Origin of the sequence: Streptomyces sp. NPDC008092 (assembly GCF_042957285.1) — a bacterium.
Taxonomy (GTDB): Bacteria; Actinomycetota; Actinomycetes; order Streptomycetales; family Streptomycetaceae; genus Streptomyces.
In genome coordinates this window covers 566,389-622,676 of the sequence record NZ_JBIBHY010000006.1, presented here as the reverse complement: position 1 = coordinate 622,676, position 56,288 = coordinate 566,389, and the positions used below count along the sequence as shown (strand labels likewise).

The following is a 56,288-nucleotide window of genomic DNA, read 5'->3' as shown; positions in this document are numbered from 1 at the left end:
GGCACGGGCACCCTCTACGCCGACGTCGACAGCGACGCCTTCAGCGGCGACAGGGTCCCGCTGGTCACCTTCGACGCCAAGGACTTCACCGCGAAGAAGGGGCTCGCCGAGGTCACCGAGGCCCCGGCGAAGCTCACCGCCCGCGGCGCCGAGGCCTTCGCCGGGATGTACCGGGCCGGCACCGCCATGGACCCGGTCTCCCTCGCCGTCGCCCTCACCCCCGGCGCCACCCTGCCCGCCCTGCCCGACTTGGGCAGCGCGGCCGACGACCCGGACCCGGCGACGCCGTCACCGTCGCCGTCACCGACCGCTGCCTCGGCGCGGCCGCTGGCGAGCGGCACCGCCGCCTCCGACGGCGGCGGCGCCCCCGTCCTGCCCGTCGTCCTCACCGCGGGCGCCCTGACGGCCGCCGCCGTGCTCTTCGCGGTCGCGGTCCGCAGGCGCCGCACCCGCGCGGCGGCCGGCCCGGCCGCGCCCGCCGACGAGGACTGACCCCCACCGGAAAACCACCGCGAGAACACCGCAAGGCCATCGAAGAACCACCGGACGGCCGCCCGGCAACCACCGGTGCACCGCCGGAACACCCACAAGGAGCCACATGCCCGCCACCACGACCAGAAAGCTCGCCCTCGCCGCCGCCGTCGCGGTCACCCTCGGAGCCGGTGCGCTCACCGCCGCCACCACCGCGTCGGCCGCCGAAGTCCCGCTCAGCGGCTACGAGTTGACCTGGGGCATCAAGCAGTCGTACCGCACCTACGTCACCACCTACGCGGCCGGCACCTTCACCCCGGCGGGCGGCGCGGCCCAGGCCGCGGGCAACGGCGCCTTCACCTTCACGCAGGGCACCGGCAGTTACGACTCCGACGCGCACACCGTGGACCTCGCCTTCCAGGGCAGCCTCCGTATCGTCTCCCAGCTGCACGGCTTCGACCTGACCCTGTCCGACGTGAAGTTCGACAGCGGGGCCGCCGAGATCACCGCGGACGTGACCAGGGACGGCACCACCACGGACGACGTCCCCCTCGCGACGGTCACCGTCACCCGCGCGATGACGGACATGACGACCACCCTCACCCAGCAGGCCGCCGACGTCTTCGGCAGCGCGAGCTACGCGGGCGCCGCCGGCGACCCGCTCACGGTCGCCCCGAGGACGGCGCAGTCCCCGTCGCCCTCCGGACCGGCGTCGCAGAGCACCGGCCCGTCCGCACCCCCGTCCGCGCCCGCGTCCTCGTCCGCCCCGCCCTCGACCAGCGCACCCGCATCCCTCTCCGCGGCCCCCTCCACCTCCCCTGCCGAATCCTCTTCCGGCGAGACCCCGGCCGAAGGCGACATAGCCGACGGCACCCTCACCTGGGGCGTGAAGGAGTCCTTCCGCACCTACGTCGTCGGCAGCGTGGCGCAGGGCGGGATCACCGTCTCGGGCGGCGCGGCCCAGGCCGCCGGCAACGGCGTGTTCACCTTCGGCGACGCCACCGGCGACTACGACACCGACGCCGGCACCCTGTCCGCCGCCTTCGACGGCGCGGTCACCTTCAAGGGCCACGAGAGCAACGGCACGTACGGCCTCGACCTCACCCTCGGCAACCTCCGCGCCACGCTCGACGACGGCAAGGGCGAACTCACCGCCGACGTCACGAGCCTCGGCACCACCACGAAGGACGTCGAACTGGCCGACCTGAAGGCCGCGTCCGCCGACCTGACCCCCACGGACGACGTCATCACCCTGGACGACGTCACCGCCACCCTCACCGAGGCCGGCGCGAAGGCGTTCAGCGGCTACTACCCGGCGGGCACCGAACTCGACCCGCTCGGCCTCTCCGTCGCCCTCACGGACGACGCCCAACTCCCCTCCGGCGACGGCGGGTCGACCGGCACCCCGACCGCGACCGCCTCGGACACCGCCGGCTCGGCGAGCGGCGGTGCCGTCGCCTCCACCACCGGAGGCAGCGGCGGCAGCGGCGGCACGGGTGGCGCAGGAGGCGCCCTCGCCTCCACCGGCCCGGCCCTTCCGGCGGCCGCCCTCGGCACGGCCGCCGCGGTCACCGCGGCCGCGGGCGCGGGTGTCGTGTACGCGATGCGCAGGCGCCGTACCGAGGGGTGACGCCGTGAGTGCTTCAATGCCGCTGTGACTGATTACGACGTGCTGCGTGTCTTCTGCGCGGCGAACGGCGGGTACGGCAACGAACTCGGGGTCGTCCGGGACGGCTCCGTGCTGCCCGGCCGGGAGGACCGGCAGGAGCTGGCGGCCAAGCTCGGGTTCAGCGAGACCGTGTTCGTGGACGATCCCGAGCGCGGGGTCATCGACATCTACACCCCCACCCTGCGCCTGCCGTTCGCCGGGCACCCCTGCGTCGGCACGGCGTGGCTGCTGGACGTGCCCGAACTGGTCACCCCGGCCGGCGTGGTCGGCGCCCGGCTGGACGGGGAGTTCAGCTGGATCGAGGCGCTCCCGGAGTGGGCCCCGCCGCGCACCCTGCGCCAGTACGGCACCGCCGCCGAGGTGGACGCGCTGCCGGTGCCGCCGCCGGGCGAGCGAAGCGAGATGGGGGTGCCCCCGGACGAAGTCTGGGGTGGGATCTACGCCTGGGCATGGGAGGACGAGTCGGCCGGGCGGGTCCGGGCCCGCGCCTTCCCCGGCCGCGACGACGGCATCGACGAGGACGAGGCGACCGGGGCGGCCGCCCTGCTGCTGACCGCGCAGCTGGGCCGGGCCCTGAACATCACCCAGGGCCGGGGCTCGCAGATCCTGACCGCACCGCAGCCGCACGGCTGGGTGGAGATCGGCGGGCGGGTCCTCCTGGAGGGCCCGGAGAAGCAGCCGGGGGTCGGCCGGTGATCAGCCGGTGACCGACTTCTCCTGACGGCCGCGCCGCACGTAGTACCAGGTCATGTTGGACGACAGACCCGTCAGCAGCACCCAGACCACGCCGATCGGCCAGCTGCCCTGGACGAAGGAGACGACGGCGGCGACGACCGCGAGGACGCAGACGGTCAGGGCATAGAGGGCGAGCCGGGGCATAGGAGTCGCTTTCCGAATACGTGGGGGACACCGGTGGCAGCCACCAGTGTCCCCCATCCGCTCAGACGTCGGTGACGCGGAGTCCGGCGTGTGCCTTGTAGCGGCGGTTGACCGAGATCAGGTTCGCGACCAGGGACTCCACCTGGTGGGCGTTGCGCAGCCGTCCCGCGAAGACGCCGCGCATCCCGGGGATCCGCCCGGCCAGGGCCTGCACGGTCTCGACGTCGGCCCGCACCTCGCCGAGCACCATCACGTCGGTGTCGATCTCCTGGATCTCCGGGTCCTGGAGCAGTACCGCGGAGAGGTGGTGGAAGGCGGCCGTGACCCGCGAGTCCGGCAGCAGCGCCGCGGCCTGCTGCGCCGCGCTGCCCTCCTCCGGCCTGAGCGCGTAGGCGCCCTGCTTGTCGAAGCCGAGCGGGTTGACGCAGTCCACGACCACCTTGCCGGCCAGTTCCCCGCGCAGCGACTCCAGCGTCTTGCCGTGCCCTTCCCACGGTACGGCGACGATCACGAGGTCGCTGCGGCGCGCGCACTCGGCGTTGTCGGCGCCCTCGACACCGTGCCCGAGCTCGTCGGCGGCGGCCTGCGCGCGCTCGGCGGCCCGGGAGCCGATGATCACCTTCTGGCCGGCCCGGGCCAGCCGGTAGGCGAGGCCCTTGCCCTGCGGGCCGGTGCCGCCGAGCACCCCCACGACCAGACCGGAGACGTCGGGCAGGTCCCAGGGATCCTTGGCGGGGGCCTTCTCGGCCGCCGGCTGCTGTGCACTGTCGGTAGAGGTCATGGGCCGACTCTACGTCCGGGCCGGTGGCCGCACCCGGCCAGGCTCGGCCGGGACCGGCCGGGACCGGTCAGGCCCGGTCAGGTGAGCCGGTTCACGGGCACCCGGCGGAAGGTGATCGTCGAATACGCGCTGAAGTCACCGGTCTCGTACAGGAGCCCTACGGTGGCCGCGTCGATCCGGGTCAGGTCGGAGTAGGCGGCGGGCAGCCCGTCCGCGGTGTACACGGACCGCCAGGTGGTCCCGCCGTCGGCGGAGGCGCGGATCGTCATCAGGGCACGGCTCGCCGGATCGCCCGGCCCGGAGTACAGCAGCACATCGGGATCGCGGAGTTGGAGCACGCTGGCCTCGCAGACCGGGGCGGTGAGCCCGGCCTGCGGCCGGAAGGGCTTCACGAGGGTGCGCCCGCCGTCCGCCGAGTGGGCGTCGGCCCTGTTCCCCGGCGCCGGGGAATCGTTGCGCGTGTTGAAGTAGACGCGCCCGTCGGGCAGTTCGGCGGCGGTCGTCTCGTTGACGTTGATGTACCCGTCGGTGTTCTCGTCGAGGTAGCCGAGGTACCAGGTCGCCCCGTGGTCGTCGCTGAGCAGGCAGTGCCCGCTGTTGTACCTGCCCTCGGTGCCGTTGTCCGTCCCGGTCGGCGGGAGGGTGTGGTTGGCGGCCACGACGACCCGTCCCGAACGCAACTGGATCGCGTGCCCGGGCGTGGTGGCGTACCACCGCCACCCGGCCTTCTTCACGGACTTGGTGATCTCGGCCGGGGCGGACCAGGTCACCCCGTCGTCGTCGCTGTGCTGCACCCACACCCGCCGCCCGTCGGCGTCGGACACCTGCCCGCGCAGGATGGCGTCCTCGGTGGCGGAGGCGGCGCTGCGGACGTGGACGAGCAGGATCCGCCCGGTGTCGAGGACGACGGGGGCGGGGTTCCCGGCGAGATCGGTCCCGTTGCTCGCGGCCACCTGGAGCGGTCCCCAGGTACGGCCGCCGTCCCCGGACCTCTTCAGCACCACGTCGATGTGCCCGTAGTCGGCTGCGGAGTTCACTCTGCCCTCGCAGAAGGCGAGCACGGTGCCCGCCCGGGAGACCACCACCGCCGGGATCCGGAAACTGGCGTAGCCCTCTTTGCCCGCGCGAAAGGGAATGCTTGCTTCTACGTCACTCATGGGCCGCCTCCTCCCCGGGGCGGGCGAATTCGGGGTGAACTCCACGTCACGAGTGTCCGATTGCGGCAGTATGCGGGGGCATGGACGCCGTACGGGTCGCGTTGTTGCGTGAAGTGCTCGCCGGGACCGAGTGGTTGACCGCGACCCGGAGATTCGCGGGCGCGCTGCGGGGCTCGGTGGTGACCCACGGCGGCGGACTGCTCCTGCTCGGCACGCCGGAGTACGAGCCGTGGCATCTCGCCGCCCACCTGGTGGACGAGGCGGCGTGGTCCGGTACGCCGGAACTGGCACCGACCCTCGTACGGTACGACGCCCGCCCCACCGACCCGGCACACCTCGCGGTCGGCCCCGGCCGCATCGAGGCGGCCCGCCGGGGCGAGACCCTGCTCGTGGTAGCGCCGGGGGACACCGAACCCCTGCTGGAGCGGGTCCACACGGCCCGCCGTGCCGGCGTGACGGTCCTGACCCTCGCCACCGCCACCGACGACGCGCTCACCGCCATGGCCCACGAGACCCTCACCGTCCCCGAGGCCGCGGAACTGGACCTGGACACGGTCCAGCACCTGGTCAGCGCGGCGGCGGGGGAGAACGGCCCCTCCCCGAGAACCCGCCGCCGCTTCCGCGACCGCCTCGCCCGCCTCGCGGAAACGGTGACGGCTCCGCCTCCGACGCCTTGGTGATTTCCCACCCACCCACCCGACTCGGTCGACCGAACTGCCTTCGGCAGCACCGAGGAGGAGCGAAGAGTTCCCGCCGGATGCGCTGAGCGCCTTCCCTCGGACCTCGCCTCCCCATCAACCGAGTCGGGTGGGCGGGTGGGCAGGAAAAGCGGTTGAGGCAGGCGGCTCAGCCGCCCAGCATGGGCCAGCGTGACCCTCTTCCCCGACCTGGCCCCCTGGAAAGCCTCCGTCGACTTCCGGCGGCTGTGGGCCTCCGGGCTGATCAGCAACTTCGGGAGCTTCCTGACGTTCGTCGCCCTCCCGGTGCAGATCAAGGACCTCACCGGTTCCGCGGCCGCCGTAGGAGCCGTCGGCGCCGTCGAGCTGCTGCCGCTCATCCTGTTCGGGCTGTACGGCGGCGCCCTCGCCGACGCCCTCGACAAGCGTGCGCTGATCGTCCGGACCGAGGCCGCTCAGGGGCTGCTCAGCGCCGGGCTGCTGGTCAACGCCCTGCTGCCGCACCCGGCCGTATGGCCGCTGTACGCCGTCGCCGCGCTCTCCTCCGCGCTGGTGTCCGTGCAGCGCCCCGCCCTCGACTCCCTGCTGCCGAGGATCGTCGCCCACGACGACCTCCCGGCCGCGGCGGCCCTCAACTCCTTCCGCTGGACGGTCGGCGGCGTCGCGGGCCCCGCCGTCGCCGGCCTCGTCGTGGCGTACGCGGGCCTCGGCTGGGCGTACGGCGCCGACCTCGTCACGTTCCTCGTCTCCGTCGTACTGATCCTCCCCATCGCCCCGTCGCCCGCCTCCCACGAGGCCGCCGCCCCCACCCTCCGCTCGATCGCCGAGGGCGCCCGTTACGCCTGGGGCCGCAAGGAACTCCTCGGCACCTACGCCGTCGACCTCGCGGCGATGTTCCTGGCGATGCCGCTCGCCGTGCTCCCGTTCCTGGCCGACGAGTTGGACGCGGAGTGGTCGCTCGGGCTGATGTACGCCGCCATCCCGGCCGGGTCGCTGCTCGTGAGCCTGGTCAGCGGCTGGACCTCACGGGTGCGCCGGCACGGGCGGATGGTGGTGCTGTCGGCCGCGTTGTGGGGCCTCGCGATCGCGGCCGCCGGCGCCGTCGCGAACGTATGGCTGGTCCTGCTCCTCCTCGTCGTCGCCGGCGGCTGCGACATGGTCAGCGGGATCTTCCGGGGCGCGATGTGGAACCAGACGATCCCCGACGAGCTGCGCGGCCGCCTCGCCGGGATCGAACTGCTGTCGTACTCCGTGGGCCCCACCCTCGGCCAGGTCCGCTCCGGCGGCATGGCCGGATGGCTCGGGGTACGGGCGTCCGTCGGCGCGGGCGGCCTGCTCTGCACCGGCGCGGTCGGCCTGCTGGCCCTGTGTCTCCCCGCCCTGATGTCGTACGACGCGCAGACGAACGAACACGCCGTACGACTGCGCGCCCGCCGCACCGCCGAAGCCGCGACCGAGGCTCTGCCCTGACCTCCTGGTCAGCCCTCTTCCGAGGAGTCCCCGGCCGGCGCGTCGTGCCACCGCGGATCGTTCTCCCACTGGAGGTTGCGCTCCCGCGCGATCTCCATCGCGTGCTCGGCCTCCTCACGGGTGGCGTAAGGGCCGAACCGGTCCTTGGCGGGGCACTCGGGCCCTTCCTCGACCTTCTGATGCTGCAGGCAGTAGTACCACTCGCCCGCCTTCGCGACGGTCCGCTTCTTGAACAGGGCCATGACCGGCTCCTTTCACCATCCACATGTTCCCGCATGCCCGCTGGTTAGACTCGCTGGCATGTCTGGCCAGTCGCTGCTCGTACCAGGGGAGCTCTCTCCCACCCGTTCGGTACCCGGAAACATCCGCCGACCCGAGTACGTCGGCAAACCCGCCCCGACCCCGTACACCGGGCCCGAGGTGCAGACCCCGGAGACCATCGAGGCGATGCGGATCGCCGGCCGCATCGCCGCGCAGGCGATGGAGGAGGCCGCGAAGATCATCGCGCCGGGTGTGACGACCGACGAACTCGACAAGGTGGCGCACGCGTACATGTGCGACCACGGGGCCTACCCGTCCACGCTCGGCTACCGCGGCTTCCCCAAGTCCCTGTGCACCAGCGTCAACGAGGTCATCTGCCACGGCATTCCGGACTCGACGGTGCTCCAGGACGGTGACATCGTCAACCTGGACGTGACCGCGTACATCGGCGGGGTGCACGGCGACAACAACGCCACCTACCTGGTCGGGGACGTCGACGACGAGAGCCGGCTGCTCGTGGAGCGGACCCGGGAGTCCCTGGACCGGGCGATCAAGGCGGTCCGGCCCGGGCGGCAGATCAACATCATCGGCCGGGTCATCGAGTCGTACGCCAAGCGCTTCGGCTACGGGGTCGTCCGCGACTTCACCGGCCACGGCATCAACTCGTCGTTCCACTCCGGGCTGATCGTCCCGCACTACGACAGTCCGCAGGCGACGACCGTCATGCACCCCGGGATGACCTTCACGATCGAGCCGATGCTGACGCTCGGGACGTACGAGTACGACATGTGGGACGACGGCTGGACCGTCGTCACCAAGGACCGCAGGCGCACCGCGCAGTTCGAGCACACCCTGGTGGTGACCGACACCGGCGCGGAGATCCTGACCCTGCCGTAACCCGTACCCCCCGTAACCCCTACCCCCCTCGCCCCTCGGCCGCCCGGCCCGTCCTCCCCTCGGAGGGCGGGCCTTTTTCCGGTACGCTTTTGCCGACACGGTGTCGGTAACTTTACCGACGAAGCGTCGGTAAGAGGATTGACTTAGGTAAGCCTTACCTTAGAGGATGTTGCCCATGGACTCCTTCTCGACACTCATCCGCACCGCGTCCCACGAGCAGCACGTGGAGGCGGAGACCTCGACGTTCATGAGCGACCTGCTGGGCGGCCGGCTCGGCGTGGAGGCGTACGCCCGCTACACCGAGCAGCTGTGGTTCGTGTACGACGCGCTGGAGGGCGGCGCGGCCGGGCGGCTGGCGTCGGACCCGGTGGCCGGGCCGTTCGTGCGGCCCGAGCTGTTCCGGCTGGCCGCGCTGGAGCGGGACCTGGCACACCTGCGCGGCGCCGGGTGGCGGGCCGGGCTCACGGCGCTGCCGGCGACCGAGGAGTACGCGGCGCGGGTGCGGGAGTGTGCCGAGAGCTGGTCCGCCGGCTACGTCGCCCACCACTACACCCGCTACCTCGGCGACCTCTCCGGCGGCCAGATCATCCGCGACAGGGCCGAGCGGACCTGGGGTTTCGAGCGCAGGGGCGACGGCGTCCGGTTCTACGTCTTCGAGGGCATCGCCAACCCGGCCGCCTTCAAGCGGGGTTACCGCGAACAGCTGGACGCGGTGGACGCCGACGACCTGGAGAAGCAGCGCGTCGTCGCCGAGTGCAAGCGGGCGTTCGCCCTCAACACCGCGGTGTTCCGGGAACTGGGCGAGGAGTTCCCGCTGTCGGCCTGATCCCGGCCGCTACCGGCTGATCGAGCAGAACTCGTTCGACCCCTGCCAGAACCGGTAGAGCTGCTGGCCGCAGTACTGGTCCAGGTCTCCGACGCCCAGGTGGCGCAGCAGCGCGTCGATCACGTCGAAGAACGCGCTGTTGATCGACGGCACCCACAGCAGCGCGAACACGAAGAGCAGGCCGAACGGGGCGAACGGCTCCACCTGGCGCTTGATGTTGTACGACAGCCAGGGCTCGATCACGCCGTAGCCGTCCAGCCCCGGCACCGGCAGGAAGTTCAGGATCGCGGCCGTGACCTGGAGCAGGGCGAGGAAGGCGAGCGCGAAACGGAAGTCGCGCGGGACGCCGTCCAGGGCGTCGAGCCAGAAGGGGGCGGTGCAGACGGCGGCGAACAGGACGTTCGTCAGCGGACCGGCGGCGGAGATGAGGCTGTGCCGCCAGCGGCCCCGGATCCGGCTGCGCTCGATGAAGACCGCGCCGCCCGGCAGGCCGATCCCGCCCATGATCACGAACAGCACGGGGAGCACGATGCTCAGCAGCGCGTGCGTGTACTTCAGGGGGTTCAGGGTCAGGTAGCCCTTCGCGCCCACCGTGATGTCCCCGCCGTGCAGGGCGGTGCGCGCGTGCGCGTACTCGTGCAGGCAGAGCGAGACGATCCAGGCCGCCGTCACGAACAGGAACACGGCGACGCCGGGCTGCTCGGCGAACCCGGTCCAGGTGGCCCACCCGGTGACCGCGGTGACGGCGAGGATCCCGACGAACACGGGACTGATCCGCCGGTCACTGGGACGGGCGGTGGTGGCGGTCATGGCGCGGGGCTCCCGGGGCGCGTCGGTGGAGGTGGCGTGCGGGGTAGACCGTACAGGTGACAGGTGAAGAACGTCCTGCGGGCGGTCGGAGGTTCCTGTTAGTCGTTACGCTGATATCGAGTCGAACGAGGAGGTGCTCATGACGATCGCAGAGGGATGGGTCGAACTGGTCCAGGACCGGATCGAGGTCCCGCGCAGCGCGCGCCTCCGGCTGACGGAGAACGGGCTCACCGTGGTACCAGTCACCTTCGCGCACAGGACGACACAGCGGCGCATCGAGAACCAGATCGAGCAGCGGTTGCCGGGCTGGGTCGCGACGAGTGAGTTCTCCGTCGTTCCGCCCCGGGAGGGCTACAAGCCCGAACCGGATGCCACGGCGATCCCGGTCGACCTGGTCCAGACGGACAGGAGCGACATCAGCGAGGAGCTGTTGCCCTTCGTGGTCGAGGTCGTCTCACCGGAGAGCAGGAACCGCGACTACAACACGAAGCCGAGCCACTATGCCCTGCGCGGTATCCCGGCCTATCTGATCGTCGATGTGCTCTCCGCTCGGTGGACCCTGCTGACCCGCCCCGAGGACGGCGAGTACCAGCACGAGGAGTCCGGCGTGTTCGGCGACCAGATCGCCATTCCCGTCGCCGACCAGACCCTCACCCTGGACTCCTCCGAGTTCGTCCGCATCTGAAACCCACAGGCGGTGTCCGGACGTCCCCAGGGACAATGGACCCCGTGCGCTACGCGATCCTCGGCACCACCCAGGCACTCCGCCCCGACGGCACGGCCGTCCCCGTGGGCGGGGCACGGCTGCGTGCCCTGCTGACCGTGCTGGCGCTGCGGCCCGGCCGCGCGGTGCCCGCCGGGCTGCTCGTCGACGAGGTGTGGGGCGAGGAGCCGCCGGCCGACGCCGGCGGCGCGCTCCAGGCGCTGGTCGGCCGGCTGCGCAGGGCGCTCGGCGCGGACGCGATCGACTCCACCGACGGCGGCTACCGGCTCGCCGCCGCCCCCGACGACGTCGACCTGCACCGCTTCGAGCGGCTCACCGGCGAGGGCCTGCGCGCCCTCGCCGACGGCGACCCCGCCAAGGCGGCCACCGTCCTCGACGACGCTCTCGCCCTGTGGCACGGCCCGGCCCTGGCCGACCTGCCCGACCGCACCGCCGAGGCGGCCCGCGTCGACGTCCGCCGCCTCGACGCCCTGCGCGCCCGGCACACCGCCGCCCTCGCCCTCGGCCAGGCCGAGCAGTCGCTGCCCGAGCTGACCGCCCTGTGCGACGCCCACCCCCTCGACGAACCCCTCCAGGCCCTGCGCCTGCGCGCCCTGCACCGCACCGGCCGCACCGCCGAGGCACTGGCCGCCTACGACGGCGTACGCCACCTCCTCGCCGACCGCCTCGGCTCCGACCCCGGACCCGAACTGCGCGCCCTGCACGGCGAACTCCTCGACCCGGCACCCGCGGCGGACGCGCCGGCCCGGCCCGGCAACCTGCGGGCCCGGCTCACCTCCTTCGTCGGGCGCGAGGACGACATCGAGGCCATCCGGGGCGACCTCGCCGCCGCCCGGCTCGTCACCCTGCTCGGGCCCGGCGGGGCCGGCAAGACCCGGCTGTCGCAGGAGGCCGCCGAGACCGTCCGGTACGCCGCCCGGGACGGCGTCTGGCTGGCCGAGCTGGCCCCCGTCGACGACCCGGCCGACGTCCCCGAGGCCGTGCTCAGCGCGCTCGGCGCCCGCCAGGCCGTGCTGTACGGCGGCGGCGCCGAGACCATGCGGGCCGCCACCGACCGGCACGACGACCCGGTCGAACGGCTCGTCGAGCACTGCGCCCGGCGCCGGATGGTGCTCGTCCTCGACAACTGCGAGCACGTCGTCGACGCGGCGGCCGACCTGGCGGCCCGGCTCCTGGAGCGCTGCCCGGACCTGACGATCCTCGCCACCAGCCGCGAACCCCTCGGCGTACCCGGGGAGTTGCTGCGCCCGGTGGAGCCGCTGCCCGAGCCGGTGGCGCTGCGGCTGCTCGCCGAGCGGGGCGCCGCGGCCCGCCCCGGCTTCACGGTCGGCGCCGACGACGAGACCGCGGCCGCGTGCGCCGAGATCTGCCGCCGCCTGGACGGCCTGCCCCTCGCCATCGAACTGGCCGCCGCCCGGCTGCGGATGCTCACCCCGCGCCAGATAGCCGACCGGCTCGACGACCGCTTCCGCCTCCTCACCTCCGGCAGCCGCACCGTGCTGCCCCGCCAGCAGACCCTGCGCGCGGTCGTCGACTGGTCCTGGGACCTGCTCGACGCCGGCGAACGCGACGTCCTCGGCCGCCTCTCCCTGTTCGCGGGCGGCTGCGACCTGGCCGCCGCCGAGGCCGTCTGCGGCCCCGCCGCCCTCGGCGCGCTCGGCTCCCTGGTCGACAAGTCCCTGGTCGTGGCGGCCCCTTCGGGCGAGGCCGCGGGCGGCGGGATGCGCTACCGGCTCCTGGAGACCGTCGCCGAGTACGCCGACGAGCGCCTCGACGAGAGCGGCGGACGCGCCGCCGCCGAGCGCGCCCACCTGACGTACTACCGCGAACTCGCCCGCACCACCGAACCGTTGCTGCGCGGCCCCGGCCAGCGGGCCGCCATCGCCCGGCTCCAGCTGGAGTACGAGAACCTGCGCACCGCGCTGCGGCACGCCATCGCCGCCCGGGACGAGCACGAGGCGATCTGCCTGCTGCACTCCCTGTTCTGGTACTGGCAGATGCACGACCAGCGCGTCGAGACCCGCACCTGGTGCGCCGACGTCATCGCCCTCGGCCCCGACCCGTTCGCGGCGCCGCTGCGCCGGGCCGAACCGGTGTGGCAGCGCTGCACCGACACCCCGCCGCCGTACACCGGAGAGGTCCTCGCCGAGGCCTGGCGCGGTGTGCACCTGGCTCATCTGGCCTGCATGGACACCGAACTGGACGTCTGGCAGACACCCGAGGCCCAGGCGAAGCTGCGCGCCGTCACCGAGGTCTACCAGCCCGGTATGCCGCAGACCTGCCGGGCGCCGGGCATGTTCTGGTTCTTCGCCGTGATGCTGACCGGCGGCATGGACCAGCTGCGCGAGATCCTCGACGCCGCCGTCCGCACCTGCCGTGCGGCGCCCGGCTACGAGTGGGAGCTGGCCGGGAGCCTCGCCATGCGCGCCAACCTGCTCGCCAACCGTGCCGCCTGGGCGGGCGACGCCACCCGGGACGCCGACGAGGCACTGGAGATCTTCCGGCGGCTCGGGGACGACTGGGGCACCGCCGAGGCCTTCTCCGGGCGCGCCGAGTCGCGGGAGCGCAGAGGCGACTACCGGGCGGCGGCCGCCGACTACGAGGCCGCCATCGAACGGGTCGGCCTGCTCGGTGCCCGCGCCCAGGTCGCCGTGCTGAGCGCCCGGCTGGGCGGCGTGCTGATCGAGGCGGGGGACACCGAGCGCGGGGAGGGGCTGCTGCGCCAGGTCATCGCCGACAGCGAGGGCGTGCACAACGAGGCGATGCCCGCCGCCCGGCTCTTCCTCGTCACCTGGCTCCTGATCAGCGGCCGTGTCCCGGAGGCCCGCGAGCAGGTGCGGCGGCTGCGCGACGAGTTCAAGATCGCGCACTTCATCGTCTTCGACGCCCTGATCCTCACCCAGGAGGCCTGGGTGGACGCCCTCGACGACCTGTACGCGGAGGCCCTGGCCAAGCTGCGGAAGTCGCTGCGGCTCGCCGCCGACCCGCTGAGCGAGGCGATCACCCCGCATCTGCCGTCCGTCTGCCTGACCGTCGCCGCGGTCGCCCTGGCCGGCCTGGACGGAGGCATGCGCGCCCTGGACGCCGCCCGCTGCCTGGGCGCCGCCGACGCCCTGCTGCCGCCCGGCCACCTCCAGGTCGGCCTGGAGCGCACGGCCCGCGACCGCGCGGAGGCCCGCGTCCGTGCCGTCCTCGCCGACGACCGTGCCTACGAGTCCGCGTACGCCGAGGGCGGTGGCCTCTCCCGCGCGGAGGCCACCGCCCTGCTCTGACGCGTCCGGGTGGACGTCAGCTCTTCGTACGGAACTTGTGGATCGCGTACGGTGCCGCCACCGCCGTGATCCCCACCGACCAGGCCAGCGTGATCCACAGGTCGTGGGCGACCGGGCCGCCGACCATCAGGCCGCGCGCGGCGTCGGCCAGCGTGGACAGCGGGTTGTAGTCGGTGAAGGCCTGCAGCCAGCCCGGCATCGACTTCGTCGGCGCGAAGATCGACGAGCCGAACTGCAGCGGGAACAGCACCAGGAACCCCATGGCCTGCACGGACTGGGCGTTCTTCAGGATCACGCCCAGGGTGAGGAACACCCACATGATCGAGGAGGCGAACACCGCGGACAGCCCCACGGCGGCGAACAGCCCGCCCCAGTGGTTGATGTGGAACCCGACCAGCACGGCGACGATCATCAGCACGGCGGTCGCGAACAGCATCCGCACCAGTTCCACCGAGATCTTCGCGAACAGCACCGAGCCGCGCCCGATCGGCAGCGACCGGAACCGGTCCATCACACCGGAGTTGAAGTCCTGGCTGAACCCGGTGCCGACGCCCTGCGAGAGCGTCATGCTCATCATCGCGATCATGCCCGGGATGACGTACTGGACGTACCCGTCCTGACCGCCGCCGAGCGCCTGCCCGATCGAGCCGCCGAAGACGTACACGAACAGCAGCGTGAAGACGACCGGCATCAGCAGGGCGTCGAACATCGACTCCGGGTCCTGCCGGATCCACAGCAGGTTGCGGCGGACCAGGGCTCCGGTGTGCCGCAGGTGCCCGCGCAGCGTGATCCGGGCGTCGGCGGCCGGGCTGACGGTGGCCGGGGTGGCGGTGGCGGCGCTCATACGGCGACCTCCTGACGGTCGTCGGTGGGCCGGGTGTCCTGCGGGGCACTGGCGCGGTGGCCGGTGAGGGACAGGAACACCTCGTCCAGGCTGGGGAGTTCGGTGGAGATGGAGCTGATGGTGATACCGCGGGCGGTGACGGCGCCGACCACGGCGGTCAGCTGCTCGTCGCTGAGGATCGGCACCAGCAGGGTGCCGCTGTCCGCGTCCACGGTGGTACCGGCGAGCCCGGTGATCCCCAGCTCGTCGATCATGGCGGCGAGCGGCCGCACCTGCAGCGGGTCCACGGGCCGCACCCGCAGCGTCCGCCCGCCGACCTTCGCCTTCAGCTCCTCCACCCTGCCGTTCGCGATGACCTTCCCGCGGTCCACGACGGTCAGCTCGGAGGCGAGCTGCTCGGCCTCCTCCATGTACTGGGTGGTCAGCAGCACGGTCACCCCCTCGCCGACCATCGCCTTGACCTCGTCCCACACCTCGTTGCGGGTGCGCGGGTCGAGACCGGTGGTGGGCTCGTCCAGGAACAGCACCTGGGGGTGCCCGATCATCGAGGCGGCGAGGTCGAGCCGGCGGCGCATGCCGCCGGAGTAGGTGCTCGCCGGGCGCTTCGCGGCCTCGGTCAGCGAGAACCGCTCCAGCAGCTCGTCGGCCCGGGCCCGGGCGTCCTTCCGCGGCAGGTCGAGCAGCCGCCCGATCATGTAGAGGTTCTCCCAGCCCGGGAGCTTCTCGTCCACGGAGGCGTACTGCCCGGTCAGCCCGATCACCCGGCGCAGCTGGCGGGGCTGGCGCAGCACGTCGTACCCGGCGACGGTCGCCTCGCCCGCGTCGGGCTTCAGCAGCGTGGACAGGATCCGCACCAGGGTGGTCTTGCCTGCCCCGTTGGGTCCGAGCACACCCATCACGGTGCCCTGCCGGACGTCCAGATCAACTCCGTCGAGTGCCTTGGTGTCGCCGTAGTGCTTCACCAGCCCCCGGACGGACACGGCGTTGTTGTCGATTCGCGTCATGGGGAGAACCGTGCCAGGCCCCACCGACAAACCACCGACAGCCCGCCTACACCGGCCGACAGTCCGCCGATATCCCGCCGATACACCAGCGACAGCTCGTCGACGGTTCGCTGAGACGGTTTGCTGAGACGGTCCGCCGGGACGGTTCACCGAGCGGACGGCGGCGGCCGGGTGGCGACTCGGCGACCGCTCGACGGCGGCTCGGCGGTGGCTCGGCGGCGCGAGGGGCGTAGCGTGCGGCGCGTGACCTCATCCGCGGCCCGGGCGACCATCAGGACCGAGCGGCTCGACCTGCTCCCGCTGCGTGTCGAGCATGCCGAGGAGATGGCCGTGGTGCTGTCCGACCCGGCCCTGCACACCTTCACCGGCGGCACGCCGGACACCGCCGAGGCCCTGCGCTCGCGCTACCGCCGCCTCACCGCGGGCTCGCCCGACCCGGCCGTCTCCTGGGCGAACTGGGTGATCCGGCTCCGCGCCGGGTCCTGCCTGACGGGGTACGTCCAGGCCACGATCCGGGACTCGGCCGCCGAGATCGCCTGGGTGGTGGGCACCCCCTGGCAGGGCCGGGGCATCGCCACCGAGGCGGTCCGCGCGCTGGCCGACCGGCTCTGCGGCCGGCCGCCGTACTCGGTCGTCGCCCACATCCACCCCGGCCACCACGCCTCCGCCGCCGTCGCCCGGGCCGCCGGGCTCACCCCGACCGACGTACGGCACGAGGGCGAGATCCGCTGGCACCGAGCCCCCGGACCCCCCGGACCCACCCCGGGGCGCTGACACGGGAGCGCGCGCCGGTCCTGGCGCACAAGGGGGACAGCCCGCCGGCAAAGGGGACAGCCCGCCGACGGGGGAAGATCGGCGGGCTGTCCTTGGTGTTGCCGCAGTGGCTCTGGTGGGCGGTGGCTCTAGTGGACGGAGTGCTCCTCCAGCGGGAACGTGCCGCCGACGACGTCCTCGGCGTAGGCGCGGGCCGCGTTGCCCATGACCTCGCGCAGGTCCGCGTACTTCTTCACGAACTTCGGTACCCGGCCCGGGGTCAGGCCGAGCATGTCCGTCCAGACCAGGACCTGGGCGTCGGTCTCGGGGCCGGCGCCGATGCCGACGGTCGGGATGTGCAGCACCCGGGTCACCTCGGCCGCGAGCTCGGCCGGGACCAGTTCGAGTACGACCGCGAACGCGCCCGCGTCCTGGACCGACTTGGCGTCCCGCAGCAGCTGCTGGGCCGCCTCCTCGCCGCGGCCCTGCACGCGGTAGCCCATCGCGTTGACGGACTGCGGGGTCAGGCCGATGTGCGCCATCACCGGGATGCCGGACTCGACGAGCAGCCGGATCTGTTCGTACGACCGCTCGCCGCCCTCCAGCTTGACCGCGCCGACGCCCGCCTCCTTCACCAGCCGGGTCGCCGAGCGCAGCGCCTGCACCGGGCCCTCCTGGTAGGAGCCGAAGGGGAGGTCGCCGACGATCAGGGCACGCCGGGTGCCGCGGACCACGGCCGCGGACAGCATCGTCATCTCGTCGAGCGTCACCGGGACCGTCGACTCGTAGCCGAGGTGACAGTTGCCGGCCGAGTCGCCGACCAGCAGCACCGGGATGCCGGAGTCGTCGAAGACGGAGGCGGTCATCGCGTCGTACGCGGTGAGCATGGGCCACTTCTCGCCGCGTTCCTTGGCGAGGGCGATGTCGCGAACCGTGATGCGGCGGGTGCCCTTACCCCCGTACAGCGCCTTGCTGCCGTCGGAGGGGCTGTTCTGCACAGTCTGGGCAGCCGAAAGCTGCGTCATGACAACGGCTCCTTCAAGTCATCTCGAGGCACCCTGACGGTGTCCCCGGATCCCTTTCATGGTGGCACTTCGTGCCGCCGTCGGCCAGAGGACCCCCGTGTGATCCGTCGGTCACCGCCCGCCCCGCCCCGTGCTGTCGTGTTCCATAAAGCCCGGGTAAAGGAATTCAGATACGAGACGGTGCCGTATTGAAATGGTCATAGGCTCATCCGCATGACAACTCCTGCCGACCACGCTCCGCCCGGCCCTCGCATACCCGAGGCGGTGCACCGGCGCCGCTGGGCGATCCTCGGCGTGCTCATGCTGAGCCTGCTGATCGTGGTGCTCGACAACTCGATCCTGAACGTCGCCGTCAAGACCATCTCCACCCCGGCGCCGGTGGGCCTCGGCGCCACCCAGAGCCAGCTGGAGTGGGCGATCAACGCCTACACCCTGGTCTTCGCCGGCCTGCTCTTCACCGCCGGCCTCGTCGGCGACCGCCTCGGCCGCAAGAAGGTGCTCATCGGCGGCCTCGTGGTCTTCGGCGTCGGCTCGGCCCTCGCCGCCGAGTCCGGCTCGGCGGACCAGCTGATCGCCTTCCGTGCCCTGATGGCCCTCGGGGCCGCCTTCGTGATGCCCGCCACCCTCGCCGTCCTGATGAACGTCTTCGAGCGCCAGGAGCAGCCGAAGGCGATCGGCATCTGGGCCGGCGGCGTCGGCCTCGCCATCGCCATCGGCCCGATCACCGGCGGCGTGCTGCTCGACCACTTCTGGTGGGGCTCGGTCTTCCTCATCAACGTACCGATCGTGATCATCGCGCTCGCCCTGATGTTCTGGCTGGTGCCCGACTCGCGCGACCCGCGCCCGGGCCGCCTCGACCCCGTCGGCGTGGTGCTCTCCGTCGTCGGCCTCGTCCTGCTGGTCTACGGCATCATCAAGGGCGGCGAACTCGCCGACTTCACCGACGCCAAGGTGCTGGTGACCATCTTCGCGGGCGTCGCGGTCCTCGCCGGCTTCGTGATCTACGAGAAGCGCAGCGACCACCCGTCGCTGGACGTCACCTACTTCAAGAACAAGGTCTTCTCCGCCGCCATGGCCGCCATCGCGCTGGTCTTCTTCGCGCTGATGGGCGTGACCTTCTTCTCCGTCTTCTACACCCAGAGCGTGCGCGGCTACTCGCCGCTCCAGTCCGGCCTGCTGCTGCTCCCGCTGGCCGCCGCGCAGATGATCTTCGCGCCGCGGGCCCGGCTGGTGGTGGACCGGTTCGGCAACAAGGCCACCACCGCGGGCGGCCTGGTGCTGATCGCCGCCACCCTCGGCGCCTTCGCCACCTTCGAGGCCGACACGCCGATCTGGATCCTGGAGGTCGTCTTCTTCCTGATGGGCACCGGCATGGCGCACATCATGACGCCGACCTCGGTCGTCATCATGCAGGCCCTGCCCCGCGAGAAGGCCGGCTCCGCCTCCGCGCTCAGCAACACCTTCCGCCAGGTCGGCGGCGCCCTCGGCATCGCCGTGCTCGGCTCGGTGCTGTCGACGTCGTACCGCAACGGCATCGAGGGCAAGCTCGGCGCGCTGCCGCCCGGGCTGCGCGAGACCGCCGGCGAGTCCATCGAGGCCACGCTCGGCGTCGCCTCGAAGCTCGGCGCACAGGGCAAGGCCCTGGTCACCCCGGCCAACGACGCCTTCCTGCACGCCATGCACACCACCGCCCTGTGCGGCGCGGGCGTCGCGCTGATCGGCGCCGTGGTCGTGGCCCTCTTCCTGCCGGGCAGGCCGCCGGCCGGTCAGCAGGGCGACCGGGAGCAGGAGTTGGTGGTGGCGGCGGAGTGAGTACGAACGACTGAAACCACCGGGGCCGTTGTGGCCGAAGCACGGGGGGACGCTTCGGCTGCGGGAGAATTCCCGCAGCCAGTGCACCGAGAGGACGGTACGACGTGACGCTTGCCGACAGCGGACCGCGGTCCATCACCCCGGCCCGCGGCCGCCCCCGCAGCGAGGCGGTGGAGAACGCCATCCTGGAAGGCGTCATGAAGCTCCTGGAGGACGGCGTTCCGCTCGCCGAGCTCTCCATCGAGCGGATCGCCCGGACCGCCGGCGTCGGCAAGGCCACCATCTACCGGCGCTGGAACGGCAAGGAGGAGCTCTTCGTCGACGTCATGCGCGCCGCCGAGCCCCCCGACCCCGAACTCCCCGGCACCTCCATGCGCGACGACCTCGTCGTGCTGCTCGAATCACTGCGGCAGCGCGGCCTGATGAACCGTTCTTCGGCCATCCTGCACAACGTCTACGCCCAGATGAAGAGCAGCCCCCGCATCTGGAACGCCTACCACGCCAACGTCGTCAACCCCCGGCGCGAACTCGGCAAGGAAGTGCTGCGCCGCGGCCAGCGCAACGGCGAACTCCGTGCCGACATCGACATCGAGCTGGCCAACGACATGTTCACGGGCCCGATGCTGCTCAGGGCCATACTGCGCCCGGACGCGGAACTCCCCGAGGGCCTCGCCGAACAGGTCGTCGACGAGGTGCTGGCGGGACTGGGCCCCGTCACCTCGCCGTAGCGAGTGTGCGCGTTTCGTCACAGACCCCACCGACCCGCCGGTAACCGGAACCCCTTCCCCCGTCCTGTTCGTCATCCTCTTCCGTACGGCCGTCATGTGACGGCGGGAGAGGAGCCGATCATCCCCTAGGGTCGTATCCGGGGGACGACGGTGTGCACGGCAGGTTGTGAGGCAGACGGTATGGCGCAGCAGGCGTACATGACGGAGACGGACAGCGGCGGCTCGGGACCCGAGCGCCGGGGAGACCGGTTCCGGCGCCTGGCGGAACGGCTGCTGCAGGGCTGGCGGAACGATCCGCGGATCTGGCGCCGGGGCGTCGTCACCGCCGTGGTGGCGCTGCTCCTCGCCGGGGTGATGCTGCTGCACTCCCGCATCCCCAACGCCGTCGGCAACCTCGGCAGTCTCACCGAGACCTTCCTGCCCTGGCTGGGCCTGCTGATCCCGGTCCTGCTCCTGGTCGGCTTCCTGCGCAGGTCGGCGACCGCGCTGATCGCCGTTCTCCTGCCGGCGATCGTCTGGCTGAACCTGTTCGGCGGACTGCTCACCGACAAGCAGGGCACCGGCGGCGACTTCATGGTGGCCACCCACAACGTCAACGCCGACAACCCCGACCCGACCGGTACGGCCACCCGGCTCGCCTCCTCGGGCGCCGACGTGCTGGCCCTGGAGGAGCTGACGGCGACGGCCGTGCCCACGTACGAGAAGGCGCTGGCGTCGACGTACAAGTACCACGCGGTCGAGGGCACCGTCGGGCTGTGGAGCAAGTACCGGCTCACCGGGGTCAAGGCCGTCGACATCAAGCTCGGCTGGACGCGCGCGATGCGCGCCACGGTCGCCACCCCGCACGGCCCGCTCGCCGTGTACGTGGCCCATCTCCCCTCCGTACGCGTCAAGATGAACGCCGGCTTCACCGCCCGGCAGCGCGACACGAGCGCGGACGCGCTGGGCGAGGCCATCGCCGACGAGACCCTGCCCCAGGTGATCCTCCTCGGCGACCTCAACGGCACGATGAACGACCGTTCCCTCAACGGCGTCACCTCGCAGATGCGCTCCACGCAGGGCGCGGCGGGCAGCGGCTTCGGGTTCAGCTGGCCGGCCGCGTTCCCGATGGCCCGCATCGACCAGATCATGGTCAAGGGGGTGCAGCCGGAGAGTTCGTGGACCCTGCCGAAGACCGGCAGCGACCACCTCCCCATCGCCGCGCGTGTGAACCTGACCACATCGGCTTCGTAAAAACCCCTGGTCGGGCGGGTACTGCTGGCTTTGTAAGGACAATCGGACACCGCGCCGTAACCTGGCGGAATACTTGGCCTGGGACACTTTGTTCCGTAGCTGAACTTAGAACGCACGGAACCCTGCTCCCCGAAAGGCAAAGCCCTTCATGCCTCTGGCCCTGCTCGCCCTGGCCGTCGGCGCTTTTGGTCTCGGCACCACCGAATTCGTCATGATGGGCCTGCTGCCCGACGTCGCCGGCGACCTCCACATCTCGATCCCCGCCGCCGGCCACCTGGTGTCGGCGTACGCCCTCGGCGTCGTCGTCGGCGCCCCGCTCCTGGCCGCGCTCACCGCGCGCCTGCCCCGCCGCAGGGTCCTGATCTCCCTGATGGCCCTGTTCGTCGCGGGCAACGCGCTCTCGGCCCTGGCCCCCGGCTACGACTCCCTGCTCGCCGCCCGCTTCCTCAGCGGCCTCCCGCACGGCGCCTTCTTCGGCGTCGGCGCGGTCGTCGCCACCAACCTGGTGGCACCGGAGCGCAAGGCCCGCTCGGTCTCCCTGATGTTCATGGGCCTGACCGTCGCCAACATCGCGGGCGTCCCGGTCGCCACCCTCATGGGCCAGCACCTCGGCTGGCGGGCGACCTTCCTCGGCGTGAGCCTGATCGGCGTCGCGGCGATGGCCGCGGTGTTCTTCCTGATCCACCCCACGCACACCCCGGCCCCCACCGCCGGCCTGCGCGGCGAGCTCTCCGCCCTCCGCTCCCTCCCGGTCTGGCTGGCCCTCGCCACCACGGTCGTCGGCTTCGGCGCCCTCTTCTCCGCGTACAGCTACATCACCCCGATGCTGACGGACGCCGCCGGTTACGCCGACTCGAACGTCACCCTGCTCCTCGCCCTCTTCGGCGTCGGCGCCACCATCGGCAACCTCGTCGGCGGCCGCCTCGCCGACCACGCGATGCGCGGCACGCTCTTCGGCGGCCTGGTGTCGATGGTCGCGGTGCTGCTCCTCTTCCCCGTCCTGATGCGGGCGGAGTGGAGCGCGGCGGTGGCGGTGGTGCTGCTGGGCGTGGCGGCCTTCATCACCGGCTCGCCCCTCCAGCTGATGGTCATGGAGCGGGCGTCCGCGGGCCCCTCCCTCGCCTCCTCCGCCAACCAGGCGGCCTTCAACCTCGCCAACGCGGGCGGCGCCTGGATCGGCGGCGTGGCCCTGGCGGCGGGCTTCGGCGTCACGTCCCCGGCGCTGGCCGGCGCCGCCCTCGCCGTCCTGGGCCTCGGCGTCGCGAGCGTGGCGTACGCGGTGGACCGGCGCCGGGTCGCCCCGGCCCCGGGGCACGTACGGGTGGTCGCCTCGCACGTCCCGGAGCCTGCGGAGACCGTCCACTCCTGACGCACCGCGCGCCCCGTTCGGTCCGAGGGGCGGGTCTGCTGACCCGCCCCTACGATGGACTGCGGCTTCCGCCTTGCCCGGACACGACGGGAGGTTCCCGGACGATGGACAGACGAGCCTTCGGCAAGGCCGTCGGCGCGGGCGTGACCGGCGCGGCGGCGGCTTCCACGGCGGCAGCGCACGGTGCCTCCGCGGCCAGGGCGACCGCGCCGGGGACGGAGGCGCCGCCCGGGTCCTCCTTCGGCCCGCTGAAGCAGATCCGGGCCGGCGAGCTGAACGTCGGCTACGCGGAGGCGGGCCCCGCCCACGGTCCGGTGGTGCTCCTGCTGCACGGCTGGCCGTACGACATCCACAGCTTCGAGGCGGCGACGCCGCTGCTGACCGCACACGGCTACCGCGTCATCGTCCCCTACCTGCGCGGCTACGGGACGACCACCTTCCGGTCCCCGAAGACGTTCCGCAACGGCGAGCAGGCGGCGGTCGCAGTGGACGCCATCGCGCTGCTGGACGCGCTGCGCGTCGAGCGGGCGGTGATCGGCGGCTTCGACTGGGGCGGACGCACCGCCGGCATCGTCGCCGCGCAGTGGCCGGAACGCTGCAAGGCCCTCGTCTCCATGGGCGGTTACCTCATCCTCGACCGGAAGGCGCTGCGGCAGCCGGCGCCGCCGGCCAAGGAGTACGCGTTCTGGTACCAGTACTACTTCTGCACCGAACGGGGCGAGCTGGGCCTCAAGGAGTACCGGCACGACCTCGCCAAGCTCGTCTGGCGCAACGCCTCGCCTGCCTGGCACTTCAGCGACGCCACCTTCGACCGCACCGCCAAGGCGTTCGACAACCCCGACTACGTGCCCATCGTCATCAGCAACTACCGCTGGCGGCTCGAACTCGCCCCCGGCGACAGGCGGTACACCGACCTGGAGGCACGGCTGGCCGAGGGACCGGCCATCCATGTGCCCACCGTCGGCCTCGACGGCGAGCTGGACCCCTTCACCCCGCCCGGCGGCGACGCCTCCTACCGCGACAAGTACACCGGCCCGTACGTCCACCGCACACTCAAGGGCATCGGCCACAACGTTCCGCAGGAGGCACCCGCGGCCTTCGCCCAGGCGGTCCTGGAAGCCGACCGCATGACACGCACCTGACGGCGCCGGCTCGGGCACCGAGGGACTGCGCGGCCTCACGGACCACGTCGAGGACGACGCCGGGATGCGAGGCACGGGAACGTTCGGCTCGTGGAAGCACGACACCGAGGCGCTGCACAGCGGGCACACCATCGACGATGTTGCGCTCGTGCATGAGTACCGCAGGTCCTGCGATCGGCTCAGGGCCGCCGCGCTGTCACCGGACACGTCCCTCGCCAAAGGTCCCCGGCGGCCCCACCCTCCTCGTCCCCGCCACCGCCTGGCCCCCTTCGTCGCCTCCCTCAACCACCCCCAAAACAAAGAGGCGTGAGGTCTTCGAAGACCTCACGCCCCTCTGTCGGTCAAACCGCCGCGCAGTGGGTCAGTGCTTGCGGTGTGCCTTCGCCGGCTTGTACGAGTCGACGTAGCCGTTCGACGGGGTGCCGACGCCGGTGACGTCGTCGTAGCCCTTGACCGCGGACAGGGAGCTGTCCTTGCCGAGGCTGCGGACCGAGGTCAGCAGGCCGTCGGTGGCGTCGTAGCCGTTGGCGAAGTCGACGCGGGCGACCGCGAGGCCCTTGCCGGTCGGGTTGTCGGTCACGTCGTGGTAGACCTTCGTGCCGTACCTGGAGTAGATCAGCGGGTTGGCGAAGCCGATCGCCTTGCCGCCGCGCGCCTCCTGGGCGAGGGCCTGGACCGCCGCGATGACCGGCGCGGCCAGCGAGGTGCCGCCGATGCGGTACTCGCTGTACGCCTCGGTGCCGTCCGCCTGGGTCTGGGTCTGGCCGACCTTGAAACCGGTGTTGGGGTCGGCGATCGCGGAGATGTCCGGGACCACGCGGTTGCCGGTGGTGCTGTTGGCCTTCGCGAGGGAGTCCGGGACGACGCCCTTCTGGTAGTATGGCTCGGTCACCGTCTTGCTGGTGCCGCCGCCCGCGCCCGAGGTGAACGCGCCGGGGAAGTTGGTCCAGCTCTTGCCGTCGGTCGCCAGCGAGGCCTTCTCGGTGCCCCAGCCGGTCTCCCACAGGTACTTGTCGCCCTTGCCGACGGCGAGGGAGGTGCCGCCGACCGCCGTCACCCAGGCGGAGTTGGCCGGGGTGTCGACCTGCTTCACACCGGTGTTGGCGACCTCGTCGCCGTTGTCGCCGGAGGAGAAGTAGAAGCCGATGCCCTGCACCGCGCCGAGCTGGAAGACCTGGTCGTAGGCGGCCGCGACGTCCGGGGTCTCGTTGGCCTCGATGTCGCCCCAGGAGTTGGAGACGATGTCGGCCAGGTGGTTGTCGACCACCTTGCTGAGGGCGTCCAGGAGGTCGTTGTCCATGCAGGACGCGGCGCCCACGTAGGTGACGTCGGCGTCCGGCGCGACCGCGTGGACGGCCTCGACGTCGAGGGTCTCCTCGCCGTACCAGCCGGAGGCGTCGCACTCGTCGGCGCCGGTGTTCGTGTAGTTCGAGGGCAGCACCTGGTGCAGCTGGCTCGTCTTCCACGAGGCGTCGCCGTGCGCCTTGGCGTAGGTGCCGGCGTCGAAGGCGATGGTCGGCGAGGCGAACGCGTCGGTGATCGCGACGCGCACGTGCTTGCCGGTGTAGTCGCCGGCGCCGTAGGCGGCCCGCAGCTGCTTGCCGGTGTAGCCCTGGACGGCGTACGGGATCTTGGAGCCGTACGCGTCCGGCAGCGTGCTCGCCGTGTTCGAGCCGTAGTACGACGAGAACGGCCCGGAGTTCTTGAACACGCCGGCCGGGGGCGGCAGCGTGTCGTCGTGGGTGGCCTTGTGCGGCGCGTTGTCCAGGCCGGTGACGGTCAGGACGGCGTCGCTGACGGAGGCCGGCACGGTCGCCGTGGTGGCCGGGGCGCGGTAGGTCTTCGAGCCCTTGGCGTAGTTGTGCAGCTGGGTGCCGAACGCCTTCTCGGCGGCGGACACGTCGCCGGAGACGGCGATGTAGTGCTGGGTGACCTCGGTGACCTTCAGGCCGGACGCGGTCAGCCAGGTCTTGACGGCCTTCACCTGGGCCTTGGTGGCGCCGTAGCGGGCCTGCACCTGCTTGGCGCTGAGGTACTTGCCGTAGAGCGGCGAGCTGGGGTCGGACACCGCCTTCGCGTAGGCCGCGAGGCCCTTGGCGTCCTGGCCGGCCAGGTAGACCCGGGCCTTGACCTGCGCGCTGTTCGAGGTGGCGCCCTTGTCCGCCTTGGCCGTGGCCCAGGTGGGCTTGGTGCCCTTCAGGCTGTCACGGGCCGGGCTGTCCGCGGCGTGCGCCGCGGGTATGCCGAGCGCGAGCGCGCCGGCGATCATCGGCAGTGTCGCTGCCATGCTCACGCTGGCCCGCACCTTGGCACGGTTGGATCTCATACTGCCCCCTGCTATGCGGTTCGACGCATGGAGTGGTCGGTCGTCCGTGATCACCAGGAGGCCTGCGGCGGAACGGCCCGTGAATGGATCACGCGGTGGACGTCACTCTTGCGGTGAACTGTTCATGCCAGGGGAATGGGAATCCCAAGGAAGTCCCAAGTGGGCGTTGATTAGGGGCTTTTGGGTTGCTTTTGGCGGCGCGCAGAACATTACAGATCGGTTGCGATTGTTGTTGAATGCTTGCGGTGCCGTTAAGTCGACAAATCCCCCGTCTTGTCAGGCGCGTCGGGCGTGGTTCAGTCGCGCGGCTTCGCGCCCCGCTCCGTCAGCATCTGCTTCATCGTCGCCAGCTCCGACTGCTGTGCGTCGACCATGCCCTGGGCGAGGCTCTTCTCCACCGGGACGGTGCACTTGGCCACGCACCCCTCGGCCATGTGGATGCCGCCCTTGTGATGGTCCGTCATCAGCTGGAGGTAGAAGATCTCCGCCTGCTTGCCGTTCAGGGTCCCCAGCTTCTTCAGCTCGGTGTCGGTCGCCATGCCCGGCATCAGCGAACCGTCCCCGCGCTCGGGCATGTCGCCCATGCCCATCCAGGACATCGGCGGCTTCGCCGACACCTTCGGCAGGTCCCACAGGGTCAGCCAGCCCAGCAGCATGCCGCGCTGGTTGGCCTGCGTCTGCGCGATGTCGTAGGCGAGCCGCCGCACTTCCGTGTTCGCGGTGCGGTCCCGGACGATGTACGACATCTCCACGGCCTGCTGGTGGTGGACCGCCATGTCCCGCGCGAACCCGGCGTCCGCCCCGTCCGCGCTCGGGACCTTCAGGGCGCCGCCGCCACCGCCGTCGCCGTCCTCGGCGACCGCGTAGGTGATCGCGCCGGCCGCGACGAGCACCGCCGCCGCGGTGCCGGCGACCCAGCCGATGTGCTTCTTCACGTCACATCGTCCCGCCGGTGCAGGAGGCCCCCGGCTCCGGGGTCTGCTTGCCCTGCACGTACGTCTCGAAGAACTTGCCGACCTTCGGGTCGTCCGCGCTCGTCACGCTCAGCTGGTGCCCCCACGCCGACAGCTCGATCGGCGAGGTCTGGTCCGCGTATGGGCTCATCAGCGAGTACGGGGTGGCCTTCACCTTCGCCGCCAGCGTGTCCACGTCGGACTTCTTCGCCTTGTCGGTGTACGTCACCCAGACCGCGCCGTGCTCCAGGGCGTGCACGGCGTTCTCGTCCTTCACGGCCTTGGTGTAGACGTTGCCGTTGCAGTTGAGCCAGACCGGGTTGTGGTTGCCGCCGACCGGCGGGTGCATCGGGTACTTCACGGTCCCCGTGACATGGGTGCGGGACAGCTTGCCCGTCCAGGTCCGCACGCCGTCGCTGCCGGTGACGAAGTGCCCGGAGTCCCCGGAACCGCCCTTCGCGTCGCTCGCGCTGTCGCTCTTGCCCGACTGCGAGTTCACGAGCACCACGCCGCCGACCACGAGACCGGCCACGACCACCGTGCTGGCGGCGATGGTGAGGATCCGGTTGCGGCGCTCGCGGGCACGCTCCGCCCGCCGCATCTCCTCTATGCGCGCCTTGCGCTCGGCGTTGCTGCTCTTCTTCGCGGAACCCATGGGATGTGTCCTTCTGGGGGAAAGAGACGTGGACGGTGGGGCCCGCTGATCGTAATGGGGGAGATGGGGTCAGCCGTAGGCAGGGCACAGGAAAGTCCTGTAAAGACCCGGGATCCGACAGGAAACCGATAATTTGAATGACGGATGCGTATTACCTACCCTGACCGGTATGCGGCTGCTGCGCTCCACCGATCTGGCTCTACGCCTCCTGATGCGGCTCGCCGTCGCGGGCGACGCCAGTCCCACCACCCGCGAGGTCGCGGGTGACATGGACGTGCCCTACACGCACGCCGCGAAGGTGGTCGCCGAACTGCAGCACATGGGGCTCGTCGACGCCCGGCGCGGCCGGGGCGGCGGGCTCACGCTGACCGGGAAGGGCCGTACCGCTTCGGTGGGCACGCTGGTGCGGGCCTTCGAGGGCGACGGCGACGTGGTGGACTGCGAGGGGGCGACGCCCTGCCCGCTGCACTCCGGCTGCCGCCTGCGGGGTGCCCTGCGCCGGGCCCAGGAGGCGTTCTTCGCGGCGCTGGACCCGGTGACGGTGGCGGACATGGTGGCGGAGCCGACGGGGCCTCTGCTGCTGAGCATCTCCAAGGGGCCGGGGGCGGCTTAGGGCCGGTCGCGCGCACATGGCGGCCGCGCACCGGATCCGGGGGCGGCGGGGCCGCGGCCGGATCCGGCGCGCGTGATGCCGACAACCAAGCGCGGGCCATGACTTGGCCTCCGTAAGGCCCGCCGTGTTCAAACGTTCAACAAAGGGATCTCCGCGACCGACAAAGGGCTCTACCCGCATAGATGATCCCGGTGCTGTCATGCCCACGACCGCCCGGAATTCCTGCCGGGCACCGCTCCGGGAGATCCCCCACCATGCCCCGAATATCCCGCTCCGTGGTCACCGCCCTGTCCTCCCTCGCCCTCGCCGCCGCCGGCCTCACGGTGGCCGCCGGCACCGCGCACGCGCAGAGCTGCAGCCAGGACTACCTCCCCCTCCCCGACCCCAGCTGCCAGCCCGGCGACTTCAACCCGGACGTCACCCAGTCCACCATCGACTCCACCATCTGCGTCTCCGGGTGGACCGCGACCGTCCGGCCGTCCAGCTCGTACACCACCGCGCTGAAGAAGAAGCAGATCGTCGAGTACGGCTACACGGACACCAGCACCTCGGACTACGAGGAGGACCACTTCGTCCCCCTCGAACTCGGCGGTGCCCCCAAGAGCGAGCTCAACCTCTGGCCCGAGCCGGAGTACGGCACCAAGACCGCCGCCAACAAGGACACCGTCGAGAACAAGCTCAAGAAGGCCGTCTGCGCCGGCACGGTCACCCTCGCCGACGCCCAGGACGCGATCGTCACGGACTGGACGACCGCGCTGTCGGACCTCGGCCTGAGCTGATCCCGTCCGCCGGGCGCGGGGGCCGGCCACCTCCTCCGGGGGTGGCCGGCCCCTGCCGGTTCCCGCCGCGCGGTCAGGCCGCGGTCGCCGCCAGCCACAGGTCCGGCCCGAAGACCTCGTAGTGGATGTCGGCCGCGGGGACGCCCTGTGCGAGCAGCTGGGCGCGTACCGCGCGCATGAAGGGGAGCGGGCCGCACAGGTACGCGCGCGTGCCGTTCGCGACCTCGATGCCGGCGAGATCCACCAGGCCGGTGCGGCTGCCCGGCTCCGCGTCCCGCTCGTAGAAGAAGTGGACGGAGGCGTCCGGGAGCTTGGCCGCGTAGGACGTGTGGTCGGCGCGCAGGGCGTGGTCGGCGGGGGAGCGGTCGCCGTGCACGACGGTCACGGGGGCGCGGTGGCCGTCGGCCGCGAGCGCGGCCAGCATCGCCACCATCGGGGTCACGCCGATACCGGCGGAGGCGAGCAGGAGGGGACGGCCGGCGGGGTCTCCCGTGCTCTCGCCGAGGACGAGGTCGCCGTACGGCTCCGACAGTTCGAGGACGTCGCCCTCCCGCACGCGCGTGTGCAGGTGGTGGGAGACCTCGCCGTCGGGCGTCCTGCCGTCCGGATCGCCGTGCACGCGCTTGACGCTGAACTGGCGGACCGACTCGCCCGGTGCGCCGGACAGGCTGTACTGGCGTATCTGACGGGCGCCGTCGGGGAGGGTGACGCCCACGGAGACGTACTGCCCGGCCCGGAAGCCGCGCACCGCCGCACCGCCGTCCACCGGCCGCACCCGGAACGTCACGACGTCGGCGGTCTCCACCACCCGCTCGGTGACCTCCCAGGGCCGCAGTGCCGGGCCGCCGCTCTCCTCGTACAGCCGCTTCTCGATCGCGGCGAGCGCGTTCGCCATCAGCCAGTAGACCTCGTCCCAGGCCGCCGAGACCTCCGGGGTGACGGCCTCGCCGAGCACCTCGGCGATGGCGGCGAAGAGGTGCTCGTGGACGACCTCGTACTGCTCGGGCGTGACGCCCAGGGAGGCGTGCTTGTGGGCGATGCGGCTCAGCAGGGCGTCGGGTCGCCGGTCCGGGTGGTCCAGCAGCTGCGTGGCGAACGCGGCGATGGAGCCTGCGAGGGCCTGCCGCTGGGTGCCGGCGGCCTGGTTGCCGCGGTTGAAGAGGTTCCTCAGCAGCCCGGGGTGGGCGGCGAAGAGGCGGGCGTAGAACCGCTCGGTGATCTCGCCGATGGCGGCGCCGACGGCGGGGAGGCTGGCGCGGACGGTGGCGGCGGCGGGCTCGGACAGCATCGGGGCTCCTGGTGGCTGGGCGTGGATCGGCATGGTTCGGCCGGGCCGTTCGGCGCGGCACGGCCGGACGGCTCGTCGTCCCGCACGCTATTAAAACTTGCATCTGAGATTCAAATTTAGCGGCCGTGGTGTCCGTCACCGGTCGGCCTGTCCGGGAAACCGGACCGGCCATTACGGATGTCGGTCCGAGCAGGCAAGATGGGCTGCAGGGCAGGACACCTGCCGTACGGGAGCCGTTCAGGCCGAGGTCGCTCGGGCGATCAAGGTGCGCAACGCGCGTGAAATGCTGTTGTGGTGTGATGCTCAGGTGCCCGACCGCCTCCTGCGCGACAGGAAGACAGGCGGCCTGACCAGCAAGGATGGGGAAGCGGAAGATGGACAAGCAGCAGGAGTTCGTGCTCCGGACCTTGGAGGAGCGCGACATCCGGTTCGTACGCCTGTGGTTCACGGACGTGCTGGGCTTCCTCAAGTCCGTCGCCGTGGCCCCGGCCGAGCTTGAACAGGCCTTCGACGAGGGCATCGGCTTCGACGGCTCCGCCATCGAGGGCTTCGCCCGCGTCTACGAGTCCGACATGATCGCCAAGCCGGACCCGTCCACCTTCCAGGTCCTCCCGTGGCGCGCGGAGACCCCCGGCACCGCCCGCATGTTCTGCGACATCCTCATGCCGGACGGCTCCCCGTCCTTCGCGGACCCCCGCTACGTCCTCAAGCGGGCCCTGGCCCGCACCTCCGACCTCGGCTTCACCTTCTACACCCACCCCGAGATCGAGTTCTTCCTCCTGAAGGACCGCCCGCTGGACGGCTCCCGCCCCACCCCGGCCGACAACTCGGGCTACTTCGACCACACGCCCACCAACGTCGGCATGGACTTCCGCCGCCAGGCGATCACCATGCTGGAGTCGATGGGCATCTCCGTCGAGTTCTCCCACCACGAGGGCGCCCCCGGCCAGCAGGAGATCGACCTGCGCTACGCCGACGCGCTCTCCACGGCCGACAACATCATGACGTTCCGCCTTGTCATGAAGCAGGTGGCGCTGGAGCAGGGCGTGCAGGCGACCTTCATGCCGAAGCCGTTCTCCGAGCACCCCGGCTCCGGCATGCACACCCACCTCTCCCTCTTCGAGGGCGACCGCAACGCGTTCTACGAGTCGGGCGCGGAGTTCCAGCTCTCCAAGGTCGGCCGCTCCTTCATCGCGGGCCTGCTGAAGCACGCGGCGGAGACCGCGGCGGTCACCAACCAGTGGGTGAACTCCTACAAGCGCATCTGGGGCGGCTCCGAGCGCACGGCCGGCGCCGGCGGCGAGGCCCCGTCCTACATCTGCTGGGGCCACAACAACCGCAGCGCCCTGGTCCGCGTCCCCATGTACAAGCCCGGCAAGACCGGCTCCGCGCGCGTCGAGGTCCGCTCCATCGACTCCGGCGCCAACCCGTACCTGGCCTACGCCGTCCTCCTCGCCGCCGGCCTCAAGGGCATCGAGGAGGGCTACGAGCTCCCGCCGGGCGCCGAGGACGACGTCTGGGCCCTCTCCAACTCCGAGCGCCGCGCCATGGGCATCGAACCCCTCCCGCAGAACCTCGGCGAGGCCCTCACCCTGATGGAGAACAGCGACCTGGTCGCCGACACCCTCGGCGAACACGTCTTCGACTTCTTCCTGCGCAACAAGCGCCAGGAGTGGGAGGAGTACCGCAGCGAGGTCACGGCCTTCGAACTGCGGAAGAACCTGCCGGTGCTGTAGGCGCGGGCAGCCGCGGGGCCGCCGGGGCCTCCCGTTCGTCAGGACGCCGTGCGGTCGCGCTGGAGGACGATCATGGCCATGTCGTCGTTCAGCCGGCCGCCCGTGTACGCCCGGACGTCCGTGGCGAGCTGCTCGACGAGCGGGCCGGGTGCCTGGTCCGCCCAGGCCGTGGCGCGCTCGGCGAGCGGGTAGAAGTCGCCGTCCGCGTTCCGGGCCTCGCTGACGCCGTCCGTGTACAGGACCAGCCGGTGGCCGTGCTCGAACGGGAAGGTCGCGGGTGCGTAGCAGCCGCCGGCGCTCTCCGCGCAGTCCACGCCGGCGGGCCACACGCCGAGGCCGAGCGGGGGCGACGGTTCCGGGACCGCCAGCGCCAGCGCCGTCCGGGTGCGGCCGCGCAGCAGGAGGGGCGGCGGGTGCCCGCAGCTGATCAGGTGCACCACGGGCTGGTCGTCCGGGATGTCCATGACGGCCGCGGTCACGAAGCGCTCGGCGGCGTCCTCGTCGGGCTCCGAGAACTCGGCGAGTCCCCACCGGACGGCGTCCTCGATGTAGGCGACCAGCTCCGGCAGCGGGATCCGGCGGTGCGCGGCGGCGCGGAAGGCGCCCAGCACGATCGCCGTGTCGCTGATCGAGGGGAGTCCCTTGCCCCGTACGTCCCCGATGAGCAGCCGTGTGCAGCCGGCGACCCGGGCGGCGGCGTACAGGTCGCCGCCGACGGCCGTGTCCGCTTCGGCGCTGCGGTAGTGCGAGGCGAGCGAGACGGGTCCGGCCTGCTTCGGCAGCGGCCGCAGGACGACCCGCTGTGCCGCGTCCGACACCGAGCGCACCCGGACCAGTTCCCGCTCGCGACGGACCCGCATCCGGGTGAAGAGGACGAGGAACACGCAGACGGCGACGAGGGCGGAGAGTTCGACCAGGACGCTCTCGGTGGTCAGGCTCTCCCGTTCCAGTCCGGCGCCGACCAGGGCGAGGACCGCCAGCGCCCCGACCAGCGCGGTGGCGCGCGGCCCGCTGCCGACCGCGGTGACCGCCACGGCGACGACGAGGAGGTGGGCGAGATGGATGTCCGGCGGCAGGAACCAGTCGGCCACCGGGATCGCGATGATCAGCAGGAGCGGCGCGGCCAGCCGCAGCGGCCCCGGCGCGTCACGGCGCCATGCTCGCAGGGTGTCGACCACAGAGGTCGTGATCGTGGCAGCGCTCACGTCGTGCTCCGGTGCTCGTCTGCTGTTCCTGCAACCAGCAACCCATGGTCGCATGTCCCTCATTCCCGTTATTCCGGAATTCGGAATGAGGTCAGCCCGGGTACGCCGGCGACACCGCCGAGACGCTGATCCGCCGCGCCGTCCCGGTGCCGTCCGCCGGGACCTCGTACAGGTCCGCCCCGTAGTCGCCCGGCAGGGCGTAGACGAGGGTGTGCGTGTCCTTCCACACCGCCTGGTCGTCCACGCTGCGGGTCTCGGCGAGCGGGGTCTCGCGCATCGTCCGCAGGTCGAGGACGTAGAGGCGCCAGGGGGCGTCCTTCGGGAGTCCCTTCACCCGTTTCTTGTACGCGACCCGGGTGCCGTCGGGGGAGAGGGACGGGCATTCCACGTTCGGGTGGAGGGTGGTGACCGTGCGGGCGCGCAGGTCGCCCCGGACCAGGTAGGTCGAGCCCTTCGTCGCCAGCGTCGCGTAGAAGGTGCGGTCGTCCGGCGCGAACGTCACGCCCCAGAAGTTGACGTCCGCGGCCTGGTAGGGACGGCCGTCCCTGATGATGCGGAACGCCTCCAGGGAGGGGATCAGGGCGCCGGTGCGGGTGTCGACGATCGCCGTGCGGGTCGAGAAGTCGGTGCCCGCGTACGAGTCGCCGCCCACGAACGCCGTCCAGGCCGCGTAGTGCCCGGTGGGGGAGACGCGGGCGCGGGACGGGATGCCCGGGACGTCGTAGTGGGCCCGCGCCTTCAGGTGCGCGTCGAGGACCACGGCCCGGTACGTGTCCGAGACCGGGCCGTGGACCGCCTGGAGGCAGACGCCCGTGCCCGCGGCGGCGTAGAAGCGGAGGCATTTCACGCCGGAGGCGGTGCGCGGGCCGGCGGGGGCGGTGGCGGGGACCGAGGTCAGCTCGTCGCGGTGCGGGCCCCAGGCCATGTTGCGGAAGACCATGCGGCCGGGGGCCGTGAGGGTCACTGTCCCCGGGGTGACCTTCGGGCCGCCCGCCCGGGTGTGGTCGCGGCGCTCCGCCCGGGCGGAGGCGTGCAGGACGGAGGCCAGGGCCACGGCCGCCAGGACCGCGAGCGCCGAGAGCAGGATCAGGAGGCGGGAGCGGAGGGTCATGCGGCGGCCTTCCGGAAGGGGCGGAGGGTGAGGGCGTACGCCGCGCACACCGCCAGGGCCACCGCCGACACGCTCAGCGCCGTACGGTCGCCCCACAGCGTCCAGGCCGCCCCGAACCCCAGTGAGCAGGCGAAACGGGCTCCCGCCTGGCCCGTCTGGACCAGCGCCAGGCCCGACGAGCGCAGCGTCTCGGGGACGGTGTCGGAGGCGGCGGCCATCAGGACGCCGTCGGTCGCCGCGTAGAACGTGCCGTGCAGGGCCAGCACCGCGTAGGGGAGGGCCGTGCCGTGCCAGGACGTGAGCAGCAGGACGTAGGCCAGGAGCAGGGCGCCGTGGCCGGTCAGGAACACGCGCCAGCGGCCCCAGCGGTCCGCCAGGCGGCCCAGCGGGACGGCCAGCAGGAGGAACGCGGCGGCGGTGCCGAGGGGGAGGAGGGCGAACCAGCGGTCCGGGACGCCGAGCCGGCGTTGCAGCAGCAGGTAGACGAAGGAGTCGCTCACCGTCGCGAGGCCGAGGAGCAGGGCGCAGACGGTGAGGCGGCGCAGGTCGCGGTGGGACAGGAGGCCGAGGGCCGCGCGCAGGGTGGGGCGTGCGGCGGGAGCGCCGGGCGCCTCGGTACGGCCGCCGCCCGGGACGAACAGGACCAGGACCAGCACGCCCAGGACCGCCACGCAGAAGCTCACCGTGAAGACCGCGTCGTAGCCGTCCACCGTCGCCCGGAGGATGAGAAACGCGGCCAGGGGGCCGAGGAGCGCGCCCGCCGTGTCCATGGCGCGGTGGACGCCGAAGGCGCGGCCCCGCGTCTCCGGGGTGCTGGAGAGCGAGATCAGCGCGTCCCGGGGAGCGGTGCGCAGGCCCTTGCCGGTGCGGTCCGCCGCCAGGACCAGGCCGATGGGGGTGAGGGTGTGGGCGATCAGCAGCAGGGGTTTGCAGAGGGCCGAGAGGGCGTAGCCCGCGCCCGCCACCCACTTGTGACGGCCGCCGCCGCGGTCGGCCAGGTGGCCGCCGACCAGGCGTACGACCGCCGAGAAGCCGTTGTAGACGCCGTCGAGGAGGCCGAAGCCCAGCGGGGACAGGCCGAGGCCCGCCACCAGGTACAGCGGGAGGACCGCCGTGACCATCTCGGAGGACACGTCGGTGACCAGGCTGACCGTGCCGAGGGCGAGGACGGTGGGCGCGATCGTGGAGCGGTACCGCCCGGCCGTCGCGGGCCGGGCGGTACCTTCCACGGACGCCGTCGCCGCAGTGCTCGCGCGGCTGTCCGCTACGTACACGTCAGGACGCCCAGATCCCGCTGATGTCGGACGAGGACGCCGCGTTGCCCGCGTGCGCGCTCAGGCCCTGGCTGTCCTCCAGGGTGCGCAGCAGGTCGTAGTGGTCGTACGTGGTGGACGAGCTGGAGCCCGCGGTGACCGGCTGGCCGTACAGGACGGTCGGGATGCGGTTGCCGGCCAGGCGGTTGTCCTCGTCCATGGTGACGACGAGGAGGCTGTTGTGGGTCTTCGCCCAGGTGGCGTACGCGCCCAGGTTGTTCTTCAGCCAGGTGTCGCCGGTGGACACCGAGCAGTCGTGCATGTCGCTGCACAGGTTGGGGGTCACGAAGGACAGCTGGGGGAGGGTGGAGTAGTCGGTCGGGAACTGGGCGAACGTTTTTGCGGTCGAGGTCGGCACGTTGCTGAAGCCGAACCACGGGTTGTGCTTGCGCGCGTAGTTGCCGCTGCTGCACGTGGTCGAGCCCTGGCTGGGCAGGGTCTCGTTGTAGCTGGCCCAGGTGCGGCCGGCCGCGAGCTGCTCGGAGGCGAGGTTCGCCGCCGAGGAGAAGCCCGCGGTGTAGCAGCTGTCGTCGGTGATGCCCTGGGTGGAGCCGGAGAACAGGGCGAAGTAGTTGGGCTGGCTCGGGTGGGTCTCCGCGTACATCTGGGTCAGGTTGGCGCCGCCGGTGGCCAGCGAGTTGATGTACGGGGCGCTGGAGGAGCCGATGACCTGGCTGTAGGCGTGGTTCTCGAAGACCACGACGATCACGTGGTCCGGGGTCGGTACGGCACTCGCGGCGTGCGCGGACGTGCCGCCGAGCCCGGTCCACAGGCCGACCGCGGCCGCGGTGAAGGCGGTGGCGGACGCCACTGCCGTACGGGTACGGCGCAGCATCCCGGAACGTGCGGAACTGCCGGACACATCAACCTCCGGTGGTGGGGGAAGGGAGGGGTCGGTGGCGGTGCGGACTGAGCATGCACACGCCAATAATCCCCGCCCCCACCGCGCTCGGCCAGACAGGTGAAGACCCGATGAACTACTCCCACTTCGTCTGGCTGAACGGTTCGCCCTTGCCGAAGCCGAGGACCCTGCGGGGCGCGACCGCGAAGACCAGGGTCCGTCCCGGCCCATGGCGGAAGTACCCGTCCGCGACCTCGTAGCGCCAGAACGGGCCGTACTTCGCCTCCCAGGCCGCCGCCAGCGCGCGCAGCCGGTCGTCGTCGGCGACCCGTACCGCCTCGCCCTCGACCGTCACGTCGTACCCCTCGGTCCAGCCGTTGGAGCCGGTCGTCAGCACGACGTTCGGGTTCCCGGCGAGGTTCGCCGCCTTCCGCTCGCCGGGGCCGGTGGCGAAGTGCAGGGCGCCCTCGTGCCACACCGCGAGCAGCGGGGTGACGTGCGGGCGCCCGTCCGGGCGTACCGTCGAGATCCAGAACAGCTCGGACTCCGTCAGGATCTTCTCCGCCTCGGACCAGTCCCGGGCCGTGGCGCCCTCGCTGCTGTAGCGGGCGTCCAGCACGCCCTCGGGCTCGCGCATGTTGCCTCCCTGGGTTCGTTGCCGGTACAGACCACGATCCCGCCCGGAACTCATCGGCGCCCGTGACGGGGTCTGCGGTTAGGCTCGGGCGTGGACGACCTTGATCCGAATCTCGTTCAGCACGCCGATCCGCATACCGATCCGCATACCGATCCGAGGGGAGGCCGCGGATGACGCCGGGGCGCAGGAGCAGCACCTTCACGCGACTGCTGCGGCACGGCTTCACCGACGCCTCCGCCGCCGAGCGGCTGCTGGACAGCGTCGAGCTGGCCGCCGTACGCGACGACCCGGTGCTCCTGGAAGCCCTGGGCGCCACCGCCGACCCGGACCTCGCCCTGCACGGCCTGGTACGGCTCCTGGAGGCCCAGCCCGGCCACACCGCCCGCCGCGAGCTGCTCGACACCCTGATAGCGGCCAAGCCGCTGCGGGACCGCCTGCTGGGCGTCCTCGGCGCCTCCGCCGCCCTCGCCGACCACCTCGCCCGGCACCCGCGCGACTGGGAGGCCCTGGTCACCTACGAGCCCCGCGACCTGCACCCCGGCGTCGCGGAGTTCGAACGCGGGCTCGCCGAGGCCGTCGACCCGGTCTCGCTCCGGGTCGCCTACCGGCGCTGCCTGCTCGCCATCGCCGCCCGGGACGTGTGCGGCACGACCGACGTCGCCCAGACCGCCGCCGAACTCGCCGACCTCGCCACCGCCACCCTGCGCGCCGCCCTCGCCCTCGCCGAGGCCGCCGCGCCCGACGACGCCGCCGCCTGCCGGCTCGCGGTCATCGCCATGGGCAAGTGCGGCGGCCACGAGCTGAACTACGTCTCCGACGTCGACGTCATCTTCGTCGCCGAGGCCGCCGACGGTGCCGACGAGAGCAAGGCCCTGCGGTCCGCCACCAAGCTCGCCTCGCACATGATGCGGATCTGCTCCGAGACCACCGTGGAGGGGTCGATCTGGCCGGTCGACGCCAACCTCCGCCCCGAGGGCCGCAACGGCCCCCTCGTGCGCACCCTCAGCAGCCATGTCGCCTACTACCAGCGCTGGGCCAAGACCTGGGAGTTCCAGGCCCTGCTCAAGGCCCGCCCGGTCGCCGGCGACCTCGGCCTCGGGCAGGAGTACGTCGCCGCGCTCGAACCCATGGTCTGGAAGGCCGCCGAGCGCGACAACTTCGTCGCCGACGTGCAGAAGATGCGCCGGCGCGTGGTGGAGAACATCCCGGCCGCCGAGATCGACCGCGAGCTGAAGCTCGGCCCCGGCGGGCTCCGGGACGTCGAGTTCGCCGTCCAGCTGCTCCAGCTGGTGCACGGCCGCGCCGACCTCACGCTGCGCTCCGGCACCACCCTCGACGCCCTCCAGGCCCTCGCCGCCGGCGGCTACGTGGGCCGCGCCGACGCCGTCCAGCTCGACGACGCCTACCGCTTCCTGCGCTCCATGGAGCACCGCATCCAGCTCTACCGGCTGCGCCGCACCCACCTGGTGCCCGAGGACGAGGCCGACCTGCGCCGCCTCGGCCGCTCGCTGGGCCTGCGCACCGACCCGGTGACCGAGCTGATCCGCGAGTGGAAGCAGCACACCGGCGTCGTACGGCGCCTGCACGAGAAGCTCTTCTACCGCCCGCTGCTCGACGCCGTCGCCCAACTCGCTCCCGGCGAGGCCCGGTTGAGCGCCGAGGCGGCCCGGGAGCGGCTGGTGGCCCTCGGTTACGCCGACCCCGCCGCCGCCCTGCGCCACCTGGAGGCCCTCGCCTCCGGCGTCACCCGCAAGGCCGCCATCCAGCGCACCCTGCTGCCCGTCCTACTGGGCTGGTTCGCCGACTCCGCCGACCCGGACGCGGGCCTGCTCAACTTCCGCAAGGTCTCCGACGCGCTCGGCAAGACCCCCTGGTACCTGCGGCTGCTGCGGGACGAGGGCGCCGCCGCCGAGAACCTCGCCCGTGTGCTGTCCGCCGGCCGCCTCGCCCCCGACCTGCTGATGCGCGCCCCGGAGGCGGTGGCCCTGCTCGGCGACGGCGACGGGGGCGGCCTGGAGCCGCGCGGCCGGGCCCAGCTGGAGCAGGAGATCCTGGCCGCCGCCGGCCGCGCCGACAACGCCGAGGACGGGGTGCGGGCGGCGCGCGGCGTGCGCCGCCGCGAGCTGTTCCGGACGGCCGCCGCCGACATCGTGGACTCCTACGGCACCGACACCAAGCCCGTCGAGGCCGACCAGGGCGCCCTGGTGGACCGGGTCGGCGGCGCGGTCTCCGACCTGACGGCGGCGACGCTGGCGGGGACCCTGCGCGCGGTGGTCCGGGACGGCTGGGGCGACACCCTGCCCACCCGGTTCGCCATGATCGGCATGGGCCGGTTCGGGGGGCACGAGCTGGGCTACGGCTCCGACGCCGACGTCGTCTTCGTGCACGAGCCGCAGGAGGGCGTGGACGAGCGGGAGGCCGCCGACGCGGCCAACAAGGTCGTCGCCGAGATGCGCCGGCTGCTGCAGATCCCGAGCGCCGACCCGCCGTTGCTGATCGACGCCGACCTGCGGCCCGAGGGCAAGTCCGGGCCGCTGGTGCGGACGCTGAAGGCCTACGAGGCGTACTACCGGCGCTGGTCCCTGGTGTGGGAGTCGCAGGCCCTGCTGCGGGCCGAACCGGTCGCCGGGGACGAGGAGCTGGGGCGCCGGTTCATCGAACTGGTCGACCCGCTGCGGTACCCGGCGGAGGGGCTCGGCGAGGACGCGGTCCGCGAGATCCGGCGGCTCAAGGCGCGGATGGAGTCCGAGCGGCTGCCGCGCGGCGCCGACCCGAAACTGCACACCAAGCTCGGGCCGGGCGGGCTGTCCGACGTCGAGTGGACCGTGCAGCTGCTGCAGCTGCGGCACGGCTGGGCCGAGCCGGGGCTGCGCACCACCCGGACCCGCCAGGCGCTGGCCGCGGCGCAGGCGGCCGGGCTGCTGGGGACCGAGGAGGCCGCGATACTCGACGAGGCCTGGGTGCTGGCGACGCGGGTGCGCAACGCCGTGATGCTGGTGCGCGGGCGGGCCGGCGACACGTTCCCCACCGAGAGCCGGGAACTCGCCGCCGTCGGGCGGTACCTGGGGTACGGGGACGGGCACGCCGGGGACATGCTCGACGCGTACCGGCGTACCACGCGCAGGGCGCGGGCGGTCGTGGAGGAGCTCTTCTACGGGGCCTGACGGGGCTTGGAGCACGGCGCCCGACGGGGCTCGGCGGCGGCCCCGCGGGAGGCGGGGAGCCGGACGGTGACGAGGAGTCCGCCGCCGGGGCGGGGCGCGAGGTCGAGGGTGCCGTCGTGCGCCCGGACGACGCTGTGCACGATGGCCAGCCCGAGGCCGACGCCGGCGTGTTCGTCGGTGCGGACGCGTTCGGTGCCGCGCCGGAAGGGCTCGGTGAGGGTCGGCACCAGTTCCGGCGGGAGCGGACGGCCCGTGTTCTCGACCCGCAGCACGCTCGCGTCGTGCTCCCGTCCGGTGTGGACCGTCACGGTGCCGCCGGCCGGGAGGTTGTGGACGACGGCGTTCTGGACGAGGTTCGTCACCATCCGCAGGATCAGTGCCGCGGAGCCGACGGCGTGGGCCGGCTCGCCGGTGACGTCGAGCGTGACCCCGCGCTTCTCGGCCAGGGCGAGCAGTGTCTCGGCGGCCTCCTCCGCAGCGAGGGAGAGGTCGACGGGCTCACGGGCGAAGCTCCTCCCGTCGGCGCGGCTGAGCAGCAGGAGCGCCTCGGTGAGGTCGATCGCCCGGGTGTTGACGGTGCGCAGGCGCTCGATGAGTTCGCCCCGGTCCCGCGTGGGGTCGTCGCGGGCGGCGTCGAGGAGCGCGCGGGAGACGGCCAGCGGGGTGCGCAGCTCGTGGGAGGCGTTCGCGGCGAACCTCTGCTGTTCGGCGACGTGGGATTCGAGCCGTTCGAGCATGGTGTCGAACGCGTCGCCGAGCTCCCGGAACTCGTCCCTGGGGCCCGTCATGCGGATCCGGTGGGAGAGCGATCCGTTCGAGGCCAGCCGTGCCGCGGACGCGATCCGGGTAAGCGGTGCGAGCATCCGGCCGGCGAGGATCCAGCCGCCCAGCAGGCCGAAGACGAGGAGGAAGGCCAGTGCCGTGGCCGCGGCGGGGGCGAAGCCGTTCAGCAGGTCGGAGCGCCTGGGCCCGATGATGATCACGGCGCCGAACCGCCGCTGGATCGATCTGGCGTCGTCGTCCGGCAGCCAGCGCAGCACGAACACCCACATCACGGCCAGCAGGAGGACACCGGCGACGAGGAGGAAGCCGGCGTAGCTGAGGGTGAGTTTCAGCCGGGCGCTGAGGTTCGGGCGTCTGTTCACGGTGTCCCCAGCGTAGGCACGTGACTCAGCCCGTCGGCGTCAGCGCGCGGCTCGGCCGGTCCGAGGGCGGCTGTGCCGCCGGGCGCCACCAGGGGCGCGACGCCAGCCCGGCCAGCAGAGCGCCGGTGGCGTTGACCAGGACGTCGTCCACGGAGGACACCCGGTCCAGGCGAAAGACGTACTGCGCCGTCTCCACCAGGACCGAGCAGCCCGTTCCGAGCGCCAGGATCCGCGGCGCGGACGCCAGCGCCGCGAACCGCACCGGGGCGAAGAACCCCAGCGACGCGAAGACCAGCAGGTTCCCGACGATCCCGAGCGTCCCCATCGTGACCAGGTCCCGCAGCGGCACGAGGCTCACCCGGGCGGGGGCGGTACCGGCCCCCTCGCCCGGCATCATGGTCAGCCACACGAACGGCACCGTCCCGTGCACCATGCCCACCTCGGCCAGCGACGTCCGCCACGCCGACGCGTCACCGGCGGCACGCCGGCGGTACGCCAGCGCCCACGCCACCAGCGCGGCCGGCGGCAGCGTGACCAGCGTCATGAGCACCACGCCGTTGAAGGTGTCGAAGCAGCCGTGCCACTGCCCGGCCATGCACCTCGGGGCGGACATCATGAGCGGCCGCCGCAGGAAGAACGCGGCGCCCGCCACACCGATGACCGCCAGGCCGAGGAAGGATGCGTTTCGGTTCACGCCTCCATGGAAGGCGGCGGGCGGTTGCGGCGGCGTATGCGATTCTCGATACGCCCGCGATACGCCGAGTGTGCCGAGCACGGAGTCTGCCGAGCACGGAGTCTGTCGGTCACGGAGCCTGCTGGAGCAGGGGTTCAGTGCCGGAGCAGCAGGCTCCGGGCGTGGTTCATGAGGCCCGTCAGGCCCACCTCGAAGGCGCGGTCCGCCCTGCCGTCCCCCACCGCCGCCAGGGCCTGTGCCAGGTGCGGGGTCGGTGTCCGGTCCGTCAGTTCCCACATCGTCTCCGGGGCCGCCAGGTCCAGCGCCGAGCCGAGCACCAGGTTCTCCAGGGCGATCAGCAGGGGCATCACGTCCGCCGGGGCGAAGCCCGCCGTCAGCAGCACCGTGACCGCCCGCTCGTACTGCTCCAGGACCCGGGGCGCCCGCACCGGCGAGGTCATCAGGAGCGGGATCGCCCGCGGGTGGGCGGCGAACGCGGCCCGGTAGGAGCGGGCCCAGGACTCCACGGCGGTGTCCCAGGGGGCCAGGTCCAGGGTCGCGGGGTCGATCGCGGCCGCGACCCGCTCGCGCAGCAGCTCGACGATGCCGTCCCGGCCGTCCACATGGTGATACAGCGAACCGGCCTGGGTGCCCAGCCGCTTCGCGATCTGCGGGACGCTGAAGTCGCCCTGCTCGTCCACGAGTTGCAGCGCGGTCGTGGTGATCCGCTCCCGGTCGAGGAGCGGGGTGCGCGGCCGTCCCATGCGTGTGTTCTCCCCCGGAGGTGTGAAACGGGTCTTCCCGGATGTCCAGGAGGAGGCTACATTGCCAAAACCGAAAGGCTTTAGATTTACGGGTCCGGGGCAGCTCCTGCCCTGGTAGCGCCGGTCATCCCGCACGCCCGGAACCCTCCCGTCCGTCGCGCTCGAAGGGCTCCTCCCCATGTCCGTCACCGCTCGCGAGGAGAGCACGCCACCCGCCGTGGCCACGCTCCGCTCCGGTTCGCTCGGCACCGCCGACATCGCCTTCTTCGTCATCTCCGCCGCCGCCCCGCTCACCGTGATGGCCGGCGTCGCCCCCCTCGCCGTCCTGCTCGGCGGCATCGGCGCCCCCGCCGGCTACCTCATCGCCGGCATCACCCTCGCCGTCTTCGCCGTCGGCTTCACCACCATGAGCCGGCACGTCAGAAGCGGCGGCGCCTTCTACGCGTACATCACCCGCGGCCTCGGCCGCCCCGTCGGCATCGGCGCGGCACTGCTCGCCCTGATCGGCTACAACGGCATGGAGATCGGCGTCTACGGCCTGCTCGGCAGCGCCGGCCGGGACACCGCGAAGGCCCTCTTCGGCATCGACGTCCCCTGGCTGCCGATCGCCCTCGCCGGTCTCGTCCTCATCGGCTACGGCGGCTACCGCTCCATCGAGTTCGGCGCCAAGCTGCTCGGCGTGCTGCTGGTCGCCGAGACCGGCATCCTCGTCCTCCTCGCCGGCGGAGTGCTGGTGAAGGGCGGCGCGCACGGCCTGTCCGGCGCCTCCTTCGCACCCGGCCACGTCTTCGTCTCCGGCACCGCGGTCGTCCTCGCCTTCGCCTTCGCCGCCTTCACCGGCTTCGAGTCGACCGTCATCTACCGGCGCGAGGCCCGCGACCCCGAGCGGACCGTCCCGCGCGCCACCTACGTGGCCGTGGCCTTCCTCGGCCTCTTCTACGCCTTCTGCGTGTGGATCGTCATCCAGGCCTTCGGCAACGACGAGGTCATCGCGGCGGCCGCCAAGGACCCCGGCGGCCTGTTCTTCTCCGCCATCACCACCTACGTCGGCGGCTGGGCGGCCGACCTGATGCACGTCTTCATCGTGACCAGCATCATCGCCTCGCTGCTCGCCTTCCACAACGCGATCAACCGGTACGTCCTCGCCCTCGCCGAGGAGGGCGTGCTGCCCAGGAGGCTGGGCACGATCCACCCGCGGCACCGCTCCCCGTACCTGGCCGGTGTCGCGCAGACCGTCCTCGGCCTGGCGGTCGTGCTCGCCTTCTGGGCCGCCGGCGCCGACCCGTACAACCAGCTGCTGCTGTGGGTCAACACCCCGGGAATGATCGGCCTGTTCGCGCTCCAGCTGCTCGCCGCGATCGCGGTGCCCTGCTACTTCCGCCGGGTACGGCACGAGGAGGGCACCCTGCGCACCGTGGTCGCCCCGACCGTCGCCGCCGTCCTGCTCGCCACCGCGATAGGGCTCGTCATCACCCACATCGACCTGTTCACCGGGGCGTCCAGCACGGTCAACACCCTGCTGATCGTGATCGCCCCGGCCGTCTTCGCCGCGGGCCTGGGCCTCGCGTGGTGGCTGCGCCGCGCACGGCCCGCGGTGTACGCGGACTTCGCGTCCGAGCCGACCGAGTAGCCGAACGGCCGAACGGCCGGGCAGTCGAAGGGCCGATCCGCCGATCCGCCGAACAGCCGTACCGAACAAGGGAGTTCACCGCACCATGACCGCCAGCCCCGACCTGATCCTGACCGGCGCCGAGGTCCGCACCCTCGACCCCGCCCGGCCGTACGCCACCGCCGTCGCCGTGCGCGACGGGGTGATCGCCGCCGTCGGCGACGACCGGGACGTACGCGACTGGCGGGGACCCGGCACCGAGGTCGTGGCGCTGGACGGCGCGCACCTGGTGCCCGGCCTGGTGGACGCGCACAGCCACCCGGTCTGGGGCCTGGACATGGCGACCGGGACCGACCTGTCGGGCGTCCGCGACCTGGCGGGCCTGCGGGCCGCGCTGGCCGGGGCCGGCCGCACCGAGGGCTGGGTGATCGGGTTCGGCCTCGACCACAACGCGTTCGAGGGGCGGCCCGTCGACCGCGCGCTCGTCGAGGACGTGGTCGGCGGCGCGCCCGCCTTCCTCCGGCTCTACGACGGCCACTCCGCCCTCGCCAGTGGCGCGGCGCTCGCGGCGGCCGGGGTCACGGGTGCGCGGGCGTTCGCCCAGCGCGCGGAGGTCGTCTGCGATGCCGGGGGCCGCCCCACCGGGCACCTCGTGGAGCACGCGGCGATGCAGCTGGTCGAGCGGGTGATGCCCCGCCCGTCGTACGCGGCCCGCCGGGCCCGGCTGGTCGAGCTGCTCGCCGCGATGGCGGCCACCGGGCTGACCGGGGCGCACGTCATGGACGCGGGGGACGCGGAGCTGGTCGGGGCGGTGGCCGAGGAGACCGTGCTGCCGCTGCGGCTGCGCTTCGCGCCCTGGTGCATGCCGGGCGTGACCCCGGAGGGGCTGGCGGAACTGGTCGCGGCACAGGGGCGGGGCGGGCGGCACTGGGTGGTCGACGGGGTCAAGTTCTTCATGGACGGGACCGTGGAGGGCGGCACCGCCTGGCTGGAGCACGCGGACTGCCACGGGCAGGGCACGGCGGCGTTCTGGCCGGACCCCGAGGCGTACGCGGCCGCGGTACGGCACCTGCACGTTGCAGGGGTGCGCACGGCCACGCACGCGATCGGGGACGCGGCGGTACGGCATGTCCTGGACGTGGTGGCGGGGCTGGGGCCCGGCGCGGCCGGCCGGCACCGCGTCGAGCACATCGAGACGGCACCGGACGCGCTGCTCCCGCGGTTCGCGGAGCTGGGGGTGGCCGCGTCGATGCAGCCGCCGCACACCGGGTACACGCGGGCCGACGGCACGGACGAGTGGTCGCGCCGCCTGGGCGCCGGCCGCGCCGGACACGCCTGGCGGCTGCGCGACCTCCGCGACGCGGGCGCGACGGTCGCCCTCGGCTCGGACTGGCCGATCGCCCACTACGACGTACGCTCCGTCCTCGCGACGGCCCGCGCACCCCGCGGCGCCGCGTCGGCCGCCCCGGGCCTGACCGGCCTGGAGGCCCTGGAGGGCTGCACGACCCACGCGGCGCGGGCGGCGGGCGAGGCGGCCGGCGCAGGCCGCATCACAGTGGGCCACCGCGCCGACCTCACGGCCTTCGCCCTGGACCCCGTCGACTCCCCGGCGGACGAACTGGCAGAGGCACCGGTACGGCTGACGGTGACCGGGGGCCATGTGGTGCACCGGGGCAAGTGAGTCACCGACGGGCTGAGCAGGGCCCGGCACCGCCGACCACCGCCGTGCCGGCTGGGCTCCCGCCGCGGCGGGAGAAGGAGGCCGGCAGCTGTCCTGAGCCGGGGGCTGCTCCGGGCCGGGGCTGCTCCGGGCCGGAGGTTGTCATTGATGCGTCGGTTGGTCGTGAGCCGACGGCTCACTTTTCTCCGCCGCGGTGGCGCCCGGCCACCGCGGCGGTGGCCGGCGGTGCCGGACCGGACGTTGTCGTGGGCGAAGTCGGCCTGAGCCGCCCGCAGGGGCTCGCTTCAGCCGTCCGCAGGGCTTGCCGCCGTCGGCTGCCGGGGCAGGGCGTACGGGAGGGCGCCGTACCAGAGGCGTATCACCATGAAGCCGAAGGCCAGGCAGAGGGCGCCGCCCACCGCGTCGAGCCAGAAGTGGTTGGCGGTGGCCACGATGACGAGGAGGGTGGCCGTGGGGTAGAGGAGGCCGAGGAGCCGGACCCAGGGCACCGAGGCCAGCGCGAAGATCGTCAGGCCGCACCACAGGGACCAGCCGATGTGCATGGACGGCATCGCGGCGTACTGGTTGGACATGTGCTTGAGGTCGCCGGAGGCCATCGAACCCCAGGTGTGGTGGACCATCACCGTGTCGACGAAGCGGTCGCCGTTCATCAGGCGGGGCGGGGCGAGCGGGAACAGGTAGTAGCCGAGGAGGGCCACGCCCGTCGTGGCGAAGAGGGCGAGGCGGGCCGCCGCGTACCGGCCGGGGTGGCTGCGGTAGAGCCACACCAGGACCCCCAGCGTCACCACGAAGTGCAGCGTCGCGTAGTAGTAGTTCATGCCGACGATCAGCCAATTCACCGAGTTCACGGCGTGGTTGACCGAATCCTCGACGGCGATCCCCAGATGTTGCTCGGCCTGCCAGATCCAGTCGGCGTTGCGCAGCGCCTGCGCCTTCTGCTCCGGGACCGCGTTGCGGATCAGCGAGTAGGTCCAGTAACTCACCGCGATCAGCAGGATCTCGAACCAGAGCCGGGGCCGCCGCGGCGTCCGCAGCCGACCCAGGAACCCCTGTTCTCCCTCGCCCGTGACGGTCCGCGGAAGGGTCTGTTGTGCGCGACCTTCCGGCTCTGTCACGGTCGAGTCACTCATAGGTACAGAGTCTGCCAGAAAAGGCGTCTTCGACAGATCATCCCAAGGTTGGGTTCACGCCGCATGTTCTACGGCACCGCGACTACTACCCAGGTACTGCACAGCCCGCACCCGGGTACTCCTGTGCCGTCAGGGGCGGTTGGTGCGGTCGCCCGGTGCCGACGCGGTAGAACCGCGCACCACCAGCTCCGGCATGAAAACGAACTCGCTGTGCGGAGCCGGGGTACCGCCGATCTCCTCCAGCAGGGTGCGCACCGCGGCCTGGCCCATCGCCGGGACCGGCTTGCGGATGGTGGTGAGCGGCGGGTCGGTGAACGCGATGAGGGGGGAGTCGTCGAAGCCGACCACCGAGACGTCCCGGGGGACGTCGAGCCCGCGCTGCCGTACGGCCCGTATCGCGCCGAGCGCCATCATGTCGCTGGCGCACACGATCGCCGTGCAGCCCCGGTCGATGAGCGCCGTGGTGGCCGCCTGACCGCCCTCCAGCGTGTAGAGGGAGTGCTGGACCAGCTCCGACTCGATCACGTTCGCCGGCAGGCCCAACTGGTCCTGCATCGCCCGCACGAACCCCTCGATCTTGCGCTGCACGGGGACGAACCGCTTCGGGCCGAGGGCGAGCCCGATCCGGGCGTGCCCCAGGGAGACGAGGTGGGTGACGGCCAGCGTCATCGCCGCGCGGTCGTCGGGGGAGATGAACGGCGCCTGCACCTTCGGCGAGAAGCCGTCCACGAGCACGTACGGCACGCCCTGCGCCCGCAGCCGCTCGTAGCGCTGCATGTCGGCCGTGGTGTCCGCGTGTAGGCCCGAGACGTAGATGATGCCCGCGACCCCGCGGTCCACCAGCATCTCGGTCAGCTCGTCCTCGGTGGACCCGCCGGGGGTCTGGGTGGCGAGCACCGGGGTGTAGCCCTGCCGGGTCAGCGCCTGCCCGATGACCTGCGCGAGCGCCGGGAATATCGGGTTCTCCAGCTCGGGCGTGATCAGGCCCACCAGGCCCTCGCTGCGCTGCCGCAGCCGTACCGGACGCTCGTAGCCGAGGACGTCCAGGGCGGCGAGCACGGACTGGCGGGTGGTGGCGGCGACGCCCGGCTTCCCGTTCAGGACCCGGCTCACCGTCGCCTCGCTCACCCCCGCCTGCGCTGCGATGTCGGCAAGCCGTGTGGTCACGGCACTGGACTGTACCGGCCGTATGTCCCCTTGCACACCGATCGGGCGCCTGATGCGGCCCGGGGGGCGGCCCGCGGTGGGCTGCTGCGTCATCGCACTCCCTACTGAACATGATGGCAAGAGCTTGCAGAGTCTTGCACAAGTGGCCGCCGTAGCGCTCTACCGCCGTAAACAAGCGTCTCACGGCGGTCGCCGACAGGTCACGCCCGGATAACTTCGGAGATCTCTTGCACTTTTTTGCTGCAAGGTCTTTCGCAAGGCTTACATCGCTGTTACGTTCCCTGACGCCCGGCCGCCGCAGCAACGGCGCAGTCGGCACGACAGCGGGACGGTGGACGGGACCGCCCCCGCATCACTCGGGCTTAACCCTCAAGGAGAACTCATGCGGCGTGGCATAGCGGCCTCCGCACTGGTGGCGTCCCTCGCCCTCACGGCGACGGCGTGCGGCGGGAGCGACAGCGACAGCAAGTCGGACGGGCCGGTCACCATCACCTGGTGGGACACCTCCAACGCCACCAATGAGGCACCGACGTACAAGGCCCTGGTCAAGGAGTTCGAGGCCGCGAACAAGGGCATCAAGGTCAACTACGTCGACGTCCAGTTCGACCAGGCGCAGAACAAGTTCGACACGGCCGCCCAGTCCGGCAAGGGCGCCCCCGACGTGCTGCGCTCCGAGGTCGGCTGGACCCCCGCCTTCGCCAAGGCCGGCTACTTCGTGCCGCTGGACGGCACCGCCGCCCTCGCCGACAAGGACAAGTTCCAGTCCAGCCTGATGACCCAGGCCCAGTACGAGGGCAAGACCTACGGCGTCCCGCTGGTCACCGACACCCTCGCCCTCGTATACAACAAGGCGCTCTTCAAGAAGGCCGGCATCACCGCGGCCCCCGCCACCTGGGACGAGGTGAAGGCCGACGCCGCCAAGATCCAGGACAAGGCCAAGACCACCGGCTACTGGGGCCCCGAGGCCGCGTACTACACGCAGCCCTTCCTCTACGGCGAGGGCACCGACATGGTCGACGCCTCCGCCAAGAAGATCACCATCACCTCGGCGGCGGCCAAGAAGGGCTACCAGACCTGGCTGGACCTCTACTCCGGCAAGGGCCTGCACAAGGCGGACGTCACCGCCGACGCCTACGCCCACCGCCAGGACGCCTTCGTCAACGGCAAGGTCGCCATGACCATCGAGGGCCCCTGGGAGATCACCAACTTCTACAAGGGCTCCGCGTTCAGCGACAAGTCCAACCTCGGCATCGCCACCGTCCCGGCCGGCTCCACCGGCAAGGCGGGCGCCCCGACCGGCGGCCACAACCTCTCGATCTACGCCGGCATCGACAAGGCCCACCAGGCCGCGGCCGAGAAGTTCGTCGCCTTCATGACCTCCGCGAAGTCCCAGACGGAGATCGCCCTGAAGAACTCCACCCTGCCGACCCGCTCCGACGCCTACACCACCGAGGTCAAGGCCGACCCGGGCATCGCCGGCTACCAGGCCGTCCTCTCCTCCGCCCAGCCGCGCCCGGCGCTCGCCGAGTACTCCTCCCTGTGGGGTCCGGTCGGCACCGAGCTGACCAAGATCGCCGGTGGCAAGGAATCCCTGGACAAGGGCCTGAGCACCGCCGAACTCGGGATCGAGAAGCTCGTCCCCGACTTCAGCAAGTAAGCCGCCGGCCGGCCGCCGGAGTGCCTCGTTCAGGGAGGTGCTCCGGCGGCCGGCGGCCTGTGCCCAGCCAGCCCGACCCCGGAAGACCAGAAGGTGTCGAACCATGACAGTCGCCATCGACCGCGCGACCGGCAAACGCCACGGTGACCGCGCGCCCCGCCCCGGGCTGGGCCAGCGGCTGAAGAACAGCTACCAGAAGTACTGGTACGCCTACGCGATGATCGCCCCCGTGGCCGTCGTCCTCGGGGCGCTCGTCGTCTACCCGTTGGTGTACGGCTTCTACCTGACGTTGACCGACGCCAACAGCCTCAACACCGCCCGCACCATCGGCGTCAACCACATCGACGCCACCTACAAGTTCATCGGCCTGGACAACTACAAGGACATCCTGTTCGGACCGACGTCCTACGACCGCTTCTGGTCCCACTTCCTGTGGACGATCGTCTGGACCGCGCTCTGCGTCGCCCTGCACTACACGATCGGTCTCGGCCTCGCCCTGCTCCTCAACGAGAAGTTCCGCGGCCGCACCTTCTACCGCATGGTCCTGGTGCTGCCCTGGGCGGTGCCGACCTTCGTCACCGTCTTCGGCTGGCGGTTCATGCTCGCCGACGGCGGCATCATCAACAGCGCCCTGCACTTCCTGCATCTGCCGCAACCCGCCTGGCTGGAGGACACGTTCTGGCAGCGGGCCGCCGCGATCCTCGTCAACACCTGGTGCGGTGTGCCGTTCATGATGCTCTCGCTGCTCGGCGGCCTGCAGGCCATCGACGGCACGCTGTACGAGGCCGCCGAGATGGACGGCGCGAGCGCCTGGCAGCGCTTCCGGTACGTCACCCTGCCGGGCCTGAGGTCCGTCAGCTCCACCGTCGTCCTGCTCGGCATCATCTGGACGTTCAACCAGTTCGCCGTCATCTTCCTGCTCTTCGGCGACACCGCCCCCGACGCGCAGATCCTGGTCACCTGGGCCTACTACCTCGGCTTCGGACAGCAGCCGCGTGACTTCGCCCAGTCCGCCGCCTACGGCATGCTGCTGCTGGCCATCCTGATCGTCTTCACCTCCTTCTACCGCCGCTGGCTCAACCGCAACGACCAGCAGCTCGCGATCTGAGGCAGGAGTTCCCATGAGTACGACCACTGTCCAGACCTCCGCCCAGGTCGCCGAGGAGGCCCCCGTGACGACCACCCTCCGAGTCCGCGGCCGGGGCGAGCGCGGCCCGCTCGGCAGCGCCGTCATCCACGGCGTCCTGGGCGTCGCGAGCCTCGTCGCGTTCTTCCCGGTCGGCTGGCTGATCTTCCTGTCCCTCGGCCCGGACAAGGACGACTACCTCCACCCGAGCGGCATCTGGCACAAGATGACGCTGAGCAACTACTCCTTCGTCCTCCAGCACACCGGCTTCTGGGACTGGTTCAGGACGACGATGATCGTCGTCGGAGGTACGACGGTCATCGGGCTCATCCTCGCCTCCACCACCGGCTACGCGGTCTCCCGCATGCGCTTCCCGGGCTACCGGAAGTTCATGTGGCTGCTGCTGGTGACGCAGATGTTCCCGATCGCCGTGCTGATCGTGCCGATGTACCAGATCATGTCGCGGCTCGGCCTCATCGACAGCTACCTCGGCCTGATCCTCGTCTACTGCACCACCGTCGTGCCGTACACGGCGTGGCTGCTCAAGGGCTACTTCGACACGATCCCCTTCGAGATCGACGAGGCCGGCCGCGTCGACGGGCTCTCGCCCTTCGGCACCTTCGCCCGGCTGATCCTGCCCCTTGCGAAGCCCGGCCTCGCGGTCGCCGCGTTCTACAACTTCCTCACCGCCTTCGGCGAGGTCGCGTTCGCGTCCACGTTCATGCTCAGCGACGACAAGTACACGTTCGCGGTGGGGCTGCAGAGCTTCATCAGCGAGCACGACGCGCAGCGCAACCTGATGACCGCGACGGCGGTGCTGATCGCGATACCGGTGGCCGTGTTCTTCTACCTCGTGCAGAAGAACCTGGTGACCGGCCTCACCGCCGGCGGTACGAAGGGGTAGCACGCCGGTTCACTGGCGCCCCGCAAGGGGCGCGGGGAACTGCGCGACCAGCCCCGACGGCGCCGCACCCGAAACCCGAGGCGGCCGCGATGTCCATCCGACCCCGCTGACACCGCGGCCGTCTCGTCATCACCGTTCTACGCCCGCTTGATCCGTTGCCCCCCCCTTACGTACCAAGGACGCCATGAGCCAGCAGCACTCCGCCATCGCCCCGGCACTGAACCCCGCCAAAGCCAAGCGCAGCGACTGGTGGCGGGACGCGGTGATTTACCAGGTCTATCCGCGCAGCTTCGCCGACAGCAACGGCGACGGGATGGGGGACCTGGAGGGCGTGCGTGCCAGACTCCCGTACCTGCGCGACCTCGGTGTCGACGCCGTGTGGCTCAGCCCGTTCTACGCCTCGCCGCAGGCCGACGCCGGCTACGACGTCGCCGACTACCGGGCCGTGGACCCCATGTTCGGCAACCTGCTGGACGCGGACGCGCTGATCCGGGACGCGCACGGGCTGGGCCTCAGGATCATCGTCGACCTCGTGCCCAACCACTCCTCGGACCAGCACGAGTGGTTCAAGCGGGCGCTGGCGGAGGGCCCCGGTTCGCCGTCGCGCGACCGCTACCACTTCCGGCCGGGCAAGGGCGAGAACGGCGAACTCCCGCCCAACGACTGGGAGTCCATCTTCGGCGGCCCGGCGTGGACCCGGGTGGCCGACGGCGAGTGGTACCTCCACCTCTTCGCCCCGGAGCAGCCCGACTTCAACTGGGAACACCCGGCCGTCGGCGACGAGTTCCGCTCCATCCTGCGGTTCTGGCTGGACATGGGCGTGGACGGCTTCCGTATCGACGTCGCCCACGGCCTGGTGAAGGCGGAGGGGCTGCCGGACCTCGGCGGCGCCGACCAGCTGAAGCTGCTGGGCAACGATGTCATGCCGTTCTTCGACCAGGACGGCGTGCACGAGGTCTACCGGCAGTGGCGGCACGTGCTGGACGAGTACGCCGGCGAGCGCATCTTCGTCGCCGAGGCCTGGACGCCCACCGTCGAGCGCACCGCCAACTACGTCCGCCCGGACGAGCTCCACCAGGCCTTCAACTTCCAGTACCTGAGCACCGACTGGGACGCGAAGGAGCTGCGGGCCGTCATCGACCGCACCCTGGAGGCGATGCGCCCGGTCGGCGCCCCCGCCACCTGGGTGCTGTCCAACCACGACGTCACCCGGCACGCCACCCGCTTCGCCAACCCGCCCGGCCTCGGCACCCAGATCCGCACGGCCGGCGACCGGGAGCTGGGTCTGCGCAGGGCGCGGGCGGCCACCCTGCTGATGCTCGCGCTGCCCGGCTCGGCCTACGTCTACCAGGGCGAGGAGCTGGGCCTCCCGGACGTCGTGGACCTGCCCGACGAGGTCCGCCAGGACCCCGCTTACTTCCGGGGTGCCGGCCAGGACGGGTTCCGGGACGGCTGCCGGGTGCCGATCCCGTGGACGCGGGAGGGCTCGTCGTACGGCTTCGGGCCCGGGGGCAGCTGGCTGCCGCAGCCCGCGAGCTGGGGCGGGCTGAGTGTCGAGGCGCAGACCGGGGTGGCCGGTTCCACCCTGGAGCTGTACCGCAGCGCACTGCGCGTCCGGCGTGAGCAGGCCGACCTCGGCGCGGGCGACGCGGTGGAGTGGCTGCGCGCCCCGGAGGGCGTCCTCGCCTTCCGGCGCGGGGAGTTCGTGTGCGTCGCGAACACGAGCGGGGAGTCGGTGACGACTCCGGCCCACGGCAGGGTGCTGCTGGCCAGCGGCGAACTGACCGAGGCGGACGGCGAGGCGAAGCTGCCGGCCGACACCACCGTGTGGTGGACCACCGCCTGACGGACCGTCATGCGGTAACTTCTTGCAGCAACTTCACAGGGCCCGCTACCCATCCGGGGAGCGGGCCCTTAACATCTGCGCAACCGCAAGGTTTCCGCAATGTTTCTGCAAGAGCCTTCAATGGTGAAGGAACCCCACATGGCACGTAAGACACTCTCCGCCGCTCTGGCGCTGGCCGCCTGTAGCGTTGTCATGACCCCGTCCGTCGCGTCGGCCTCCCCGCCCGGCACCAAGGACGTCACCGCCGTCCTCTTCGAGTGGAACTACGGCTCGGTCGCCAAGGAGTGCACCAGCACCCTCGGTCCCGCAGGCTACGGATACGTCCAGGTCTCCCCGCCCGCCGAGCACATACAGGGCTCGCAGTGGTGGACGTCGTACCAGCCGGTGTCGTACAAGATCGCCGGCAGGCTCGGTGACCGCACCTCGTTCCAGAACATGGTGAACACCTGCCACGCGGCCGGTGTGAAGGTCGTCGTCGACACCGTCGTCAACCACATGTCGGCGGGCAGCGGCACCGGCACCGGCGGCTCGTCGTACACGAAGTACAACTACCCCGGTCTGTACTCCTCGTACGACTTCGACGACTGCACCTCGCTCGTCTCCAACTACGCCGACCGCTGGAACGTCCAGCACTGCGAACTCGTCGGCCTGGCCGACCTGGACACCGGTGAGGAGTACGTCCGCAAGACCATCGCCGGTTACATGAACGACCTGCTGAGCCTCGGCGTCGACGGTTTCCGGATCGACGCGGCCAAGCACATCCCGGCCGAGGACCTCGCCAACATCAAGACCCGGCTGACCAATCCGTCCGTGTACTGGAAGCAGGAGGTCATCTACGGCGCCGGCGAGGCCGTCCAGCCGACCGAGTACACCGGCAACGGGGACGTCCAGGAGTTCCGGTACGCCTACGACCTCAAGCGCGTCTTCAACGACGAGAACCTCGCCTACCTGAAGAACTACGGCGAGGGCTGGGGGTACATGAGCAGCTCGGTCGCCGGGGTCTTCGTCGACAACCACGACACCGAGCGCAACGGCTCCACGCTGAACTACAAGAGCGGCGCGAACTACACGCTGGCCAACGTCTTCATGCTCGCCTACCCCTACGGCGCCCCGGACATCAACTCCGGCTATGAGTGGTCCGACGCCGACGCCGGGCCGCCCAACAACGGTGTCGTCAACGCCTGCTGGCAGGACGGCTGGAAGTGCCAGCACGCCTGGCCGGAGATCATCCGCATGGTCGCCTTCCGCAACGCGGTGCGCGGCGAGTCGGTGACGAACTGGTGGGACGATGGCGCCGACGCGATCGCCTTCGGGCGCGGCGCGAAGGGCTATGTCGCCATCAACCACGAGTCGGGCTCCCTGACCCGGACGTACCAGACGTCGCTGCCGGCCGGGACGTACTGCAACGTGCAGGCGAACACGTCGGTGACGGTGAATTCGAGCGGCCAGTTCACGGCCACGCTGGCCTCGAACACGGCCCTCGCGATCTACGCCGGGAAGTCCGCCTGCTGAGGGGCCTGTGGGGTCATGCGTTGGGTCCCGATCACCGACAGCAGCCGCAGCGCCTCCTCGGACCGTGAACCCGGGGTCGCGGTGTAGATCACGACCTGCTGGTCGCGCTCGGTGATGTCCAGGGCGTCGCAGTTGACGGTGACCGGGCCCACCACCGGGTGCCGGAAGGTCTTGACCAGGGTGGGCTCGGCGGACACGTCGTGCGACTCCCACAGCCGCCTGAACTCCTCGCTCCCGGCGAGGAGTTCGGCCACCAGGCCGGTCACCTCGGGAGAGCCGGGATACCGGCCCGCCGTGGCCCGCAGGCGCTGCGCCGAGAGCCGGGCGAAGGCGTCCACGTCCGACACCCCGTACAGCCTGCTGCCCGCCGGGCGCGGGGTGAGGAAGGCGCGGCGCATGAGGTTGCGGTCACGCGGGGGCAGCGCGGAGAAGTCCTCCATGAGGGCGGCCGCCAGATCGTTCCAGGCCAGCACCTCGAAGGTCGCGGAGGTCACGAAGGCGGCGGCCTGCGGAAGCCGGTGCAGCAGGTCGAGCAGGCTCTGCCGGACCTCGCGGGAGGGCCCGGGCGGCGGTCCCGGCGGCGCTCCGGCCAGATGGTGCAGATGCCCGCGCTCGGCGTCGGACAGCCGCAGCGCCCGCGCCAGCCCGC

49 protein-coding genes (2 of these 49 only partly in view) are annotated in these 56,288 nt (G+C 71.8%); 26 read left to right on the top strand and 23 right to left on the bottom strand.

Going from position 1 to position 56,288, the window contains the following annotated elements:
- The 3 genes from ACFZB3_RS22730 to ACFZB3_RS22720 all read left to right on the top strand — a co-directional run.
- Positions 1-492, top strand: partial view of an HtaA domain-containing protein gene (locus ACFZB3_RS22730; RefSeq protein WP_391377694.1) — the 3' portion only. It extends 939 nt beyond the left edge of the window; only the last 492 of its 1,431 coding nucleotides appear in the window; the start codon falls outside the window, past its left edge; it ends in the stop codon at positions 490-492.
- Positions 493-598: 106 nt separating this feature from the next.
- Positions 599-2,101 carry an HtaA domain-containing protein gene (locus ACFZB3_RS22725; protein WP_391377692.1) on the top strand — a complete coding sequence of 501 codons (1,503 nt, stop codon included), beginning with the start codon at positions 599-601 and terminating at the stop codon, positions 2,099-2,101.
- Positions 2,102-2,125: 24 nt separating this feature from the next.
- Positions 2,126-2,836, top strand: coding sequence for a PhzF family phenazine biosynthesis protein (locus tag ACFZB3_RS22720; RefSeq protein WP_391377690.1), 711 nt, complete (start codon positions 2,126-2,128; stop codon positions 2,834-2,836).
- Here ACFZB3_RS22720 and ACFZB3_RS22715 read toward each other — a convergent pair whose 3' ends face one another.
- From ACFZB3_RS22715 to ACFZB3_RS22705, 3 genes are all read right to left on the bottom strand, one after another.
- Positions 2,837-3,019, bottom strand: coding sequence for a hypothetical protein (locus ACFZB3_RS22715; RefSeq protein ID WP_391377688.1), 183 nt, complete (start codon positions 3,017-3,019; stop codon positions 2,837-2,839).
- 61 nt (positions 3,020-3,080) lie between these two features.
- The gene (npdG, locus tag ACFZB3_RS22710; RefSeq protein ID WP_391377686.1) at positions 3,081-3,800 is read right to left on the bottom strand and encodes an NADPH-dependent F420 reductase; all 720 of its coding nucleotides are present in this window, start codon (positions 3,798-3,800) and stop codon (positions 3,081-3,083) included.
- Positions 3,801-3,877: 77 nt separating this feature from the next.
- Positions 3,878-4,957 (bottom strand): exo-alpha-sialidase, encoded by a 1,080-nt coding sequence (locus ACFZB3_RS22705; RefSeq protein ID WP_391377684.1) that lies wholly within the window; start codon positions 4,955-4,957, stop codon positions 3,878-3,880.
- Positions 4,958-5,037: 80 nt separating this feature from the next.
- Here ACFZB3_RS22705 and ACFZB3_RS22700 point away from each other — a divergent pair, with 80 nt between their 5' ends.
- Both ACFZB3_RS22700 and ACFZB3_RS22695 read left to right on the top strand, forming a co-directional pair.
- Positions 5,038-5,637: a hypothetical protein gene (locus tag ACFZB3_RS22700; RefSeq protein ID WP_391377682.1), complete on the top strand. Its 600-nt coding sequence runs from the start codon at positions 5,038-5,040 to the stop codon at positions 5,635-5,637.
- A 189-nt stretch (positions 5,638-5,826) separates the two neighbouring features.
- Positions 5,827-7,104, top strand: a complete 1,278-nt coding sequence (locus ACFZB3_RS22695; RefSeq protein ID WP_391377680.1) for an MFS transporter — start codon at positions 5,827-5,829, stop codon at positions 7,102-7,104.
- A gap of 8 nt (positions 7,105-7,112) precedes the next feature.
- Here ACFZB3_RS22695 and ACFZB3_RS22690 read toward each other — a convergent pair whose 3' ends face one another.
- The gene (locus ACFZB3_RS22690) at positions 7,113-7,346 is read right to left on the bottom strand and encodes a hypothetical protein (RefSeq protein ID WP_391377677.1); all 234 of its coding nucleotides are present in this window, start codon (positions 7,344-7,346) and stop codon (positions 7,113-7,115) included.
- Positions 7,347-7,404: 58 nt separating this feature from the next.
- Between ACFZB3_RS22690 and map the strand changes: the two genes are divergently transcribed.
- Both map and ACFZB3_RS22680 read left to right on the top strand, forming a co-directional pair.
- On the top strand, positions 7,405-8,262 hold the full coding sequence (gene map / locus ACFZB3_RS22685) for a type I methionyl aminopeptidase (protein ID WP_391377675.1): 858 nt from the start codon (positions 7,405-7,407) through the stop codon (positions 8,260-8,262).
- Between the two features lie 175 nt (positions 8,263-8,437).
- Positions 8,438-9,088, top strand: a complete 651-nt coding sequence (locus ACFZB3_RS22680; RefSeq protein ID WP_391377673.1) for a biliverdin-producing heme oxygenase — start codon at positions 8,438-8,440, stop codon at positions 9,086-9,088.
- A gap of 9 nt (positions 9,089-9,097) precedes the next feature.
- On the opposite strand, the gene ACFZB3_RS22675 is transcribed toward ACFZB3_RS22680, so the two are convergent.
- The gene (locus ACFZB3_RS22675; protein ID WP_391377671.1) at positions 9,098-9,898 is read right to left on the bottom strand and encodes a site-2 protease family protein; all 801 of its coding nucleotides are present in this window, start codon (positions 9,896-9,898) and stop codon (positions 9,098-9,100) included.
- 139 nt (positions 9,899-10,037) lie between these two features.
- Here ACFZB3_RS22675 and ACFZB3_RS22670 point away from each other — a divergent pair, with 139 nt between their 5' ends.
- Both ACFZB3_RS22670 and ACFZB3_RS22665 read left to right on the top strand, forming a co-directional pair.
- Complete coding sequence (locus tag ACFZB3_RS22670) at positions 10,038-10,583, top strand: Uma2 family endonuclease (RefSeq protein ID WP_391377669.1); 546 nt, start codon at positions 10,038-10,040, stop codon at positions 10,581-10,583.
- A gap of 35 nt (positions 10,584-10,618) precedes the next feature.
- A complete protein-coding gene (locus ACFZB3_RS22665) occupies positions 10,619-13,894 on the top strand; it encodes a BTAD domain-containing putative transcriptional regulator (RefSeq protein WP_391377667.1) in 3,276 nt (1,091 codons plus the stop codon).
- A gap of 16 nt (positions 13,895-13,910) precedes the next feature.
- Here the strand turns inward: ACFZB3_RS22665 and ACFZB3_RS22660 are convergent, their stop codons facing one another.
- Both ACFZB3_RS22660 and ACFZB3_RS22655 read right to left on the bottom strand, forming a co-directional pair.
- A complete protein-coding gene (locus ACFZB3_RS22660; protein ID WP_391377665.1) occupies positions 13,911-14,738 on the bottom strand; it encodes an ABC transporter permease in 828 nt (275 codons plus the stop codon).
- Positions 14,735-15,742, bottom strand: a complete 1,008-nt coding sequence (locus tag ACFZB3_RS22655; protein ID WP_391377663.1) for an ATP-binding cassette domain-containing protein — start codon at positions 15,740-15,742, stop codon at positions 14,735-14,737. The genes ACFZB3_RS22660 and ACFZB3_RS22655 overlap by 4 nt, the downstream gene beginning before the upstream one ends.
- A 243-nt stretch (positions 15,743-15,985) precedes the next feature.
- Between ACFZB3_RS22655 and ACFZB3_RS22650 the strand changes: the two genes are divergently transcribed.
- Positions 15,986-16,516 carry a GNAT family N-acetyltransferase gene (locus tag ACFZB3_RS22650; RefSeq protein ID WP_391377661.1) on the top strand — a complete coding sequence of 177 codons (531 nt, stop codon included), beginning with the start codon at positions 15,986-15,988 and terminating at the stop codon, positions 16,514-16,516.
- A 128-nt stretch (positions 16,517-16,644) separates the two neighbouring features.
- On the opposite strand, the gene panB is transcribed toward ACFZB3_RS22650, so the two are convergent.
- Positions 16,645-17,520 (bottom strand): 3-methyl-2-oxobutanoate hydroxymethyltransferase, encoded by an 876-nt coding sequence (gene panB / locus ACFZB3_RS22645; protein ID WP_391377659.1) that lies wholly within the window; start codon positions 17,518-17,520, stop codon positions 16,645-16,647.
- Positions 17,521-17,733: 213 nt separating this feature from the next.
- Between panB and ACFZB3_RS22640 the strand changes: the two genes are divergently transcribed.
- The 5 genes from ACFZB3_RS22640 (at position 17,734) to ACFZB3_RS22620 (ending at position 23,804) form a co-directional block, all read left to right on the top strand.
- Complete coding sequence (locus ACFZB3_RS22640) at positions 17,734-19,332, top strand: DHA2 family efflux MFS transporter permease subunit (protein ID WP_391377657.1); 1,599 nt, start codon at positions 17,734-17,736, stop codon at positions 19,330-19,332.
- Between the two features lie 104 nt (positions 19,333-19,436).
- Positions 19,437-20,060, top strand: a complete 624-nt coding sequence (locus ACFZB3_RS22635) for a TetR/AcrR family transcriptional regulator C-terminal ligand-binding domain-containing protein (RefSeq protein WP_391377655.1) — start codon at positions 19,437-19,439, stop codon at positions 20,058-20,060.
- 180 nt (positions 20,061-20,240) lie between these two features.
- On the top strand, positions 20,241-21,293 hold the full coding sequence (locus tag ACFZB3_RS22630) for an endonuclease/exonuclease/phosphatase family protein (protein ID WP_391377653.1): 1,053 nt from the start codon (positions 20,241-20,243) through the stop codon (positions 21,291-21,293).
- A 148-nt stretch (positions 21,294-21,441) separates the two neighbouring features.
- Complete coding sequence (locus ACFZB3_RS22625; protein ID WP_391377651.1) at positions 21,442-22,662, top strand: MFS transporter; 1,221 nt, start codon at positions 21,442-21,444, stop codon at positions 22,660-22,662.
- 104 nt (positions 22,663-22,766) lie between these two features.
- Positions 22,767-23,804 carry an alpha/beta fold hydrolase gene (locus tag ACFZB3_RS22620; RefSeq protein ID WP_391377649.1) on the top strand — a complete coding sequence of 346 codons (1,038 nt, stop codon included), beginning with the start codon at positions 22,767-22,769 and terminating at the stop codon, positions 23,802-23,804.
- A gap of 361 nt (positions 23,805-24,165) precedes the next feature.
- On the opposite strand, the gene ACFZB3_RS22615 is transcribed toward ACFZB3_RS22620, so the two are convergent.
- The 3 genes from ACFZB3_RS22615 to ACFZB3_RS22605 all read right to left on the bottom strand — a co-directional run bounded on the left by ACFZB3_RS22615 (position 24,166) and on the right by ACFZB3_RS22605 (position 27,738).
- Positions 24,166-26,091 carry a protease pro-enzyme activation domain-containing protein gene (locus ACFZB3_RS22615; RefSeq protein WP_391377863.1) on the bottom strand — a complete coding sequence of 642 codons (1,926 nt, stop codon included), beginning with the start codon at positions 26,089-26,091 and terminating at the stop codon, positions 24,166-24,168.
- Positions 26,092-26,426: 335 nt separating this feature from the next.
- Positions 26,427-27,065, bottom strand: coding sequence for a DUF305 domain-containing protein (locus ACFZB3_RS22610; protein ID WP_391377647.1), 639 nt, complete (start codon positions 27,063-27,065; stop codon positions 26,427-26,429).
- A 1-nt stretch (position 27,066) separates the two neighbouring features.
- A complete protein-coding gene (locus tag ACFZB3_RS22605; protein ID WP_391377645.1) occupies positions 27,067-27,738 on the bottom strand; it encodes a DUF3105 domain-containing protein in 672 nt (223 codons plus the stop codon).
- A 169-nt stretch (positions 27,739-27,907) separates the two neighbouring features.
- Here ACFZB3_RS22605 and ACFZB3_RS22600 point away from each other — a divergent pair, with 169 nt between their 5' ends.
- Positions 27,908-28,351 carry an Rrf2 family transcriptional regulator gene (locus ACFZB3_RS22600; protein ID WP_391377643.1) on the top strand — a complete coding sequence of 148 codons (444 nt, stop codon included), beginning with the start codon at positions 27,908-27,910 and terminating at the stop codon, positions 28,349-28,351.
- A gap of 254 nt (positions 28,352-28,605) precedes the next feature.
- The gene (locus ACFZB3_RS22595) at positions 28,606-29,130 is read left to right on the top strand and encodes a hypothetical protein (protein WP_391377641.1); all 525 of its coding nucleotides are present in this window, start codon (positions 28,606-28,608) and stop codon (positions 29,128-29,130) included.
- Positions 29,131-29,203: 73 nt separating this feature from the next.
- Here the strand turns inward: ACFZB3_RS22595 and ACFZB3_RS22590 are convergent, their stop codons facing one another.
- On the bottom strand, positions 29,204-30,418 hold the full coding sequence (locus ACFZB3_RS22590; protein ID WP_391377639.1) for a globin domain-containing protein: 1,215 nt from the start codon (positions 30,416-30,418) through the stop codon (positions 29,204-29,206).
- A 374-nt stretch (positions 30,419-30,792) separates the two neighbouring features.
- Between ACFZB3_RS22590 and glnA the strand changes: the two genes are divergently transcribed.
- The gene (gene glnA, locus ACFZB3_RS22585; RefSeq protein ID WP_391377636.1) at positions 30,793-32,154 is read left to right on the top strand and encodes a type I glutamate--ammonia ligase; all 1,362 of its coding nucleotides are present in this window, start codon (positions 30,793-30,795) and stop codon (positions 32,152-32,154) included.
- A gap of 38 nt (positions 32,155-32,192) precedes the next feature.
- Here the strand turns inward: glnA and ACFZB3_RS22580 are convergent, their stop codons facing one another.
- From ACFZB3_RS22580 to ACFZB3_RS22560, 5 genes are all read right to left on the bottom strand, one after another.
- Positions 32,193-33,359 (bottom strand): SpoIIE family protein phosphatase, encoded by a 1,167-nt coding sequence (locus tag ACFZB3_RS22580; RefSeq protein WP_391377634.1) that lies wholly within the window; start codon positions 33,357-33,359, stop codon positions 32,193-32,195.
- Positions 33,360-33,450: 91 nt separating this feature from the next.
- Positions 33,451-34,470, bottom strand: coding sequence for a TolB family protein (locus ACFZB3_RS22575; RefSeq protein ID WP_391377632.1), 1,020 nt, complete (start codon positions 34,468-34,470; stop codon positions 33,451-33,453).
- Complete coding sequence (locus tag ACFZB3_RS22570) at positions 34,467-35,744, bottom strand: MFS transporter (protein ID WP_391377629.1); 1,278 nt, start codon at positions 35,742-35,744, stop codon at positions 34,467-34,469. The genes ACFZB3_RS22575 and ACFZB3_RS22570 overlap by 4 nt, the downstream gene beginning before the upstream one ends.
- Position 35,745: 1 nt before the next feature.
- Positions 35,746-36,618: an alkaline phosphatase family protein gene (locus ACFZB3_RS22565; protein ID WP_391377861.1), complete on the bottom strand. Its 873-nt coding sequence runs from the start codon at positions 36,616-36,618 to the stop codon at positions 35,746-35,748.
- Between the two features lie 142 nt (positions 36,619-36,760).
- Positions 36,761-37,261, bottom strand: a complete 501-nt coding sequence (locus ACFZB3_RS22560) for a pyridoxamine 5'-phosphate oxidase family protein (protein WP_391377627.1) — start codon at positions 37,259-37,261, stop codon at positions 36,761-36,763.
- A gap of 170 nt (positions 37,262-37,431) precedes the next feature.
- On the opposite strand from ACFZB3_RS22560, the gene ACFZB3_RS22555 reads away from it, so the two are divergent.
- Positions 37,432-40,425, top strand: coding sequence for a bifunctional [glutamine synthetase] adenylyltransferase/[glutamine synthetase]-adenylyl-L-tyrosine phosphorylase (locus ACFZB3_RS22555; RefSeq protein ID WP_391377625.1), 2,994 nt, complete (start codon positions 37,432-37,434; stop codon positions 40,423-40,425).
- Here ACFZB3_RS22555 and ACFZB3_RS22550 read toward each other — a convergent pair.
- The 3 genes from ACFZB3_RS22550 to ACFZB3_RS22540 form a co-directional block, all read right to left on the bottom strand.
- Positions 40,413-41,570 (bottom strand): ATP-binding protein, encoded by a 1,158-nt coding sequence (locus ACFZB3_RS22550; protein ID WP_391377623.1) that lies wholly within the window; start codon positions 41,568-41,570, stop codon positions 40,413-40,415. The two genes, ACFZB3_RS22555 and ACFZB3_RS22550, sit on opposite strands and share 13 nt — an antisense overlap.
- Before the next feature lie 25 nt (positions 41,571-41,595).
- Complete coding sequence (locus ACFZB3_RS22545; RefSeq protein WP_391377621.1) at positions 41,596-42,264, bottom strand: VanZ family protein; 669 nt, start codon at positions 42,262-42,264, stop codon at positions 41,596-41,598.
- Positions 42,265-42,398: 134 nt separating this feature from the next.
- A complete protein-coding gene (locus ACFZB3_RS22540) occupies positions 42,399-43,007 on the bottom strand; it encodes a TetR/AcrR family transcriptional regulator C-terminal domain-containing protein (protein ID WP_391377619.1) in 609 nt (202 codons plus the stop codon).
- A 178-nt stretch (positions 43,008-43,185) separates the two neighbouring features.
- Here ACFZB3_RS22540 and ACFZB3_RS22535 point away from each other — a divergent pair, with 178 nt between their 5' ends.
- Together ACFZB3_RS22535 and ACFZB3_RS22530 are read left to right on the top strand one after the other, a co-directional pair.
- On the top strand, positions 43,186-44,637 hold the full coding sequence (locus tag ACFZB3_RS22535; protein ID WP_391377617.1) for an amino acid permease: 1,452 nt from the start codon (positions 43,186-43,188) through the stop codon (positions 44,635-44,637).
- 85 nt (positions 44,638-44,722) lie between these two features.
- Positions 44,723-46,297, top strand: a complete 1,575-nt coding sequence (locus tag ACFZB3_RS22530) for an amidohydrolase family protein (RefSeq protein WP_391377615.1) — start codon at positions 44,723-44,725, stop codon at positions 46,295-46,297.
- A 284-nt stretch (positions 46,298-46,581) separates the two neighbouring features.
- Here the strand turns inward: ACFZB3_RS22530 and ACFZB3_RS22525 are convergent, their stop codons facing one another.
- Positions 46,582-47,427, bottom strand: coding sequence for a phosphatase PAP2 family protein (locus ACFZB3_RS22525; RefSeq protein WP_391377613.1), 846 nt, complete (start codon positions 47,425-47,427; stop codon positions 46,582-46,584).
- A 129-nt stretch (positions 47,428-47,556) separates the two neighbouring features.
- Entirely contained in the window at positions 47,557-48,594 is a 1,038-nt protein-coding gene (locus ACFZB3_RS22520; RefSeq protein ID WP_391377611.1) for a substrate-binding domain-containing protein, read from the bottom strand.
- Positions 48,595-48,976: 382 nt separating this feature from the next.
- Between ACFZB3_RS22520 and ACFZB3_RS22515 the strand changes: the two genes are divergently transcribed.
- The 5 genes from ACFZB3_RS22515 (at position 48,977) to ACFZB3_RS22495 (ending at position 55,639) form a co-directional block, all read left to right on the top strand.
- Positions 48,977-50,251, top strand: coding sequence for an extracellular solute-binding protein (locus ACFZB3_RS22515; RefSeq protein ID WP_391377609.1), 1,275 nt, complete (start codon positions 48,977-48,979; stop codon positions 50,249-50,251).
- Between the two features lie 103 nt (positions 50,252-50,354).
- Positions 50,355-51,359 carry an ABC transporter permease subunit gene (locus tag ACFZB3_RS22510; RefSeq protein WP_391377607.1) on the top strand — a complete coding sequence of 335 codons (1,005 nt, stop codon included), beginning with the start codon at positions 50,355-50,357 and terminating at the stop codon, positions 51,357-51,359.
- 13 nt (positions 51,360-51,372) lie between these two features.
- Positions 51,373-52,281, top strand: coding sequence for an ABC transporter permease subunit (locus ACFZB3_RS22505; RefSeq protein ID WP_391377605.1), 909 nt, complete (start codon positions 51,373-51,375; stop codon positions 52,279-52,281).
- A gap of 184 nt (positions 52,282-52,465) precedes the next feature.
- Positions 52,466-54,127, top strand: coding sequence for an alpha-amylase family glycosyl hydrolase (locus ACFZB3_RS22500; RefSeq protein ID WP_391377603.1), 1,662 nt, complete (start codon positions 52,466-52,468; stop codon positions 54,125-54,127).
- Between the two features lie 138 nt (positions 54,128-54,265).
- Positions 54,266-55,639, top strand: coding sequence for an alpha-amylase family glycosyl hydrolase (locus tag ACFZB3_RS22495; RefSeq protein ID WP_391377601.1), 1,374 nt, complete (start codon positions 54,266-54,268; stop codon positions 55,637-55,639).
- Here ACFZB3_RS22495 and ACFZB3_RS22490 read toward each other — a convergent pair.
- Positions 55,615-56,288: the 3' portion of a helix-turn-helix domain-containing protein gene (locus ACFZB3_RS22490; protein ID WP_391377599.1), read on the bottom strand. Its footprint extends 202 nt past the window's final position; the window shows 674 of its 876 coding nt (coding positions 203-876); the start codon falls outside the window, past its right edge; the stop codon is at positions 55,615-55,617. The two genes, ACFZB3_RS22495 and ACFZB3_RS22490, sit on opposite strands and share 25 nt — an antisense overlap.

Bases quoted from the DNA above. Each gene is read 5' to 3' on its own strand.
- ACFZB3_RS22725 (WP_391377692.1), top strand. From the start codon at position 599: ATGCCCGCCACCACGACCAGAAAGCTCGCCCTCGCCGCCGCCGTCGCG.
- ACFZB3_RS22715 (WP_391377688.1), bottom strand. From the start codon at position 3,019: ATGCCCCGGCTCGCCCTCTATGCCCTGACCGTCTGCGTCCTCGCGGTC.
- npdG (WP_391377686.1), bottom strand. From the start codon at position 3,800: ATGACCTCTACCGACAGTGCACAGCAGCCGGCGGCCGAGAAGGCCCCC.
- ACFZB3_RS22705 (WP_391377684.1), bottom strand. From the start codon at position 4,957: ATGAGTGACGTAGAAGCAAGCATTCCCTTTCGCGCGGGCAAAGAGGGC.
- ACFZB3_RS22700 (WP_391377682.1), top strand. From the start codon at position 5,038: ATGGACGCCGTACGGGTCGCGTTGTTGCGTGAAGTGCTCGCCGGGACC.
- ACFZB3_RS22690 (WP_391377677.1), bottom strand. From the start codon at position 7,346: ATGGCCCTGTTCAAGAAGCGGACCGTCGCGAAGGCGGGCGAGTGGTAC.
- map (WP_391377675.1), top strand. From the start codon at position 7,405: ATGTCTGGCCAGTCGCTGCTCGTACCAGGGGAGCTCTCTCCCACCCGT.
- ACFZB3_RS22680 (WP_391377673.1), top strand. From the start codon at position 8,438: ATGGACTCCTTCTCGACACTCATCCGCACCGCGTCCCACGAGCAGCAC.
- ACFZB3_RS22675 (WP_391377671.1), bottom strand. From the start codon at position 9,898: ATGACCGCCACCACCGCCCGTCCCAGTGACCGGCGGATCAGTCCCGTG.
- ACFZB3_RS22670 (WP_391377669.1), top strand. From the start codon at position 10,038: ATGACGATCGCAGAGGGATGGGTCGAACTGGTCCAGGACCGGATCGAG.
- ACFZB3_RS22665 (WP_391377667.1), top strand. From the start codon at position 10,619: ATGGACCCCGTGCGCTACGCGATCCTCGGCACCACCCAGGCACTCCGC.
- ACFZB3_RS22660 (WP_391377665.1), bottom strand. From the start codon at position 14,738: ATGAGCGCCGCCACCGCCACCCCGGCCACCGTCAGCCCGGCCGCCGAC.
- ACFZB3_RS22655 (WP_391377663.1), bottom strand. From the start codon at position 15,742: ATGACGCGAATCGACAACAACGCCGTGTCCGTCCGGGGGCTGGTGAAG.
- panB (WP_391377659.1), bottom strand. From the start codon at position 17,520: ATGACGCAGCTTTCGGCTGCCCAGACTGTGCAGAACAGCCCCTCCGAC.
- ACFZB3_RS22640 (WP_391377657.1), top strand. From the start codon at position 17,734: ATGACAACTCCTGCCGACCACGCTCCGCCCGGCCCTCGCATACCCGAG.
- ACFZB3_RS22630 (WP_391377653.1), top strand. From the start codon at position 20,241: ATGGCGCAGCAGGCGTACATGACGGAGACGGACAGCGGCGGCTCGGGA.
- ACFZB3_RS22625 (WP_391377651.1), top strand. From the start codon at position 21,442: ATGCCTCTGGCCCTGCTCGCCCTGGCCGTCGGCGCTTTTGGTCTCGGC.
- ACFZB3_RS22620 (WP_391377649.1), top strand. From the start codon at position 22,767: ATGGACAGACGAGCCTTCGGCAAGGCCGTCGGCGCGGGCGTGACCGGC.
- ACFZB3_RS22615 (WP_391377863.1), bottom strand. From the start codon at position 26,091: ATGGCAGCGACACTGCCGATGATCGCCGGCGCGCTCGCGCTCGGCATA.
- ACFZB3_RS22605 (WP_391377645.1), bottom strand. From the start codon at position 27,738: ATGGGTTCCGCGAAGAAGAGCAGCAACGCCGAGCGCAAGGCGCGCATA.
- ACFZB3_RS22600 (WP_391377643.1), top strand. From the start codon at position 27,908: ATGCGGCTGCTGCGCTCCACCGATCTGGCTCTACGCCTCCTGATGCGG.
- ACFZB3_RS22595 (WP_391377641.1), top strand. From the start codon at position 28,606: ATGCCCCGAATATCCCGCTCCGTGGTCACCGCCCTGTCCTCCCTCGCC.
- ACFZB3_RS22590 (WP_391377639.1), bottom strand. From the start codon at position 30,418: ATGCTGTCCGAGCCCGCCGCCGCCACCGTCCGCGCCAGCCTCCCCGCC.
- glnA (WP_391377636.1), top strand. From the start codon at position 30,793: ATGGACAAGCAGCAGGAGTTCGTGCTCCGGACCTTGGAGGAGCGCGAC.
- ACFZB3_RS22575 (WP_391377632.1), bottom strand. From the start codon at position 34,470: ATGACCCTCCGCTCCCGCCTCCTGATCCTGCTCTCGGCGCTCGCGGTC.
- ACFZB3_RS22565 (WP_391377861.1), bottom strand. From the start codon at position 36,618: ATGCTGCGCCGTACCCGTACGGCAGTGGCGTCCGCCACCGCCTTCACC.
- ACFZB3_RS22560 (WP_391377627.1), bottom strand. From the start codon at position 37,261: ATGCGCGAGCCCGAGGGCGTGCTGGACGCCCGCTACAGCAGCGAGGGC.
- ACFZB3_RS22555 (WP_391377625.1), top strand. From the start codon at position 37,432: ATGACGCCGGGGCGCAGGAGCAGCACCTTCACGCGACTGCTGCGGCAC.
- ACFZB3_RS22540 (WP_391377619.1), bottom strand. From the start codon at position 43,007: ATGGGACGGCCGCGCACCCCGCTCCTCGACCGGGAGCGGATCACCACG.
- ACFZB3_RS22535 (WP_391377617.1), top strand. From the start codon at position 43,186: ATGTCCGTCACCGCTCGCGAGGAGAGCACGCCACCCGCCGTGGCCACG.
- ACFZB3_RS22530 (WP_391377615.1), top strand. From the start codon at position 44,723: ATGACCGCCAGCCCCGACCTGATCCTGACCGGCGCCGAGGTCCGCACC.
- ACFZB3_RS22525 (WP_391377613.1), bottom strand. From the start codon at position 47,427: ATGAGTGACTCGACCGTGACAGAGCCGGAAGGTCGCGCACAACAGACC.
- ACFZB3_RS22515 (WP_391377609.1), top strand. From the start codon at position 48,977: ATGCGGCGTGGCATAGCGGCCTCCGCACTGGTGGCGTCCCTCGCCCTC.
- ACFZB3_RS22510 (WP_391377607.1), top strand. From the start codon at position 50,355: ATGACAGTCGCCATCGACCGCGCGACCGGCAAACGCCACGGTGACCGC.
- ACFZB3_RS22505 (WP_391377605.1), top strand. From the start codon at position 51,373: ATGAGTACGACCACTGTCCAGACCTCCGCCCAGGTCGCCGAGGAGGCC.
- ACFZB3_RS22500 (WP_391377603.1), top strand. From the start codon at position 52,466: ATGAGCCAGCAGCACTCCGCCATCGCCCCGGCACTGAACCCCGCCAAA.
- ACFZB3_RS22495 (WP_391377601.1), top strand. From the start codon at position 54,266: ATGGCACGTAAGACACTCTCCGCCGCTCTGGCGCTGGCCGCCTGTAGC.